The organism is Bacillus sp. LUNF1, assembly GCF_011008975.1.
In the GTDB taxonomy this organism is placed as follows: Bacteria; Bacillota; Bacilli; order Bacillales; family Bacillaceae; genus Bacillus; species Bacillus velezensis.
On sequence record NZ_CP048876.1, the window covers coordinates 2012665 to 2068761 of the forward strand.

Annotated in this window: 64 protein-coding genes, 1 other RNA gene and 1 riboswitch (2 of these 66 cut by a window edge); of the genes, 23 read left to right on the forward strand and 42 right to left on the reverse strand. The window is 44.8% G+C overall.

From position 1 onward, the window contains the following. A protein-coding gene (locus G4O42_RS09475; RefSeq protein ID WP_032873466.1) for an FGGY-family carbohydrate kinase crosses the window boundary here: on the reverse strand, positions 1 to 689 show its 5' portion. It extends 778 nt beyond the left edge of the window; 689 of the gene's 1467 nt are visible here — the first part of the coding sequence; it begins with the start codon at positions 687 to 689; the stop codon falls past the left edge of the window. Then, a complete protein-coding gene (locus G4O42_RS09480; RefSeq protein WP_032873464.1) occupies positions 682 to 1698 on the reverse strand; it encodes a 2-hydroxyacid dehydrogenase in 1017 nt (338 codons plus the stop codon). Before G4O42_RS09480 ends, G4O42_RS09475 begins: the two co-directional genes overlap by 8 nt. Positions 1699 to 1819: 121 nt before the next feature. Beyond that, a riboswitch (SAM riboswitch) is annotated at positions 1820 to 1912 on the reverse strand. A 147-nt stretch (positions 1913 to 2059) separates the two neighbouring features. Between G4O42_RS09480 and G4O42_RS09485 the strand changes: the two genes are divergently transcribed. Further along, positions 2060 to 4123, forward strand: coding sequence for a molybdopterin oxidoreductase family protein (locus G4O42_RS09485; protein ID WP_032873462.1), 2064 nt, complete (start codon positions 2060 to 2062; stop codon positions 4121 to 4123). Between the two features lie 111 nt (positions 4124 to 4234). After that, on the forward strand, positions 4235 to 4462 hold the full coding sequence (locus tag G4O42_RS09490; protein ID WP_045555079.1) for a hypothetical protein: 228 nt from the start codon (positions 4235 to 4237) through the stop codon (positions 4460 to 4462). Positions 4463 to 4505: 43 nt separating this feature from the next. Here the strand turns inward: G4O42_RS09490 and G4O42_RS09495 are convergent, their stop codons facing one another. Further along, entirely contained in the window at positions 4506 to 4730 is a 225-nt protein-coding gene (locus G4O42_RS09495; RefSeq protein ID WP_032873457.1) for a hypothetical protein, read from the reverse strand. A 199-nt stretch (positions 4731 to 4929) separates the two neighbouring features. On the opposite strand from G4O42_RS09495, the gene G4O42_RS09500 reads away from it, so the two are divergent. Both G4O42_RS09500 and G4O42_RS09505 read left to right on the forward strand, forming a co-directional pair. Beyond that, the gene (locus G4O42_RS09500) at positions 4930 to 5508 is read left to right on the forward strand and encodes a MarR family winged helix-turn-helix transcriptional regulator (protein ID WP_032873455.1); all 579 of its coding nucleotides are present in this window, start codon (positions 4930 to 4932) and stop codon (positions 5506 to 5508) included. After that, positions 5501 to 5782 (forward strand): hypothetical protein, encoded by a 282-nt coding sequence (locus G4O42_RS09505; RefSeq protein WP_032873454.1) that lies wholly within the window; start codon positions 5501 to 5503, stop codon positions 5780 to 5782. The genes G4O42_RS09500 and G4O42_RS09505 overlap by 8 nt, the downstream gene beginning before the upstream one ends. A gap of 38 nt (positions 5783 to 5820) precedes the next feature. Here the strand turns inward: G4O42_RS09505 and G4O42_RS09510 are convergent, their stop codons facing one another. The 6 genes from G4O42_RS09510 to G4O42_RS09535 form a co-directional block, all read right to left on the reverse strand. Beyond that, positions 5821 to 6285: an SMI1/KNR4 family protein gene (locus tag G4O42_RS09510; RefSeq protein WP_032873451.1), complete on the reverse strand. Its 465-nt coding sequence runs from the start codon at positions 6283 to 6285 to the stop codon at positions 5821 to 5823. 20 nt (positions 6286 to 6305) lie between these two features. Then, complete coding sequence (locus G4O42_RS09515; RefSeq protein ID WP_032873450.1) at positions 6306 to 8102, reverse strand: T7SS effector LXG polymorphic toxin; 1797 nt, start codon at positions 8100 to 8102, stop codon at positions 6306 to 6308. Positions 8103 to 8431: 329 nt separating this feature from the next. Continuing rightward, positions 8432 to 8764 carry a chaperone CsaA gene (csaA, locus tag G4O42_RS09520; protein ID WP_032873448.1) on the reverse strand — a complete coding sequence of 111 codons (333 nt, stop codon included), beginning with the start codon at positions 8762 to 8764 and terminating at the stop codon, positions 8432 to 8434. A gap of 68 nt (positions 8765 to 8832) precedes the next feature. Then, positions 8833 to 9543, reverse strand: a complete 711-nt coding sequence (locus tag G4O42_RS09525) for an AraC family transcriptional regulator (RefSeq protein ID WP_032873446.1) — start codon at positions 9541 to 9543, stop codon at positions 8833 to 8835. A gap of 51 nt (positions 9544 to 9594) precedes the next feature. After that, positions 9595 to 10161 (reverse strand): TetR/AcrR family transcriptional regulator, encoded by a 567-nt coding sequence (locus tag G4O42_RS09530; RefSeq protein ID WP_032873443.1) that lies wholly within the window; start codon positions 10159 to 10161, stop codon positions 9595 to 9597. Next, a complete protein-coding gene (locus tag G4O42_RS09535; protein ID WP_032873441.1) occupies positions 10161 to 10880 on the reverse strand; it encodes an MBL fold metallo-hydrolase in 720 nt (239 codons plus the stop codon). Before G4O42_RS09535 ends, G4O42_RS09530 begins: the two co-directional genes overlap by 1 nt. Positions 10881 to 11104: 224 nt before the next feature. On the opposite strand from G4O42_RS09535, the gene G4O42_RS09540 reads away from it, so the two are divergent. Further along, positions 11105 to 11626, forward strand: coding sequence for a CcdC protein domain-containing protein (locus G4O42_RS09540; protein ID WP_032866232.1), 522 nt, complete (start codon positions 11105 to 11107; stop codon positions 11624 to 11626). A gap of 28 nt (positions 11627 to 11654) precedes the next feature. Here the strand turns inward: G4O42_RS09540 and czrA are convergent, their stop codons facing one another. Beyond that, positions 11655 to 11987 (reverse strand): Zn(II)-responsive metalloregulatory transcriptional repressor CzrA, encoded by a 333-nt coding sequence (gene czrA, locus G4O42_RS09545; RefSeq protein ID WP_007407993.1) that lies wholly within the window; start codon positions 11985 to 11987, stop codon positions 11655 to 11657. A gap of 191 nt (positions 11988 to 12178) precedes the next feature. Here czrA and G4O42_RS09550 point away from each other — a divergent pair, with 191 nt between their 5' ends. Then, a complete protein-coding gene (locus G4O42_RS09550) occupies positions 12179 to 12844 on the forward strand; it encodes a lysozyme family protein (protein ID WP_003153802.1) in 666 nt (221 codons plus the stop codon). Positions 12845 to 12910: 66 nt separating this feature from the next. Here G4O42_RS09550 and G4O42_RS09555 read toward each other — a convergent pair whose 3' ends face one another. Together G4O42_RS09555 and G4O42_RS09560 are read right to left on the reverse strand one after the other, a co-directional pair. After that, positions 12911 to 13447 (reverse strand): DUF420 domain-containing protein, encoded by a 537-nt coding sequence (locus G4O42_RS09555; protein WP_007611945.1) that lies wholly within the window; start codon positions 13445 to 13447, stop codon positions 12911 to 12913. A 144-nt stretch (positions 13448 to 13591) separates the two neighbouring features. Continuing rightward, positions 13592 to 14374, reverse strand: coding sequence for a VLRF1 family aeRF1-type release factor (locus G4O42_RS09560; protein ID WP_032873440.1), 783 nt, complete (start codon positions 14372 to 14374; stop codon positions 13592 to 13594). Positions 14375 to 14562: 188 nt separating this feature from the next. Here G4O42_RS09560 and G4O42_RS09565 point away from each other — a divergent pair, with 188 nt between their 5' ends. Further along, positions 14563 to 15066: a GNAT family protein gene (locus G4O42_RS09565; protein ID WP_007611949.1), complete on the forward strand. Its 504-nt coding sequence runs from the start codon at positions 14563 to 14565 to the stop codon at positions 15064 to 15066. Positions 15067 to 15130: 64 nt separating this feature from the next. Then, a complete protein-coding gene (locus tag G4O42_RS09570) occupies positions 15131 to 16108 on the forward strand; it encodes a S66 family peptidase (RefSeq protein WP_032873437.1) in 978 nt (325 codons plus the stop codon). 31 nt (positions 16109 to 16139) lie between these two features. Here the strand turns inward: G4O42_RS09570 and G4O42_RS09575 are convergent, their stop codons facing one another. The 7 genes from G4O42_RS09575 to gerPC form a co-directional block, all read right to left on the reverse strand. Beyond that, positions 16140 to 16532: a hypothetical protein gene (locus G4O42_RS09575; protein ID WP_025284849.1), complete on the reverse strand. Its 393-nt coding sequence runs from the start codon at positions 16530 to 16532 to the stop codon at positions 16140 to 16142. Positions 16533 to 16694: 162 nt separating this feature from the next. Continuing rightward, a complete protein-coding gene (locus tag G4O42_RS09580) occupies positions 16695 to 17564 on the reverse strand; it encodes a 3D domain-containing protein (protein ID WP_007407985.1) in 870 nt (289 codons plus the stop codon). Between the two features lie 235 nt (positions 17565 to 17799). Continuing rightward, positions 17800 to 19578: a DNA helicase RecQ gene (gene recQ, locus G4O42_RS09585; RefSeq protein ID WP_032873435.1), complete on the reverse strand. Its 1779-nt coding sequence runs from the start codon at positions 19576 to 19578 to the stop codon at positions 17800 to 17802. A 107-nt stretch (positions 19579 to 19685) separates the two neighbouring features. Then, a non-coding RNA gene (gene ssrS, locus G4O42_RS09590) (6S RNA) lies at positions 19686 to 19871 on the reverse strand. Between the two features lie 215 nt (positions 19872 to 20086). After that, entirely contained in the window at positions 20087 to 20713 is a 627-nt protein-coding gene (locus G4O42_RS09595; protein WP_003153791.1) for an FMN-dependent NADH-azoreductase, read from the reverse strand. 144 nt (positions 20714 to 20857) lie between these two features. After that, entirely contained in the window at positions 20858 to 21349 is a 492-nt protein-coding gene (locus tag G4O42_RS09600; protein ID WP_015417624.1) for a TraR/DksA family transcriptional regulator, read from the reverse strand. A gap of 83 nt (positions 21350 to 21432) precedes the next feature. After that, a complete protein-coding gene (gene gerPC, locus G4O42_RS09605) occupies positions 21433 to 21813 on the reverse strand; it encodes a spore germination protein GerPC (protein WP_032873433.1) in 381 nt (126 codons plus the stop codon). A gap of 92 nt (positions 21814 to 21905) precedes the next feature. On the opposite strand from gerPC, the gene G4O42_RS09610 reads away from it, so the two are divergent. Next, positions 21906 to 22139: a hypothetical protein gene (locus tag G4O42_RS09610; RefSeq protein ID WP_032873431.1), complete on the forward strand. Its 234-nt coding sequence runs from the start codon at positions 21906 to 21908 to the stop codon at positions 22137 to 22139. On the opposite strand, the gene G4O42_RS09615 is transcribed toward G4O42_RS09610, so the two are convergent. After that, positions 22126 to 22608 carry an Hsp20/alpha crystallin family protein gene (locus G4O42_RS09615; RefSeq protein WP_003153787.1) on the reverse strand — a complete coding sequence of 161 codons (483 nt, stop codon included), beginning with the start codon at positions 22606 to 22608 and terminating at the stop codon, positions 22126 to 22128. The genes G4O42_RS09610 and G4O42_RS09615 overlap by 14 nt on opposite strands. Before the next feature lie 70 nt (positions 22609 to 22678). Here G4O42_RS09615 and G4O42_RS09620 point away from each other — a divergent pair, with 70 nt between their 5' ends. Next, positions 22679 to 22951, forward strand: a complete 273-nt coding sequence (locus tag G4O42_RS09620; protein ID WP_032873428.1) for a hypothetical protein — start codon at positions 22679 to 22681, stop codon at positions 22949 to 22951. After that, complete coding sequence (locus G4O42_RS09625) at positions 22948 to 23181, forward strand: hypothetical protein (RefSeq protein WP_003153785.1); 234 nt, start codon at positions 22948 to 22950, stop codon at positions 23179 to 23181. Before G4O42_RS09620 ends, G4O42_RS09625 begins: the two co-directional genes overlap by 4 nt. A 44-nt stretch (positions 23182 to 23225) precedes the next feature. Here G4O42_RS09625 and G4O42_RS09630 read toward each other — a convergent pair whose 3' ends face one another. The 3 genes from G4O42_RS09630 to G4O42_RS09640 form a co-directional block, all read right to left on the reverse strand. Beyond that, positions 23226 to 23570, reverse strand: a complete 345-nt coding sequence (locus G4O42_RS09630; RefSeq protein ID WP_003153783.1) for a PH domain-containing protein — start codon at positions 23568 to 23570, stop codon at positions 23226 to 23228. A 293-nt stretch (positions 23571 to 23863) separates the two neighbouring features. Continuing rightward, positions 23864 to 24004 (reverse strand): DUF4025 domain-containing protein, encoded by a 141-nt coding sequence (locus tag G4O42_RS09635; protein WP_108017290.1) that lies wholly within the window; start codon positions 24002 to 24004, stop codon positions 23864 to 23866. A 65-nt stretch (positions 24005 to 24069) separates the two neighbouring features. Continuing rightward, complete coding sequence (locus G4O42_RS09640; RefSeq protein ID WP_032873426.1) at positions 24070 to 24273, reverse strand: DUF6501 family protein; 204 nt, start codon at positions 24271 to 24273, stop codon at positions 24070 to 24072. 183 nt (positions 24274 to 24456) lie between these two features. Between G4O42_RS09640 and G4O42_RS09645 the strand changes: the two genes are divergently transcribed. The 3 genes from G4O42_RS09645 to G4O42_RS09655 all read left to right on the forward strand — a co-directional run bounded on the left by G4O42_RS09645 (position 24457) and on the right by G4O42_RS09655 (position 28766). Further along, the gene (locus tag G4O42_RS09645; RefSeq protein ID WP_007611960.1) at positions 24457 to 25944 is read left to right on the forward strand and encodes an aldehyde dehydrogenase family protein; all 1488 of its coding nucleotides are present in this window, start codon (positions 24457 to 24459) and stop codon (positions 25942 to 25944) included. A gap of 96 nt (positions 25945 to 26040) precedes the next feature. Continuing rightward, the gene (locus G4O42_RS09650) at positions 26041 to 27924 is read left to right on the forward strand and encodes a terpene cyclase/mutase family protein (RefSeq protein ID WP_032873423.1); all 1884 of its coding nucleotides are present in this window, start codon (positions 26041 to 26043) and stop codon (positions 27922 to 27924) included. Continuing rightward, a complete protein-coding gene (locus G4O42_RS09655) occupies positions 27921 to 28766 on the forward strand; it encodes a superoxide dismutase (RefSeq protein ID WP_007611962.1) in 846 nt (281 codons plus the stop codon). The genes G4O42_RS09650 and G4O42_RS09655 overlap by 4 nt, the downstream gene beginning before the upstream one ends. A gap of 39 nt (positions 28767 to 28805) precedes the next feature. On the opposite strand, the gene G4O42_RS09660 is transcribed toward G4O42_RS09655, so the two are convergent. Next, positions 28806 to 30143, reverse strand: a complete 1338-nt coding sequence (locus tag G4O42_RS09660; RefSeq protein WP_032873420.1) for a sodium-dependent transporter — start codon at positions 30141 to 30143, stop codon at positions 28806 to 28808. A gap of 203 nt (positions 30144 to 30346) precedes the next feature. Between G4O42_RS09660 and G4O42_RS09665 the strand changes: the two genes are divergently transcribed. After that, entirely contained in the window at positions 30347 to 31318 is a 972-nt protein-coding gene (locus tag G4O42_RS09665) for a bile acid:sodium symporter family transporter (protein WP_032873418.1), read from the forward strand. Positions 31319 to 31348: 30 nt separating this feature from the next. Here the strand turns inward: G4O42_RS09665 and G4O42_RS09670 are convergent, their stop codons facing one another. The 9 genes from G4O42_RS09670 to cdaS all read right to left on the reverse strand — a co-directional run bounded on the left by G4O42_RS09670 (position 31349) and on the right by cdaS (position 43546). Next, on the reverse strand, positions 31349 to 32095 hold the full coding sequence (locus G4O42_RS09670; protein ID WP_032873416.1) for an MBL fold metallo-hydrolase: 747 nt from the start codon (positions 32093 to 32095) through the stop codon (positions 31349 to 31351). A gap of 73 nt (positions 32096 to 32168) precedes the next feature. Further along, positions 32169 to 33416 (reverse strand): 2-oxoglutarate dehydrogenase complex dihydrolipoyllysine-residue succinyltransferase, encoded by a 1248-nt coding sequence (gene odhB / locus G4O42_RS09675; protein ID WP_003153764.1) that lies wholly within the window; start codon positions 33414 to 33416, stop codon positions 32169 to 32171. 15 nt (positions 33417 to 33431) lie between these two features. Then, positions 33432 to 36266, reverse strand: coding sequence for a 2-oxoglutarate dehydrogenase E1 component (sucA, locus tag G4O42_RS09680; protein ID WP_032873414.1), 2835 nt, complete (start codon positions 36264 to 36266; stop codon positions 33432 to 33434). Between the two features lie 227 nt (positions 36267 to 36493). Continuing rightward, positions 36494 to 38410: a vWA domain-containing protein gene (locus G4O42_RS09685; protein WP_032873411.1), complete on the reverse strand. Its 1917-nt coding sequence runs from the start codon at positions 38408 to 38410 to the stop codon at positions 36494 to 36496. A gap of 10 nt (positions 38411 to 38420) precedes the next feature. After that, positions 38421 to 39311, reverse strand: coding sequence for an AAA family ATPase (locus G4O42_RS09690; protein WP_032873408.1), 891 nt, complete (start codon positions 39309 to 39311; stop codon positions 38421 to 38423). Between the two features lie 77 nt (positions 39312 to 39388). Further along, positions 39389 to 39979: a superoxide dismutase family protein gene (locus G4O42_RS09695; protein ID WP_032873406.1), complete on the reverse strand. Its 591-nt coding sequence runs from the start codon at positions 39977 to 39979 to the stop codon at positions 39389 to 39391. A gap of 83 nt (positions 39980 to 40062) precedes the next feature. Next, the gene (locus G4O42_RS09700) at positions 40063 to 41298 is read right to left on the reverse strand and encodes a C40 family peptidase (RefSeq protein ID WP_032873404.1); all 1236 of its coding nucleotides are present in this window, start codon (positions 41296 to 41298) and stop codon (positions 40063 to 40065) included. A 318-nt stretch (positions 41299 to 41616) separates the two neighbouring features. After that, positions 41617 to 42801, reverse strand: a complete 1185-nt coding sequence (locus tag G4O42_RS09705) for a macrolide family glycosyltransferase (protein WP_032873402.1) — start codon at positions 42799 to 42801, stop codon at positions 41617 to 41619. A gap of 118 nt (positions 42802 to 42919) precedes the next feature. Next, on the reverse strand, positions 42920 to 43546 hold the full coding sequence (gene cdaS, locus G4O42_RS09710) for a sporulation-specific diadenylate cyclase CdaS (protein ID WP_032873400.1): 627 nt from the start codon (positions 43544 to 43546) through the stop codon (positions 42920 to 42922). A gap of 277 nt (positions 43547 to 43823) precedes the next feature. Between cdaS and G4O42_RS09715 the strand changes: the two genes are divergently transcribed. Together G4O42_RS09715 and G4O42_RS09720 are read left to right on the forward strand one after the other, a co-directional pair. Beyond that, positions 43824 to 45185, forward strand: a complete 1362-nt coding sequence (locus tag G4O42_RS09715; RefSeq protein ID WP_032873397.1) for an MATE family efflux transporter — start codon at positions 43824 to 43826, stop codon at positions 45183 to 45185. Between the two features lie 13 nt (positions 45186 to 45198). Continuing rightward, complete coding sequence (locus tag G4O42_RS09720; protein WP_032873395.1) at positions 45199 to 46047, forward strand: STAS domain-containing protein; 849 nt, start codon at positions 45199 to 45201, stop codon at positions 46045 to 46047. Between the two features lie 27 nt (positions 46048 to 46074). On the opposite strand, the gene bshB2 is transcribed toward G4O42_RS09720, so the two are convergent. The 4 genes from bshB2 to rarD form a co-directional block, all read right to left on the reverse strand. After that, positions 46075 to 46740, reverse strand: coding sequence for a bacillithiol biosynthesis deacetylase BshB2 (gene bshB2, locus G4O42_RS09725; RefSeq protein WP_007407961.1), 666 nt, complete (start codon positions 46738 to 46740; stop codon positions 46075 to 46077). A gap of 17 nt (positions 46741 to 46757) precedes the next feature. After that, on the reverse strand, positions 46758 to 47108 hold the full coding sequence (locus tag G4O42_RS09730) for a YojF family protein (protein WP_007611980.1): 351 nt from the start codon (positions 47106 to 47108) through the stop codon (positions 46758 to 46760). Next, the gene (locus tag G4O42_RS09735) at positions 47105 to 47383 is read right to left on the reverse strand and encodes a hypothetical protein (protein WP_007611981.1); all 279 of its coding nucleotides are present in this window, start codon (positions 47381 to 47383) and stop codon (positions 47105 to 47107) included. The genes G4O42_RS09730 and G4O42_RS09735 overlap by 4 nt, the downstream gene beginning before the upstream one ends. 67 nt (positions 47384 to 47450) lie before the next feature. Next, positions 47451 to 48347 (reverse strand): EamA family transporter RarD, encoded by an 897-nt coding sequence (gene rarD, locus G4O42_RS09740; RefSeq protein ID WP_032873393.1) that lies wholly within the window; start codon positions 48345 to 48347, stop codon positions 47451 to 47453. 97 nt (positions 48348 to 48444) lie between these two features. Here rarD and G4O42_RS09745 point away from each other — a divergent pair, with 97 nt between their 5' ends. Then, positions 48445 to 48909 carry a hypothetical protein gene (locus G4O42_RS09745; protein ID WP_012117757.1) on the forward strand — a complete coding sequence of 155 codons (465 nt, stop codon included), beginning with the start codon at positions 48445 to 48447 and terminating at the stop codon, positions 48907 to 48909. 34 nt (positions 48910 to 48943) lie between these two features. On the opposite strand, the gene G4O42_RS09750 is transcribed toward G4O42_RS09745, so the two are convergent. Continuing rightward, complete coding sequence (locus G4O42_RS09750; protein WP_003153736.1) at positions 48944 to 49183, reverse strand: hypothetical protein; 240 nt, start codon at positions 49181 to 49183, stop codon at positions 48944 to 48946. Between the two features lie 202 nt (positions 49184 to 49385). On the opposite strand from G4O42_RS09750, the gene G4O42_RS09755 reads away from it, so the two are divergent. Together G4O42_RS09755 and G4O42_RS09760 are read left to right on the forward strand one after the other, a co-directional pair. Beyond that, positions 49386 to 49775 (forward strand): tautomerase family protein, encoded by a 390-nt coding sequence (locus G4O42_RS09755; protein WP_007611992.1) that lies wholly within the window; start codon positions 49386 to 49388, stop codon positions 49773 to 49775. A gap of 52 nt (positions 49776 to 49827) precedes the next feature. Next, positions 49828 to 50196, forward strand: coding sequence for a hypothetical protein (locus G4O42_RS09760; RefSeq protein WP_012117758.1), 369 nt, complete (start codon positions 49828 to 49830; stop codon positions 50194 to 50196). A gap of 39 nt (positions 50197 to 50235) precedes the next feature. Here the strand turns inward: G4O42_RS09760 and yodB are convergent, their stop codons facing one another. Further along, on the reverse strand, positions 50236 to 50577 hold the full coding sequence (gene yodB, locus G4O42_RS09765) for a transcriptional regulator YodB (RefSeq protein ID WP_012117759.1): 342 nt from the start codon (positions 50575 to 50577) through the stop codon (positions 50236 to 50238). Between the two features lie 129 nt (positions 50578 to 50706). Here yodB and G4O42_RS09770 point away from each other — a divergent pair, with 129 nt between their 5' ends. Beyond that, entirely contained in the window at positions 50707 to 51315 is a 609-nt protein-coding gene (locus G4O42_RS09770; protein ID WP_003153727.1) for a nitroreductase family protein, read from the forward strand. A gap of 43 nt (positions 51316 to 51358) precedes the next feature. Here G4O42_RS09770 and G4O42_RS09775 read toward each other — a convergent pair whose 3' ends face one another. Beyond that, positions 51359 to 51961: an alpha/beta hydrolase gene (locus tag G4O42_RS09775; RefSeq protein WP_032873391.1), complete on the reverse strand. Its 603-nt coding sequence runs from the start codon at positions 51959 to 51961 to the stop codon at positions 51359 to 51361. 2 nt (positions 51962 to 51963) lie between these two features. Continuing rightward, positions 51964 to 52887, reverse strand: a complete 924-nt coding sequence (locus tag G4O42_RS09780) for a ring-cleaving dioxygenase (protein ID WP_032873388.1) — start codon at positions 52885 to 52887, stop codon at positions 51964 to 51966. 185 nt (positions 52888 to 53072) lie between these two features. Between G4O42_RS09780 and G4O42_RS09785 the strand changes: the two genes are divergently transcribed. After that, positions 53073 to 53273 (forward strand): DUF3311 domain-containing protein, encoded by a 201-nt coding sequence (locus tag G4O42_RS09785; RefSeq protein WP_003153716.1) that lies wholly within the window; start codon positions 53073 to 53075, stop codon positions 53271 to 53273. Continuing rightward, a complete protein-coding gene (locus G4O42_RS09790; protein WP_032873386.1) occupies positions 53273 to 54763 on the forward strand; it encodes a sodium:solute symporter family protein in 1491 nt (496 codons plus the stop codon). The genes G4O42_RS09785 and G4O42_RS09790 overlap by 1 nt, the downstream gene beginning before the upstream one ends. Positions 54764 to 54806: 43 nt before the next feature. Here the strand turns inward: G4O42_RS09790 and G4O42_RS09795 are convergent, their stop codons facing one another. Next, positions 54807 to 56097: the 3' portion of a glycoside hydrolase family 30 protein gene (locus tag G4O42_RS09795; protein WP_032873382.1), read on the reverse strand. It continues 179 nt past the right edge of the window; 1291 of the gene's 1470 nt are visible here — the last part of the coding sequence; its start codon lies beyond the right edge, outside the window — the gene reads right to left on this strand; the stop codon is at positions 54807 to 54809.

Genomic DNA, 56097 nt, shown 5'->3' on the forward strand with positions numbered 1-56097 from the left:
CTTTCAGAAAGACCGAGAACCGCCGTTTTCTTAAACGTTAACATTCCGACAACCGTCCCAGATCGGACGAGTGAAGGAAGAATGGCAGAAGGCACACCGAAGATGTTGCATAATGTCTCTGACCACGCCTTTTTCCTTACGTCAAACAGCAGTGTTTCAGCAGCCTGTGACGGTTCATAGCTTAAAATACCGCTCAGCTCAAATGTCACCCAGTCACTGATGCTTGTGATGTACTTCACTTCTTTCCATAAAGACGGCTGTCTAGCTTTTAATCCGACAAGTTTCATGGCGGAAAATAAAGCGCTCGGAAGACGTCCGGTTTGCTGATGCACTTCTTCTTTTGCCTCAATCCCGTCTTCCCATTCACGCCCTCTGTTATCAATGTTGGGCAGACCGAGAAATGCCTTTTTATCTTTATTGATCAGAACAATTCCCTGCCTCTGGCTTGTTGAGGTGATTCCGATTAATGTAATATGAGGGCTTTTGCCAATAACCTTCCTTGCCATAGCGCTGATTTGCTTCCATAACTCTTCCGGTGAGAAATATCGTCCGTCCGGATAAAGCGGATCCGTCACATATTCAATGTCTTCCCTTTCAAGCGCGGTCACATCGCCGCCGGCAGTCACGACCGCGACTCGCGCATTCCCCGTCCCGATGTCAAATACAAGGTAGCCTTTTTGTTCATCCATTACAGCCTCCTCCTTCCGGTTCAAGTTCTCTTTTGTTATAAAGTTCACGTATTGAGCAGGTTTGATCTTGTTTCCATTTGAAAAGCGCTTCATTTAAAATCTTCACATGATGATCTTCCACTTCAAATGTTGCGCCCGCTAAATGGGGAGTCGCTAACACATTCGGCAAAGAGATCAATTCATAATCAGAAGATTCAGGCGGTTCGTGATAAAACACGTCAAGGATCGCTCCCTTAATCCGCCGTTCTTTCAGCACCCGCAGCAGCTCTTCCCTGTCTGTAACCGCCGCTCTTGACGTATTGACAAAAACAGCTTCCTGTTTCATCAATTGAAAGTGCCGGGCGCCGATAAGGCCGATGGTTTCTTCTGTGCGCGGCAAGTGAACGGAAACAATATCACTTTCAGAAAATACCCGTTCAATCGTCGTTTTTTCATACTCCCGGTTTTCATGACGGACAAATGGGTCATAGTAAAGCACCTTGCAGTCAAAAGCGGCCAATAGCCGGGCGATTCTCTGTCCGACAGCTCCGAAACCGATAAGGCCGACTGTTTTCCCCGTCAGCTCATTTCCTCTGAATTTGACGTAAGCCTGCAAATATTCACCATTCCACTTCCCGTCCTTCAGCCACTGAAGGGAAGAATACGTATGACGTAAAAATGAAATCACATTTCCGATAAACATTTCAGCAACAGCCTGGGCATTGCGGGCCGGTGTAAAGAAAACGGGGATTTTTCTTTTAGTCGCCGCCGCAATATTCACATTAGACGGCGTTCCTCTGCAGACACCGATAAAAGCGGAATCGGGCAATATGTCAATAACACGCTCAGACACCTCATCAAGTTCAGTAATAAGCCCCGACGCGTTTGTCTCTTGAATCATTCGGATTAATTCATCTTCCCGATAGGCCCGGCCGTTCTTCTTCCACGGCCGGTGCACAGTCCGGCCGAACAGCTCAGTCAGCTCCTTCAGCCCCTCGTCGTGATATGGCGAGGTAATTAAAACCGTCATGGTGCAAAACATCCTTTTCACATAAATTTTTTCATAAAAAAATCTCTTTCCCCAAAGAAGGAAAGAGATTCATATACCGTCTTTATGCGCTTGAAGCGCACAAATATGTATAGATCATTCTTTCCTATCTTTCAAGCATGCGCTTGCTGGAATTGGCACAATAAATGTTGCCGAGGTTTCATAGGGCCAGTCCCTCCACCTCTCTGGATAGAAAATAAAATGATGAAATTGTCAGGCTGTTTAAAAGAATAAACTCATCATAGAAAAGTCTTTCCGTGATGTCAACACTTTTTTTCTGAATTGACGTTCGATTTTGAAATGTTATAATGCTTACAATATAAACAAAGAGGAGAAATGGGCTATGAATTCTGCTGCAACACAGCCGAACGGGGTCTTTAAGTCGGTATGCTCACTAGACTGTCCCGATCAATGCGGCTTGCTTGTGACAAAAAAAGACGGAAAAATCGTTAACATTCAGGGAGACCCCGATCACCCGGTCACATCAGGGAATATTTGCAACAAAGTCAGACACATGGCTGAGCGTATTTATGATGAGAAGCGCTTAACCGTTCCGTTAAAACGGATCGGTAAAAAAGGTGAAGCCGCGTTTGCGCCTATTTCCTGGGAGGAAGCGTTCAATACGATCAGTGCGCGCTGGAAAGAGCTTATTGCCGAAGAAGGAGCGGAAAGCATTCTTCCGTACAGCTTTTACGGCAACATGGGAAAACTGGCGGCAGAGGGAATGGACCGCCGTTTTTTCCATCGTCTCGGAGCGAGTCATCTCGAACGGACGATTTGCAGCAAAGCCGGATCTGAAGGCTATAACTATACAATGGGTGAAGGAGCGGGTACTGATCCGGAGGAGACCATACATGCAAAGCTCTTTATTTTTTGGGGGATCAATGCCGTCAGCACGAATATGCACCAAGTCATGATTGCTCAAAAAGCCCGGAAAAAAGGGGCTAAAATTGTCGTTATCGATGTACATAAGAACCAAACCGGCCGGCTTGCCGATTGGTTTATTCCCATTCGGCCCGGCACAGATGCCGCACTCGCCCTCGGTATCATGCATGTCTTATTCGACGAAAACCTTCACGATGAAGCATTTCTCACAGAATACACCGAAGGCAGTGACGAATTAAAAGCGCATGTTCAACACTATGATCCGGAAACAGTTTCTGCTATTACAGGCGTTAAAGCCGACGATATCAGACGCCTTGCGAGAATGTACGGGGAAACCTCCCCTTCCCTTATCAGGATCGGAAACGGCATTCAGCACCATGACAATGGCGGAATGATCGTCCGCACAGTTGCCTGTCTACCGGCTGTTACAGGACAGTGGCTCAACACCGGTGGAGGCGCAATCAAGCACAACAGCGCGGTATTAAACTATAACAGACAAGCGCTCCAGCGGCCTGATCTGCTTTACGGCAAAAAGCCACGATCATTTAATATGAACAGGCTCGGAAGCGTTCTGTTAGAAACAAAACCGCCCGTGCGCTCCCTGTTTATTTACGGTACGAATCCCGCAGTGGTTGCGCCGGAAGCGAATAAAGTCAGAAAAGGCCTGCTGCGTGAGGATTTATTTACAGTCGTTCACGATCTGTTTTTAACGGAAACCGCCAAATATGCGGATATCGTGCTCCCTGCTGCATCCGCTTTTGAAAACACGGATTTTTACACGTCTTACTGGCATCATTTTATTCAGCTGCAAAAACCGGTGATCGAACCCTACGGGGACAGCAAATCGAATACGGAAGTGTTCCGTTTGCTTGCCGGGGCAATGGGATTTACCGAGCAGGAGCTTCAGGATTCCGATGAAGAATTGATCAGACAGGCGCTGGACTTTCCCGACAATCCGTATATCGAGGATATTGATTACGAAGCGCTCTCACGCCATTCCTTCATGAAAGCCAAACGGAAAAAACCGCTTTTTCCGGGAAAGCTCAAGACACCGAGCGGAAGAATTGAATTATATTCGGAAAAGATGAAACAGGACGGTTATCCCGCGCTGCCGACACATATCCCTCTTGAGAGCGATGACGATTTTCCGCTTTTATTTGTCCCGGGACCGAATCATAATTTTTTAAATTCGACATTTTCGAATAATGAAAAACACGTAAAACTGGAAAAAGCGCCAAAGCTTTTTATTCATACAGAGGATGCTGTACGCCGGAACATAGAAGACGGGGAAACCGTTAGAGTTTGGAATCACCGCGGCGAGTGTGAATTAACAGCTTCGGTCGGCGAACAGGTGCTTCCCGGCGTTGCAGTCAGCCAAGGTCTTTGGGCCGATATGGATGATAAAAAACAGCTCGTCAATTCGCTCACGCCCGATCGGCTGGCGGATATGGGCGGAGGCGCTGTTTTCTTCTCCGGAAAGGTGCAGGTGGAAAAGCTCAGCAATCAAAACCGTCCGCAATAAACGCCCGACGGTTTTGCTGAAGGCTGAATCCAAAATGATAACGTTTATTGGAGGTTTGGATATATTACCGGCATTGGAATCGCTTTAGCCGGATATTTCATCGGAGACGGATTGAAAAACTTTAAATCACCTGATCCTCATGAACACACTGACCACATTCTCATTAAAGAAAAAGATCTGCACTTCTATATTGGTTATTATTTAGGAGTTACGAAGGAAGAAGCAAAACAAATCGTGCCCGACACCTCTGACATTCCGCATATCACGAGAAACGGAAAGCGGTATGTGCAGAAGAATACATTAAGAGAATGGCTGACTTCCATGCTGGAAAAAGAATAACAGCTGCCATGAAAAGCGGGAAGAGTTTTTCTCTTCCCGTTCATTAAGATTTGCCGCCCTGCCTCTCTTCAACCCCAAACATACGACAGATATCGTTCTTACGTAACGAAACATCCCCTTCTTTTGATTTCAAATAAAACCCTTTCATATATAACCGTATGACTTCCTCATATGTAAGCTCATGACGAAGGAGCGCCATTAAACACCCGTCTTTTTCATCTTGTTTATTGAACCATTCATACTGTTCTGACCAGTTCACTTTCTGCATGCCAAACACCTTCTCACTTTAGATTAATGCCCTTTTCGCATTTATTATACTTATTTCCCCTTTTGTAAACACTCCGACTGCCTGTGACATTTTTGAAAACAGCCGTAGCCGCTACTATTAGTCACCATGTTGACTTGTTTTTCATTTCAATGTATATTGTCATTGTCAACATGGTGACGATTTAGATAGGAGATAACTTATGGATATTAAATTATTAATGAAGGAACTGCATGTTATGCAGCAAAGTTACGCATCATTATTTTCGGTTGTCAATAAAGTGCAGGCTCGGGGGGACGAATACTTAGAAATGCTGACTTCCCGACAGCACATGACTCTTATTGCTATTGCCCATTTACCGACGGAAGATACCACACTTATGAATATCGCTAAAAAGCTGGGCACAACAAAACAAACCGCTAACAAATTAATTTCAAGCCTCGCGAAAAAAGGATATGTTCACACTGTGCCAAGCAAACTGGATAAACGTGCAATCAATATTGAGATTACCCCTGAAGGAAAAAAAGCGTTAATTTCCTGTTCAGAAAAATCCACCTATTTTTTAGCGGATATGTTTCATGACTTCACAACTGATGAAATTGAAACATTCTGGAGGCTATTGCAAAAACTTTATCGTTTTGATGGTGAAGAACAGGATGGTTTTGAAGAAAAAGTACATTTGAAAGTTGAAGATCAGGCACAATTCATCTCAGATGACTATGAAGAAAAAATCATGGCTGAATTTTCAAAACGGCGATATGGGAGTGCAGACGATGAATAATATGCTTTATCGAAAAGTAAAAGAAACAGAGGATACGATAAAGGAAAAATGCTATGAGCTGAAAGATAAAATTGATCAATTTATTTCTCATGCTAAATATAAATTTCATCGCAAACGCAAACTGGACCGAGCCGGCAATTATATATCAATTGCCATTGGACTCTTTATCCTAACTGCCTCATGGCTGACCGCAACACAATGGCTGCTTTGGATAGGCGCGGCGAGTATTTTGAGTAATGCCTGTTTGCTCATTATAAAGCCTGTTAAAAATTGAAAACCTAAAAAAAGCTCTCTAAAAGAGAGCTTTCTTTATTAATCGTCCCAGTCTTCATCTTCTTCCCAGTTTTCTTTTTTTTCAAGCAACCTTCTGTAGAAAAATTCAATAAAGCTGTCGGCTAGCTTGTCTTGATATCCAAGCACTCTATCCCAAATAAAAACAGGGCATTCATTATTACTGTTCATTTTATTAGTATCTAAGGCATAAGCAAAAAAATCAATATCTTCTAGTATCACAAGTCCATCAGATAAATGATAATAATTACGATATTCCTCTGTGGTTTCAACTACCGAAGCCCCGCCAAAGTCATACCCTAAAATATCAATTCCATATAAGCCGCCAGAGCCAAAGTTTCTCAGAAACCATTTATAACTATCAGGAAGGTGTAGTTGGAGCTCCTTCTCTATATTAATAATCTCTTTTTCACTTATTCCTCTAGTAAAATAACTGTCTGCTTTATTTTCAGTTATAAACTCTATAGTTTTTTCATATAAGTCCATTGATATCTCTCATTCCTTTTTTATTTTTCATATTGTTTTGCTCTCCATTTCCAATACCTGTCTCGGAAATTATCATACTGGGCTTTTAAAACCGGATCGTTTCTAAAGCTTTCACCATCAGATTTAAGCCTATGGATAATGCCGCTATATTTAGTATGTAAGCTATTTGGAATTTCAAGCATTGGACCAGGTTCCTCTTGAATTAAATGGTGTAGATTTATTTGTGTCCCATCTTTCGCAAAAGGTGCATTTCCACTTTTCATTAATTGAAGATTCGTAAGGCCTTTACGATTTTTTTGGTTCATATCAATATCTTTCATAGTATACACTCTGCGGCTTATGTCTTTAACTTTTCCCTTTGCTTTTACCTTGCCCTTAACCTCAAAGGCACCATACTTTTCTTTATTTAACCAAGGAAGGTTTATTTCTTGACCAGTAAACGGCTTTCTCGTTCCATCCGGGATTTTCTTTGCATTGGTCAAAAGTTTATTTTTAAGGTTTTGGCTGTCAACCACATTGTATGGTACGTCACCCGCCAGAGCAAGATCATACTTAGAGTTATAAGGAAGCAAATCTGCAATCTTAACGTCTTTAATTTTCTTCCCTGCCTGTCCTGCCTTGTTTATGACCTTCCCCGCCGCATCAGCTTTGTTAACGGCTCCTGCGCCTTTCGTTCCGACGACAGCCACAGCTGCTGAACCAATTGCATATGCCACCCATCTTGATCGGGAATACGCATCTCCATTTACCATATCTTTTTGATACGATTCCTCAATAGCTGTTGAAATGGCATTATACGTGTTAATTGGATGAGCAACTGCCCCTATGATACCTTCAACAACTTCATCAGGCTTATTGATCAGTTGCCATAAACCTGTTACCGTGTCTTTCCCGACATCATAAAGACCGACGCCGGCTCCTTTTAAAATATCCCAAGTCACTTCTCCGGCTTCTTCCATCTGTTTTGCTTGTTCAAGCTGCATCACATACTGCTGCTGGGAAGGTTCAAGGTTCTCGTAACCGATCTTCTTCGCAATCTCTAAGTATTCATCCGGATCAGTTACTCCATCGGCGAGCTTTTTCTTCAAATCCTTGATTTCCCGCTCTTTTGCTTCTTCCTTCTTAAACGTTAAATATGTGTCTGAGTGTCTTGCAATCTCGCCTTTTTTCTTATGTATGTCACTTTCTCTGTACGCCTTGGCGTTATAGTGAAGTGGTGTTGCATTTTTTCCCTTACCCGTGGCATTTTGAAGCTGTTGAAAGTCAGCTTGGATGAAATGTTCATTTGCCTCGGTTTCTGCGTATTCTTTCGTTAGATCGTGATCAAGTTTGCCGAGTTTATGTATGGTCTCATCCCGTTTTTTATCTGCTGAATCCAGCTTTTGATCAACATCTTCTGTCGAGAAAACTTCTAGATGAATGATATCTCTGATTTCATCAAGGATACCTTTCATTTCATTGCGCTGCTCCTGCATGATAGCTTGTGATTTATTCTTCGCATGGATCAGCTCGTGTTCTAAAAAGGACTCTTCCACAAACGAATCGGCTAATCCCGCATCAGTTACTTTTCCTGAGATACTGTTAAGAAAAGCAATCTTCATATCGATCAGATTAAGCCAGCTGTCTGTAACGCCTGCGTGGTCTTGAAAAAAGGCTTTGATATTGTCGGCGCCTTTGCCTGAAAACTCACTGTCGTCTAAGTCAGCCATCCCCTGAAAAGCTTTCCTGAGATTGATAAATTGTTCTCTAATCTGATCGTATTGTTTTGCCCGCTTTTCTGCGGCTGAGATTAACGAGGATGCTTCAAATACTTTCATTTACGTCTCCTTTCCGCTTCTTTCTCCCTAAATTTTACCACGAGATATAAGGTTAGATGAATCTCTTGCATTTGTCGAACTGCTTTATTCAAGATCATAAAATTTCAAATGAAACCTTACACGAAAGATCGGGGATCGGCAAAACAAAGCCAGATATAACATATATTAAAAAATCTCTTGCATTTCCGCACACGCCATGCTATATTGATATAGCGATGAGCTGAATTGTGTAAGCCGATGCACATGCCCTTGCGGCACACACGAATGTGGCGTGTGGTGTATCGCCTCAATACGCAAAAGACGTTTGCTTCTGCAAACGTCTTTTTTTATTATCCGATTTTCGTTCCGTTCGGTACTGTCTGCTCTGGCGTAAGCAGGACAACGTCTCCTTTTTCCGGGATGCCGCCGAGTACGAGAACTTCTGACTTAAATCCGGCGATCCGCCGCGGCGGAAAGTTGACAATAGCGGTAACCTGTTTGCCCGTCAGATCACCCGGTTCGTACCGTTTTGTAATCTGGGCGCTTGATTGTTTCATGCCGATCTCTTCGCCGAAATCTATTGTCATCTTAATGGCCGGCACCTTTGCTTCCGGGAATACTTCCGCTTTTACGACCGTTCCTATTCTAAGATCAAGCTTGATAAAATCTTCGATGACTGCCATATCAAAAACTCCTTTTTTACAATCATGATACCAAAAAAAGAAGCAGTTTATTTAACCGATTTTCAGAATTATTTATCAGATTGAAAGGTGTTTCGGAAGACGCGCGGCGTTATTCCCTTATGTCTGACAAACCATCTGGTAAAGGAAGACAAATTTTGAAAGCCGACCTCCTGGCTGATGTCTGTCAGCCGGCATTTTGTTTCAATAAGCATTTGTTCCGCTTTCTTCATACGGAGCTCAGCAATATAAGCTTGCGGGCTTTTCCCCGTCTGCTTTTTAAACCAGTCGGAATAATACGCCGGGTGGTAATGTTCCATTGCGGCAAGCTCTTTAATTGTAAAAGCCTTTGATAGATTTCGGCGGATATACGCAATTGAATTATTCGTACGGTTTTCTTGTATCTTTTCAGCAATATATTCTGCAAGCAGACTCAATGAATGAGCCGACTGCTGCTTTGTCTCTTCTGTCAGCAGAAACCGAATCGATGTCCAAAAGGGATCAAGCTTATTCAGAATGCCGGAGTCAAAGGAACTTTTGAAAAAGTATGCCGGTATGTCGAGAACGAGACATTCATTTCGCTCCAAAGAACGGAACCGATGTTCATGCCCGGGCGGAATATACAGCATTTGATCAGGTTTTAATCTGATTTTACGTCTTTCTGTCTCCAGGTCCAGCTGTCCTTCGAGCGGAAAGAGCATTTGGCAGTATGTGTGTGCATGAGAATCAAAAATATGTGAATAGGTGCGCCGCTCACAAATGATATGTTGTAATGAATCCATTTGTCCCTCCTTTTTACATGATGCGTCTTTTATTTAGTTTACATAATAATATTATTGTCCCCTATTCTGCAAACCTCTTAGGAAAGCAACAACTGCAAACTTCCGGCTTTCCTTAATTGATTCGGTTAATTCAAATGCACTCTGTTTTCTCAACACGACAAATCCGTGAAGAAGGCTCCTCAGTCCTCTCGCAGCATGAATCGCAGTGTCAGACTGTGCATAACCGTTAGCTGTCAGCTGCCTGACAACAAGCTCTACAAGCAGGCTTGACAGATTCTCAATCCGGCCGTCTTTTATCTTTTGAAATGTTGCGTCATATAATCCTGGATTGGCTTCGGCGAAATTGATATAGGCATCGGCAAGACTGAGCAAAGCCGTTTCGCCCGTCAGTCCTTCTGCAGAGGCCGCCATTCTTTCATATAACATAGTTAAACCGGAGACAGCCAGCTCTGTTTTAATTCCTTGAAGGCCATTGACAAAATTGTAAAGGGAAGGCGGTTTTACGTTTAAGGACTTTGCAACAGCCGCAAGCGTCACTTCATTCAGCCCTTTTTCGTCAGCGATGCCTGCTGCGGCTCTCAATATCATGTCAAGGCTCATTCCGACTCTCGGTGACATTATGATCGGCCTCCCGGCAGGCTTCGTTCGGCTTCCTCAGCAGCCTCAGCCATCATTTCAACGGGATTGCAGAGAACATTTCCATGTCCGGCGGCCAGACTGCTTGGTTGATGAGCGATAAGCGTTCTTGCTGTTTTTACAGCTTCTTCTTTATTCCACGTAGCAAAAGCCGGAAACGGAAATTTCCATTTCAGCTTCCCTGAAACAGCAAGGCCGCCCCGTACTTGAAAGGCATCTCCGACGATCAGCATATCATTTCTCATATCTTTAAAAGCGAGGCTTCCCGGCGTATGACCGGGAGCGGGAATGACAAGTAAAGATCCGATCCGCTCGCCGCCTTTCAGCAGGCGATCAGGTTCGGTCTGAACATTTTTCGGCACTCCCCCCTTTATCGGCGTTTGTGCTTCATGCTCAAATAATGAAGTGTCACCTTTCAGCAAGAAAGAATCCCGCTCAGAAATACAGACGGAAGCATCCGGAAATTCCGCAGCTAATGAGTCAAGCGAACCGATGTGATCCCCGTGCGCGTGGGTGAGTAATATGTCATTCAGCGGCTTCCCAAGCTGCCGCAATGCTTGTTTGATTCCTTTATGACTGTTAGGCAGTCCGGCGTCAATCAGGGTTACTCCTTCTTCTTCTTCAACCAAATAACAATTCACCGGGAAAAGCGCTGGAAAAAAAGTCAGCTGCCAAACACTTCCGTATTGTAAGATTCTCATCAACATCCCCCTAAAACTAATATCATTAGTTTTATTATAACTAACACCGTTAGTTTTTCAAGAGTTTTATGTTTAAATCCTGAAAAAGGCGCGGGCGATTCTCTTATGCCAAAAAAAGAAACGTGCATAATGTGATAAAAGATGCTTTCAGCCTGTGAATAAATCAGACTACTAAAACCAGCCGGATAAGCATACACTACTCAACGGAGGGGGAGTTCCACACCATGCATATCACACTTCAAAGCATCTGCCCTGTCTTAATGATTGCCTTTTTTCTGTATAAAAAGGTGAAACGGTCCGTCGGCTTTCAGCCTTTGAAACCCCGCTGGCTTTATACAAGAATGATTTTGTTTTCATTGCTGGCCGCAGCTCTGGCGTTTTTCAGCATCACACACCCGGCTTTATACGGCCATCTTATATTCGGCACTTTTTGCGGCTGGCTTCTGGTCCTGTTTGCTAAACGGAACATTTCTTTTGAAGAACGCCGCGGAAAAATATATTTTCGCACTCACCTGTGGATTGAACTTATTCTATTAACGTTATTCCTATCGAGATTTGTTTATCGCGTTATTGAGATTTACCGGGTCACAGCGGACTTTACCCATCCGGAGGCATACAGCCAAACGGTCGGCGCCGATCCGCTGACCATCAGTATCTTTTATTTCATCGCAGTTTATTACAGCGGCTTCTCTTTTTATGTTTTAAAAACGAGCAGAGACCAAACCAATAACAGTCAGTACGGCTGACATCCCTGTCTCAAAAGCAGGGATGTTTTTAATCGTGCCGCGTATGGTGAATCATTTGCTGAAGCACATCTAACACATGTTCATCCTCAGGAGAATAATAGATGGATGTTCCTTCTCTGCGTGATTTGACGAGGCGCAGATTTTTAAGAAAACGCAGCTGATGAGAAACGGTAGACTGCAGCAAATTCAGCTTTTCTGCGATATCATTTACCGCGTGCTCACCCTGTGACAGCAAATGGAGAATTCTGATTCTGGTCGGATCAGACAGCGCCTTAAAAGTCTGGGCAACCAAAAATAAAGTTTCCTCATCTAAATCGACAGCGGGGTCATTTGTGTTTCCGGATTCGTGAAATTCAGTCATATACCTCACCCTTCTTTTCTCAAGTAGCCCAATTATACCAAATGTCAATTGATGCAGATACATCCTGCGCCTGACAAAAGAACCGTTATTTTAAATTTATGTTTCAAATACGGGTTTCCGCTTGGTTTCGCGCATTCATCTGTGTCATAATGAAAAAGTCATAATGCTCCTGAAATTGAGGGTGAAACACAGTGGAGAAAAAGAAAAAAGGCTGTTTCGCTGCCGCGGGTCTTATGATGATATGTGTTTTTGTCATGGTTTCCTTCTTCCTCATTCTGTTATTTTCAAATAATGAATGGCTCAAAAGTCTTCCGTTTGATGTCAAGCCGATCGTGCTTGAACGGCTGACAGATTACAAACCGCTCGTTGAAGACGAGCTGGATGAAAAAGGACTCACCAAATATACATCGCTTGTACTCGGCATGATATATCAGGAGTCAAAAGGAAGAGGAAATGATCCCATGCAGTCTTCAGAATCTCTGGGTTTAAAGCGAAATGAGATTAAAAACCCTCAAACCAGTATCAAACAGGGAATCAAACAATTCACTCTCATGTACCAAACAGGCAAGAAAAAAGGCGTAGACTTGGATACGATTATACAAAGCTACAACATGGGAGCCGGCTATATTGATTTTGTAGCTGAACATGGAGGATCACATACTGAGGAACTGGCAAAACAATACTCCGAGCAGCAGGTCAAAAAGAATCCGAAACTTTACACTTGCGGAGGGAACAAAGACAATTTCCGTTATCCCTACTGCTATGGTGATTACACGTACGCAGAAAAAGTAAAAGCAAAAACAAAAACCGTTGAACAATCCTTAAATGTAACAACACTTGAAACGCTTGAAGAGTAAAAGGCGCCCTGTATGAGGCGCCTTTTTTCAATCAATAGAAAAAAGCCGCGCGGAGCACGGCTTTTTTTAATAATACGGCGAGATCATTAAGTATACAATGACACCCGTCAGACTGACATACAGCCAGAGCGGCATCGTCCATCTCGCGATTTTTTTGTGGCGCTCCACTTGCATGCTGAATCCTCTGATCAGCGTAAACAGCGCAAGCGGCACGATGATGAAGGAAAGGCAAATATGCGTAATTAAAATAAAGAAGTAAATCCCGCGCATGATGCCGTGGCCGCCGAATAAAGTATTCTCAGCTATCGAGTGGTACACGACATAGCAGATCAAAAACAGCAAAGTCGTCGTAAACGCCGCCAAAATAAAGCGTTTATGCGCTTGAATATTTTTTTGCTTAATCATAAAGAGCGCTGCCAGCAAAAAGATAAAAGTAAAGCTGTTAAAAATGGCATTTAACATCGGCAGAATATGAATATTGGCAATGCTGACCTGTCCCGACTTCGGCATAAAAAACAGCACCGCAATTAACCCGTTGATCAGAACGGTCAATGTCAGCACGATACCGGTATAACTTTTAGGTTTGTTTTCTGTCTGATTCATCTTATGACCTCTCTCAATTTTACTGACTATCCAAATGGTATGAGAATTCAGCTTTGATGTCAACGGTTTCGCCCGCTTCGTCAGAAATTAGACAAACTTAAGCCCTAAAAAGACCGGGTGTTTGAGACCCGGCCTTTCGTCATATTATGCTTCCTTCAACAGTTCTTCTATCACCTTATGTTCGTTTTCATTCAACAGATTTTTTGGAATGATCCGATCAATCGGTTTATTCATGTGCTGATCGAGAATATCGGCTGTTTCTTTGTCCCCTGCGATTACGAGACGCTCCCATTGGTGTGAAGCGGCCTTCTGATCAAGGTTCGAAGCCAATCGTTTATACAGCCTGTTTTGGTTTTCTTCGACGTGGGCTTTGGCGGCGTCCTCGTCCATCGATGCGAAGTTTCCGCTTACATCCTGCGGTTTCCACGATTCATTGATGACGTCGTATTGATAATGCTCCACCCCTTCAATTTTTCCGAGTACGGTTTCTATGATCTTCACTTCATTCTGCTGGGTGAGAATAAAAGCCGTGCTCGGAAATTGTTCACGGAGAAGTTCTAATTGATCAAGGACAGCCGTTTCTTCCCAATAAAATCGTGTTTCGACAGGCACCTGCAATTCAATCGTCTCCCAGATACCGCCTTCTCCCGATGCAAAAAACACGAGACTACGCGGCATCTCTTTACCAAGCCCATCGATATATTGATAGACACGTTCCATGATGCGGACGAGAGATTTTTCTTCTTCCGGATCACTTACAGACAGATACTCTTTTAATCTCCGAAAACCGGTTTTCAAGGCGATTTTCCACTCTCCCCCCTGCTGATCCGGATTTCTCATATCCGTATTTACATATAAGGAAAGCATTTTATCAGGAGATTCCGTCATTACGTACTTCAATTTGCCGATGAGTGAGTCAATTGCCATTATAGATTCCTCCTTTTTCCGCTGCTCACTGTTCCTTTCCCTATCCGCACCGCCTTAAAAACGTTAATCCACATATAAACGGCAGACTTTTCTAAAAAAGTTTTTGCAAAACCTATTTACAAACCAAGACATCATTTACTAAAATGGATACTTGTGTTTGACTAAGACTTTTACGCTGTGAAAGGAGTATGATTTTGTTTACTGCAGAAGAAAGAGATCAGAAAGAGCTGGAAAAAGAGCTTCATAAACTTGAATTTCAGATTTTCAGAATGCGGGAAAATCTGATAGATGTATCAAAAGACGCGCGAGTGCTTGGTATTGATCAATCGAACAATGACGATTGGATCATTGTTTCCTCGATTGATGATGGCCAAACATGTAAGATTATGCTGACTGACTGTGAGTCAGCCTACCGGGGAAGAGGCTGTTTTTCACTGATCGCCTCTTATTATGACAATGCCATTCATATCGGGGACATTAAAGGCCCGCCGAACCACGGCTACGGCTCGATCTGCATGAAATTTTTAAAACATATCGCCAGAGAGCAGAATATCCCGAAAGTGACGGGCGACATCGCTAAGCGTGATTGGGATCATGTCGACAGACTCATTCATTTTTATGAAAAGCATCACTTTGATGTCTGGATTGACAATGATACGCAATCAGGCGGCATTAAATGGGTCGACCTGTAAAAAATGATAGATAAACCCTCGTTAATATGGTGTAATAGATTAAACCATTTAAGGAGGGTTTTTTTTGTATCCGGAAAAATTGAAAAAAGGTGACGGCATTCGTATTGTGTCTCCGGCCACAAGCATGTCCGTTATGTCAGATGAAAATATAAATGCCGCGAAGACAAAATTGGAGGAGCTGGGCTTTTGTGTCTCTTTTTCAGAGAATGCGAAAGAAATAAATGAATTTGATTCATCATCCATTAAATCGCGTGTACGGGATCTGCACGAGGCTTTCGCTGATCCTGACATCAAAGCGATTTTGACGACACTCGGCGGGTTCCAATCAAATCAGCTGCTCCGCTATCTTGATTATGGAAACATCAAGCGGCATCCGAAAATCCTTTGCGGCTATTCAGATATTACCGCTCTCTGCCATGCCATATATCAAAAAACCGGCCTTATTACATATTCCGGTCCCCATTTTTCTTCATTTGCCATGAAAAAAGGGCTGGACTATACGATTGACTCTTTCTTGGCCTGCTGTGCTTCTGACAACCCGTATGAGGTAAAGCCTTCATCCGAGTGGAGTGATGATAAATGGTATTTGAACCAGGAGGACAGACGTTTTTATCGGAATCCGGGACCGCTCGTTATTCAACCCGGATATGCGGAAGGAACACTGATCGGAGGAAATCTATGCACGCTGAATCTTCTGCAGGGCACCGAATACTTTCCGGAGATGGAACAAGTGATTCTGTTTATAGAAGATGATCATATGTCGGACATTCATATGTTTGACCGGGATTTGCAGTCACTCATCCATCTTCCCGCTTTTTCAGCCGTGAAGGGAATTGTCATCGGACGTTTCCAGCATGCTTCAAATGTGTCTGAGGAGGCTCTCTGTGCCGTCATCCGTACAAAAGAAGAACTGTCATCCATGCCTGTTATCGCAAATGCTGATTTCGGCCATACCTCCCCTTTGATGACATTCCCGATCGGAGGAACATGCAGGATAGAAGCCGGCTCAGAAGGCGGACGGATATGGATCGATCGGCATTAATACATAAAGACGGGAAAACCGCCCCGTCTTTTTATTTTGACGCCTTATGCCGCGGCGTGCGCGGAGCGATCATAATTCGTCCGCCAGCCGCTGCCGTCACCCATACGGAAGCTCCTTCATAAAAACGGCTGATCTCTTCATTATATACGGCGTGTGTCAGTTCACGTTTATCATGCGTTCCGTCTTGGTTTTTTACGTTTAAAATAAGCACAAGCTCGTGCCTGCCATTCTTCATCACGCCAGTACGTCTCACCTTTTCAATAACGGCCGGCCTTCCTCTCCCTCTGTCAAGCGCCTGAAACAGCCTGACAGCAGGCATAGACAGTCCGATAACGAGCACAATGGCGAAAGCGGTGCATATACCTGCTTGAAACACCGGTGATTCTGTGAAGGCATTCCATAAACATATAAATTCCGGCTCCATCAGTTTCATACATCCCTTCAGATTCCGTTTTCACATCCATTCCTTATTATATTAGAGAAACGCTTTTTCTTTTTCCGCATATAACGATTATATACAGTCAAAAAAGGGAAGAAAAAAAGAACACAAAGCATTTCGCCTTGTGTTCTTCATCTCTATATGAAACTAGTCTAATACTTTAACGTTTACTGTTCTGACGCCCCAGTTGTTAGCGTCACTTTTCTTTGCAACAAATACGTCAATTTTATTTCCTTTAATTGCGCCGCCTGTATCTGCTGCTGTTGCCACTCCATAACCTTCAACATAAACCTTAGAGCCAAGCGGAATGACACTAGGGTCTACCGCGATGACTTTTGCATCAGGGTTTTTGTTTAAGTCAACACCGGTTGCCGTTACACCGGAAATGCCGCCGTCGTTAGCAGAGTAAGCAGTTGCAGTCATTGTCAGCTGCTTTTTAGGCTCTTGTTGGTTTGTATTTGATTGAACAGGCTGCTGTTTTGCTTCGACAGCCTTCGCTTCTTGTTTAGGTTGTTGTTCTTGAACAGGTTCTTGTTTAGGCTGCTCGTTTTTGACAGCTTCTTGTTTCGGCTGTTCTGTCTCGGCAGCTGGTTTTTGTTCAGTTTGCGGCTGGCTGGCTTCTTGAGCCGGCTGTGCAGCCTGAGCCTGACCTTTCACATTTAACGTTGTGCCTGCGTAAATTATATCTGATTGCAAGTTATTCAAGCTTTTCAGATTGCCGACTGATGTTCCGAATTTCTGAGCAATTTTCCAGAGGCTGTCGCCCTGCTTCACTGTGTACTGCCCAGATGTGGTTGTTTCTACTGAAGAAATAGTCAGTTTCTCTCCTTCAATGATTAAATCAGAAGATAACTGATTCCATTCTTTTAAGTCCTTTAGGTTCACTCCGTTTTTTTGCGAGATCCCCCAGAGCGTGTCACCCTTTTGCACCGTGATTTCTTTAGCAGAAGCGTGAGCTCCAAATGCAGTTGTTGAAATTGCTGCAACTGCGACAAAGGACATAATCGTCTTCTTCATAAGTAAATCCTCCCTTGTTAGCTTTTTATTGGCGGCTAACAGGTGATATCGTAACATATGAAAATGTCAGTTCAATAACAAAACGATTTGAATTAGATTACAGTTCCTTTACATGAAACATTTCTCTCGCTTGGTAAGTCTTGCTGAAATCTTGATACAGCAAGGGTTTTCAAGCCTCTGATTTTTCCGGCGCCAATGAAAAACACAATGTGCAAATTTCTAAAAAAACTTTTTTTCACTCTGTTTCTCTTACATAATTTCGGATTTCTTCTAAAAAAACCGCTCCGTATTTCAATCTTTTTTGTTCCCCGACCCCTTTTACGGAAAGAAGATCCTGATCCGTTTTCGGAAGTTTCGCCGACATTTCTTTTAACGTCTGATCTGAGAACACGACAAATGGAGGCACACCCTGTTCAGCTGCAATCTCTTTGCGGAGACGCCGGAGAAGCTCAAATAATTCATCATTTTCGGTAACGGCGGCGGCCTGTAAGGCTTCTTTTCTCGCGACTGCGCTTTTTCCAAGCAGAACGTCCCTGCCTTTTTGGGTGACCATAAGCGTCGGAAATGTGCCGTCCGCCATTTTGATATATTCATCTGAAATAAGGAATTCGATAAAATCACTGATTTCCGCTGCGGATTGATGCTTCATAATGCCGTAAGTGGACAGGCTGCTGAAGCCGTTTTCCAGCACTTTTTTATTTTTTGAGCCGCTAAGCACCTGCGCCACCATCGTTTTTCCGAAGCGCTCATTCATTCTGATAATACATGACAATACCATCTGCGCTTCTTTTGTGACGTCATGGGCGGTCCTTGTATCAGTGCAATTGCCGCATGCTCCGCAAGCTGCCGCCTCATTCTCGCCGAAATACTTCAGAATAAACCGCTGCAGGCAATCTTCCGTATGACAGTAATCCACCATCTGTCTCAGTTTTTTGAGATCCTGCTTTTGTTTTTCTTCTCCGGCGGCCGATTGGTCTATTAAAAAACGCTGCACCATAATATCCTGCGGCGAAAACAAGAGCACACACTCGCTGTTAAGACCATCGCGCCCGGCCCGTCCGGCTTCCTGGTAATAGCTCTCCATATCTTTCGGAATCTGCGCGTGTAAAACGAATCTGATGTTGCTCTTATCGATTCCCATTCCGAAAGCGGACGTAGCTACCATCACTTGTATCTGATCGTTAAGAAACCGCTCCTGCTGGTCTTTTCTGTCATCATCCGCCAATCCGCCGTGATAACGGCCGGCATTGATGCCGCTGCGTTTTAATTTCTCATATAAACGGTCGGTTTCTTTTCTTGTCGCTGTATATATAATGCCGGCTTCGTGTTTATTTTTTTCCAGATACCGCTCGATAAACCGGTCTTTGTTTTCGCCCTTTACTACTTTAAACGTTAAATTCTCTCTGGCAAAACCGGTATATACAGTTTGTTCTTTCTTAATATGAAGCTGCTTGCAGATGTCATCATGAACCTCAGGCGTAGCCGTCGCCGTTAATGCGATGATGACGGGCGGTTCTTTTAATTCATTAAAAAGGATTTCGATATTCCGGTAACTCGGCCTGAAATCATGTCCCCATTGCGATATACAGTGAGCTTCGTCAATGGCGACAAGAGGAACCGTAATATTCTGCAGGATGTGAATGAATTCAGAAGAAGTCAAACGCTCCGGTGTGATGTAAAAGAGCCGGTAAGCCCCTTGTTTCAAACCGGTCAGGCGCTCATGAATGTCACGGCTTGTCTGGGTGCTGTTAATATAAGCTGCCGCGATACCCGCTTCTTCAAGCGCGTCGACTTGGTCTTTCATTAAGGAAATAAGAGGGGAAATAACGATTGTGGTTCCTTCAAACAGCAGTGCGGGAATCTGATAGCAGATTGATTTTCCGCCCCCCGTCGGCATAATGCAGACCGTGTTTTTTCTCTCCTCTGCAACTGATTGTATCGCCTGCTTTTGGCCCGCGCGAAGACTGTCGTAGCCAAAATAATGCGCCAGAAGGGATTGGGCTTTATCCAGCATATGTTGTAAAACCTCACTTTGTCTTTGATTCTTTTATTTTATCATACTGATAAAGTACGCTGCTCAAGGGCAATGCAAAATAAAAAGCCATCTCCGCAAGGGAAATGGCTTTCGCTACGTATGCCGTACGCAAGTAAGAAAGTTTTAAACCACCACTCCTCAAAGTGGGTGTTTGCAGAAGCGTTCCTGTCGTCCTCTGCAATGGAGGCATGACATTCCGGCTTCGATATAAAACTCCCTATTACAGCTTAAAGGTTAAAACTTAATTAACAATACGAACAATGTAGCTTCTCTTATATCCTACACCATCAGTCGTATTTTGGCAAGAGGGTTAATTCTTTTACAGAAAACCTTTTTTCTTTGTGAAAAATGCTTTATTCTACATAAAAATTGTTTTTTCGACAAAATATCAATATATCAATATAAGATCAGATCGAAAGCTGCCGCCAGTTTCTTCTATAATAGAAAAAACTCTCACACCCTGTATGGGCGCAAGAGTTAATGGAAATTAGAATTTTGCAGCCAGATCTTTCGCTTCTTGCAGTCCTTTTTCAATGATCGCTTGAGCGTTATCCGGTGCAGCATTATGGCCTTCAACGACAACAGTGTGAAGATCTTGGACACCCCAGAAACCGAGGACGGTTTTCATGAAGTTTAATGACATTTCAAGAGATGCCATCGGTCCTTCAGAATATACGCCGCCGCGTGCGTTTAAGAGCGCTACTTTTTTATCTCCCATCAGACCTTTTGGTCCTTCAGGCGTGTATGTGAAAGTAACTCCTGCGCGAGACAGGTAATCAACATAAGTATGAAGCACAGCAGGCACTGTGAAGTTCCAAAGCGGGAATGCAAACACGACTTTGTCAGCTTTGACGAATTGATTTAAGTAAATGTCAGCAGTTGATGCTTGTTTTTTCTCTTCGTCTGTCATTTCAATTCCTTTTGAAGCTTTGAATGTTCCGTTAATCATATCTCTTCCGAGGTAAGGAAGGTTTTCTTTATGAAGATCAAGTTCGATCACTTCATCATTCGGATTGTTTTCTTTATAAGCAGCCAGAAACGCTTCGTATAATTTTACGGATACGCCTTCTTCAGCCGTACGATCACTTGATTTTACAAATAATACTTGAGACATTCTAAATTCCTCCCGGTAATCTTTTAATATTTACTTACAAATAGTATGTTACTTTCTTTTTTATATAAAGTCAATGATTTTATTTCGATTTTGAGATTTTTTATGGAATAAAAAAACAGGTACATATGAATGTACCTGCTGCTATTATTGTGAATCCTGCTCGCGATCCAGGATTTCGTAAGTTTGTGAGCTTTTTTGATCAACGGTTTCTTTATTTGAGAGGTCTTTCACCTGCTCGTGAAATTCCCTTTCATATGACGGAGCGTCTGTTTTCACATCCCCTTCTGTTTCTCGCTGCGCTTCGACGGTCATTCTGGCGTACGGCACGGCTTCAAGTCTTTCATAAGGAATTTCTTTTCCCGTTTTCTCGCAAATCCCGTATGTTCCTTTTTCCATTCGTTCAAGCGCGGCATTCACCTCATCTAAAAGATTCTGATCGACACCGTCCAGCGTCTGATTCGTGACCCTGTCCAAATAAATGCTTCCGTGATCAGCTAAGTGATTATCTACTCCGTTCGATAGTTCTCCTGTGTCTTCGCTCATTGAATGATTTTCTTTTGATTCTCCCTGAAGACTTTCCTTTAAATCGATTAATTTATGATAAAGGCTGTCCTGCTGTTCTTTTGATAATGACATATTCATCATCTCCTTTTTCGTCTGTATTCTTCGCTGCATCTGTTAATACATACCCTAGAAAAAGGAGGCTGAAACAACGGAGGTCAATGCTTTCTCCCCCTGATGGTGACATTGGGTGTCTGCTGCTTTGTCTGTCTTTTTTCTTTCGCAGCATCATTTTGCCGGTTGTCCCGAAATTCTTCAGCGCAGGCTTGTTTAAGCCTATGCTCCGGTGTATGGTAAGTGGCGCCGATATTCAGCATACCGCTCAGCTCTTCTATACTCAGCTTTTCAAAATCAATATTGTATTCAACCTTGTCCACTTTGACATGCTCAATATGGACATATGTTTTTTCCCCTTCAACCGTTTGCGGCTCAAAATGACACTTATCCTGAAGCTCATCAAGCTGTTGTTCCACTTTCTTAAGCCGGTCTAATTCTTCTTCACACACTTTTTTGAAAATCTCTTTCATTATTTTTTTCAAAGAAAATCACTTCTTTCCCCGTCACTCTTGGAAAGTTCTATGCGTCCCGCATTGCGAATATATAAACATGATATACAAAAAGGAGGCGAATCATGATGTTTTTTCCATCCGTTATCAACTTTGAGTATATAAAAATGAACGGAATCAGCGGCGGAGCAGCTTTTAACACCGGCTCTTCCATTATGGTGAGAAACACAGCAGCCAATAAAAGAAATGAAGGGTACGGTGAACAAAACGGTGATTGCACCGTTGTCGTCATCCCTATCATGAGTATCGATGATTCAGATTTAATAGATGGCACCGCGAACAAGATCAGCCTTCGATAATGATCTGGCTTGCATCCCCCAGATGTTTAGCAATCGATATATATAAAATCCCGTCTTTGAATACCGCCTGCATTCCCTTCGTCCCCTGAGCGGAATGCGGAAGGTCGAGTTTTTTTTCAAAATCGCCGTATTTTCCGGTCTTCTGTTTAAAATCCTGTTCATTAAAAAAGGATTTTCTCGTGCCTTTTACGACGATATATTCTCCGTAGGACAGCAGCTGAACATCTTGTTTCCGGTAGCCGGGCAGATACAGTAAAAATTGGAGCTCATCATGGGTTTCCACAATATCTATAAGAGGAAAAGCATCCTCATTTCTTCTCATTTGCCCATCTCCCTGTTGAAAGGGAAAATGAGAATGGCCGTTTTGAAATGATTTCAGTTGTTCATCATCAAAAACGTTTTTCCAAAAGTCGCCGCCGGACATGTTTTGCGCCATTTCCATCCACTGCTTCATCTTATCGAAATCCATTTTTATCGCCCCCTGTCTAAGCATACGGTCATAACAGCCGGCATACACCTGTATTAAAGGAGGTTTGCCTGTGGTTCAACCAACTCCATATATCAATATTAATATTTTCATGTTGAAAATTAATTCCTTTGAAAATGCTTCAGCGGTGAATGTCGGACAAAATTTACTGGCGGAATGGCAGAATTCTGATAAAAAGAATCAGGGATACGGACAGAACTTCGGAGATGCAAGCGGCTTCATCGGCACGCACAGCAAAGTGGATGACCGGGATCAAATTGATTCTCCATCTGCCTTTGAGTCTGCATGCGATAAAATCCCTGCCGGAAAAGGAGGCCCATTATGATGTTTTCGCCGGTTTTGGTAAATGTAGGAGGATTTAAAGTAAATGCAGTCGACCGCGGTTCTTCCATTACGATCGGCCCGTATCAGCAAATCGATTATTTTTTATCCAATAAGATCAACTACGGATTCGGTGAAGAAAATGGTGATTTGGCGCCGATTTATATCCCCATCAGTTCTATTGCTGATCCGGATCTCATTGATTCGAACTCCGGAAAAACGAGCATTATATAATAAAAAGGCCATCCGCATGCATTCGGATGGCTTTTATGTGATATTTAACTGCATAAGTATTTTGTTAAGATGGCTTGAACCTCAGTCAAGTCCGTTTCTTTTGCAAATTCCAATTCGAAAGTTTTTCCCCTTGTCATTAATACAAGCCCGGTATCGGGATCAAACATCCCCGCTTCTTGAATGGCGAAGCTTTCAATTGTTTTATATGGAAGAAATACGCGCACTTTCTTTTTGGAGAACATTTTATTATCAAAGAAAATCACTCGTTTATTCGTAAAGCATATTTGGTCAACCCGCAGTTTATAAATCGTTTCGATCCGTTCTCCCTCAACGAGCAAAGCCTCCAGCTTTTTTGTGTCGGTTGATCTGCTGACAGAAAAAATTCCCAATGAAGAACCCCACTTTCTGCTTCTATACTATTGTTTTATTACAATCATAAAAAAATAAGTTCTTTATCCCTATATAAGAATACGACATAGACGGCATTTAAACCATTACGAACAGATTACATTTTTAGAACGTTCATCAAAAAAGCCCTTCGCGAAAGGTGCCGCTGTTATGAAGTAGTACGGTTCAGCGAAAGAAAAGGTTTCAAGAAAACGGTATTTTTTTCGAAAAGTCAGTTTTTTATTTTCGCCATAAAAAACCGCGGCTTCTCCAATGCCGCGGTTTTAACAAAACATCAACGATCCGTATCTTCAATTGTTCCTTCTTTATAGGTATCTGAAATTTGTTCCATCGTCGTGTCGGTGCCTTCTTCAGGTTGCACTTGCTGAAGCTGATCTAATGTTTTATTTTGTTTGTCTTGCTCTGTTTTTTTCATTTTGCAGCCACCCTTTATATGTAGTCTTTTTTAGTATGGCTCAGGCAAAATAAATTCATTCAGCTTTAAACTTCTTCAAAATACTCTTTGTAGAAGCCTCCGACTTTGTTTGTATTGTCTACAACAAAAATGAATTCTTCTGTTTCATTTTTGACTTCATACTCTTTACCCGACGTCAGCACATTTTTGACAATGTATTTTTTCGCATCTGTATGTACGCATTTGACCTTTTTGACGCTTTCTTTTGTCTGCCAATTATTATGAATCATTTATAAAACTCCTTTTCTTAATCGATAAGCTTATTGTAGCCGTTTTTTCTTGTGAATTGCAATAACGGTTATCGATTGATTTTACCGGAGGTGTTATTATAAAATGACTGTATGCGCTTACTTCGCGCGGACATCAAGATGCTCAAAACAGACCATAAAAAAATTTCGGGAGGTTTGTTACGAATGAGTTCTTTAACGATGCAGATCACAAAAAGGCTGGAAACATTTTTACAGGGCACGAAGAAACTTTATATTGACGGAAAATTTGTTCCGAGCGCTTCAGGATCAACATTTGTCACACCGAATCCGGCAACCGGAGAAACGCTGATGACGCTTTACGAGGCACAGTCAGAAGACATTGACAGTGCAGTGAAAGCGGCACGCAAAGCCTTTGATCACGGCGAATGGCGCACTATGCCGGCCGCTTCCAGAAGCAGGCTGATGTATAAGCTTGCCGATTTAATGGAAGAGCACAAAACGGAACTCGCGCAGCTTGAAACACTTGATAACGGAAAACCGATTAATGAAACGACGAATGGGGATATCCCGCTCGCAATTGAGCATATGCGTTATTATGCCGGGTGGTCTACAAAGATAACCGGACAAACGATTCCGGTCGCCGGCTCATATTTTAATTACACCCGCCATGAGCCTGTCGGCGTCGTGGGGCAGATCATCCCTTGGAACTTCCCGCTCCTTATGGCGATGTGGAAAATGGGCGCCGCCCTTGCCACAGGCTGCACAATCGTTTTGAAACCGGCGGAACAGACACCGCTGACCGCCCTCTATTTAGCGGAATTAATAGATCAGGCGGGCTTCCCTGACGGCGTCATCAATATTGTCCCAGGGTTCGGCGAGACGGCCGGGGAAGCGCTGACCAACCATGACGATGTCGATAAACTCGCTTTTACCGGTTCTACAGAAATCGGCAAAAAAATCATGGAAAAAGCCGCAAAAAAAATTAAACGCGTGACACTGGAGCTTGGCGGAAAGTCACCTAATATCATTTTGCCTGACGCCAATTTAAAGAAAGCCATTCCCGGCGCTTTAAACGGGGTCATGTTTAATCAGGGGCAGGTATGCTGCGCAGGCTCCCGTGTCTTCATTCACAAAGACAAATATGATGAGGTCGTCAGCGAAATGGTTTCATATGCGAAATCGCTTCAGCAAGGCGCCGGCCTTCACCAAGATACACAAATCGGCCCGCTCGTCAGTCAGGAACAGCATGAGCGCGTGCTTTCATATATTGAAAAAGGAAAAGCGGAAGGAGCCAAAGCTGTCGCGGGCGGCAGCTGCCCGTTTGAAGAAGGGTATTTTGTCTCCCCGACTGTATTTGCGGATGTGGATGACAGCATGACCATCGCAAAAGAAGAAATTTTCGGCCCTGTTTTAGCCGCCATTCCGTATGATACGGTAGATGAAGTCATTGAGCGGGCGAACCGCTCGGAATACGGCCTTGCAGCCGGACTTTGGACTGAGAATGTGAAAAACGCCCATTACATTGCTGACCGTCTCCAAGCCGGCACTATTTGGGTCAACTGCTACAATGTTTTCGATGCTGCATCTCCTTTCGGCGGCTATAAGCAATCCGGCCTTGGGCGGGAAATGGGCTCTTACGCGTTGAATAATTATACAGAAGTGAAAAGCGTCTGGATCAATCTGGAAGATTAAATCAAACAAGAAACTGCTGCCTGTCAGCAGTTTCTTTCTTTTGTCATGCCGCCTTTTACATATGAATATATATGCTTCTGAAGGAGTTGAGCGAGTGTGAGCACAATTCATGAAAACGTCAGAAGCCGCCAAAAGAAAACCATCTCCCTATTAAGAGAAACGCAAAATGCAGACGGCTCATGGTCATTTTGTTTTGAAGGACCGATTTTGACAAACGCCTTTCTGATCCTCCTTCTCACTTCTCTTGGAGACAATGATAAAGAACTGATCGCTGAGCTTGCAGAAGGCATTCGCGCTAAACAGCGTCCGGACGGAACTTTTGCCAACTATCCTGATGACCGGAAAGGAAATGTGACCGCCACTGTACAGGGCTATGCCGGCTTGCTGGCTTCCGGTTTATATAGCCGTTCTGAGGCGCATATGATTCAGGCCGAACGCTTTATCATCTCAAATGGCGGCTTGCGCAACGTACACTTTATGACAAAGTGGATGCTTGCGGCAAACGGCCTTTATCCATGGCCCGCGCTGCATCTGCCATTATCTTTCTTAGTCATTCCCCCATCCTTCCCGCTGCATTTTTACCAGTTCAGTACATACGCCCGTATTCATTTTGTACCGATGGCCGTGACGCTTAACAAAAGATTTTCGCTGAAAAATCCCAACGTTCCGTCTCTCGCGCATTTAGATCGGCATATGACTAAAAATCCGTTTACATGGCTTCGTTCCGATCAGGATGAGAACAGAGACCTCTCTTCTCTTTTCGCGCACTGGAAGCGGCTTTGGCAGATTCCTGCCGCTTTTCACCAGCTCGGTCTGCGTACGGCCAAAACGTATATGCTTGACCGGATTGAGGAAGACGGCACATTATACAGCTATGCGAGCGCCACTATTTTTATGGTGTACGGCCTGCTCGCTCTCGGTGTATCGCGCCACTCCCCCGTTATCAGAAAAGCACTTGCCGGCACGAAAGCTTTGCTCACGTCTTGCGGCGATATACCGTACCTGGAAAATTCAACGTCGACCGTTTGGGATACGGCGCTTCTCAACTATGCGCTTATGAAAAGCGGTATCTCAGATAACGATCAGATGATAACCAGCGCCGCCCGGTTTCTGCGTGAACGGCAGCAGACGAAAGTCGCTGATTGGGCCGTTCACAACCCGCATGCTGAACCGGGAGGATGGGGTTTTTCAAACATTAATACAAATAATCCTGATTGTGATGACACAGCCGCAGTGCTCAAAGCCATTCCGCGAAAACTTTATCCCGCCTCATGGGAACGCGGACTGAGCTGGCTTTTGTCCATGCAAAACAGTGACGGCGGCTTCTCTGCTTTTGAGAAAAATGTCAATCATCCGCTGGTCCGCCTGCTGCCGCTGGAATCGGCTGAGGAAGCTGCCATCGATCCTTCAACAAGCGACTTAACTGGACGGGTGCTGCACTGTTTAGGAGAAGCGGGGCTTTCTTCTGATCACCCTCAGATTGAAAAAGCCGTCCAATGGCTGATCCGCCATCAAGAAGAGGACGGATCGTGGTACGGCAGATGGGGTGTCTGCTATATTTACGGCACATGGGCGGCGCTGACAGGGATGAAGGCTTGCGGCGTGAGCCAAAACCACCCGGCCGTAAAAAAAGCGATCCGCTGGCTGAAGTCCATTCAAAACGAGGACGGAAGCTGGGGAGAATCCTGTAAAAGCGCAGAAGTCAAAACCTATGTTCCGCTTTATTACGGGACGCTTGTACAGACGGCTTGGGCGGCCGAAGCTTTGCTGCAATACGAAAAAACTCATCATCAAGCCGTCACAAAAGGCATATCTTTTCTTATTGAAAACCGGCATTACGAAGGCGCCGCTTTCAGCTATCCGACCGGAATCGGCCTGCCGAAGCAGTTTTACATCAGGTATCACAGCTACCCGTATGTGTTTTCTTTGCTTGCGCTCAGCACTTTTATGAAAGTGAGTGAAAAGGAGGAAGAAAAATGAAACGGCACGCTTATCAAACCGAGATGCTGAATTGGTGTGAAACCTTGAAGGAACAAGTCATTCAGCAAGGCCGGTTCGATCGCTTCGCGGCACAAATCGACCGGATTTTTCACACCCTTCAGGATGATGGATTAACGGAGGCGGAATGGTATGAACAGGCATCGGCACTTTACCGGGACATTACTGAACCCGAAGAGCCGGATGAGCGCAGAGCTTATGTGCCGATCGGCAAGCATGTCCTCCCTAAACTGCCTTACAGTTATTCCGCACTGGAACCGTATATTTCAAGAGAGATTATGAAACTCCACCATACCAAACACCATCAGAGCTATGTTGACGGTCTGAATAAAGCAGAACTGGAGCTCAAAAAAGCGAGACAGACGAAACAGTACGACTTAGTGGCGCATTGGGAGCGGCAATTGGCGTTTCACGGCGCGGGCCATTATTTGCACAGTATTTTCTGGTTTTCGATGAATCCAAACGGAAAAAGACGGCCGACGGGTGCGCTCTTTCAAATGATTGATGTGTCATTCGGAAGCTATTCCGCTTTTAAAGAGCAATTTTCTCAAGCGGCGAAAAAAGTCGAAGGAGTCGGCTGGGCTATCCTAGTCTGGGCGCCGCGCGCCGGGCGGCTGGAGATTTTGGCCGCTGAGAAGCATCAGCTCTACAGCCAGTGGGACGTCATTCCTTTGCTTCCGCTGGATGTGTGGGAACACGCTTATTATTTACAATATAAAAACGACCGCGCGGCTTACGTGGATCAATGGTGGAATGTCGTTGATTGGCGGGAGGCGGAGAAACGGTTCGAACAAGCGCACCGCGTGATATGGCCGCTTTATTAAAAAAGCCCCCGTCCTGAACGGGGGCCTGCTTCTTTTGGTTTAAAAAATACCAAGCACGTGCAGAAAAACGATAATAATGGCTACAGGAGCCAGATAACGGATTAATAGGAGCCAGACTGCAAACCATTTTCGTTTTATACCGGAACCGCTTTTCAGTTCGTCAAACAGCATCTGTTTCGGAATTTTCAGCGGTACGAAAACGGCAATTAAAAGCGCACCCAGCGGCATTAAGACATTGCTGACCAGAAAATCCGCAGCGTCAAAAATACTGCGGTGAAAAATAGAAACATCACTCAAAATTCCGTACGACAGCGCCGAAGGGACCCCGACAATAAATATAGCAAGTCCCCCGATCCATGCATACCGCTTCCGTTTTGCCGAATCGCCTTTTGACAAAACAGCAACTAAAATTTCAAGCATTGAAAAAGCCGATGTCAGCGTCGCAAATAAAAACAGCAGCAAAAAGGCGAGTAAAAACACGATGCCCAACGGCATTTGGTTAAAGACGGTCGGCAGCACGTTAAATAAAAGCTGCGGGCCTTGATCCGGCTTGAGGCCGAATGCAAACACCGCCGGAAAAATCGCCACTCCCGCCATCACAGCAACAAGGACATTTAATACCGTCACCGATACGGCGGATTGAACAATATTTTCTTCTTTTTCTAAATATGCGCTGTATGTAACCATTACGGACACTCCGACGCTTAACGAGAAAAATGATTGTCCCATCGCATATAAAATGGTATTGGCATCCATCGCGCCAAAATCAGGCATAAAGAAGAATTTTAATCCCTTCGCTGCATCATGCAGCGTAACGGAGCGGATCATTAAGAGAATAAACAGAATAAACAGAGCCGGCATCAGCACCTGGCTTACCTTTTCGATTCCGCTGCTCACCCCTTTTGCCACAACTAAAATCGTCAGCACGATAAACAGCAGCTGACCGAAAACCGCTGCATAAGGGTTTGAAATGGTATCGATAAATAACGTATCAAATCCCGAAGAAAGCGATAAGCCGCCTGTAAAGCCTTTTATAATGTAGATTAATATCCATCCCCCCACTACGCTGTAGAAGGATAATAGAATAAAACACGTAATGATTCCGAGATATCCGATCCAGTGCCACTTTTTCCCCGGCGCGAGCGCCTTATAGGATTCAACGGCGTTTTTTTGTGTTTTTCTGCCGATAATAAATTCAGCAAGTAAAAGCGGCAGTCCGATTAAAACAGTAAATAAAATAAAAACAAGCAGAAAAGCGCCGCCTCCGCTGGTTCCCGCTACGTAAGGGAACTTCCATATTGCGCCGAGCCCGATTGCAGAGCCGGCCGTAGCTAAAATAAATCCCAGCTTAGATGACCATTGATTAGCTTCTTTCACTTCAGCACTCCCAATTCATTTCAGTATAAAAATCAATTGTAAGAATATATGTCTGAATAGTCAAGAAGATGTTAGTTTACATAATAATTTTATTGAAAACTTATATTTAATATTGAATTATTCAGAAAATTATTTATAATGGAATACAGAAAAGTCAGTCATATTTTCTGACTGATTGATTGAATGTAAAAGGAGCTGTGTTTATGGAATGGCTGAAAAAAATAAGCGGGTTTGCAGGCCAAACCTTTGGCTTGTGGGTTATCGTCTTTGCCGGTTTAGGATTCGCCTGCCCTGATTTGTTTTCTTGGATCAGTTCTTATATGACGATTTTCCTTGGTATTATTATGTTTGGGATGGGGCTAACTCTTCAAGCAGACGATTTTAAAGAATTAATCAGAAAGCCTTGGCATGTCGTGATCGGAGTCGCTTGCCAGTTTACGATTATGCCGCTTACGGCTTTCTGTTTATCAATCGGGCTCCGCCTCCCCGCAGAAATCGCCGCGGGCGTCATTCTGGTCGGATGCTGTCCGGGCGGTACGGCATCAAACGTCATGACGTTTTTGGCGAAAGGCAATACTGCGCTTTCTGTTGCGGTCACCACGATCTCAACATTGCTTGCTCCTATTGTAACGCCGGCACTTATTATGCTGTTTGCGAAAGAGTGGCTCCCCGTTTCTTTCGGTTCACTGTTTGTTTCCATAATGCAAGCCGTGCTTTTGCCGATCGTCCTCGGGGTGATTGTGAAGCTGTTCTTCAAAAAACAGGTCGGACAAGCCGTGCACGCGCTTCCTCTCGTGTCGGTAATCGGCATCGTAGCGATTGTATCCTCTGTCGTCAGCGTAAATCGTGAGCATCTGCTTCAATCAGGACTGCTGATTGTGTCTGTCGTCATCTTACATAACGGAATCGGATATTTGTTAGGATTCCTGACTGCAAAGCTGTTCAAAATGGATTATGCTTCACAAAAAGCGATTGCGATCGAAGTCGGAATGCAAAACTCCGGACTGGGTGCAGCGCTTGCGACAGCGCATTTCTCCCCTTTGTCAGCCGTGCCGAGCGCAATTTTCAGCATATGGCACAATCTGTCGGGGTCTGTTCTTGCCACCTACTGGTCTAAGAAAAAAGAGAAAAACAGCACCGAAGAAGAAGAAACGGCAAAGATTCCGTTTTCATAACTGAACAAGGATAGGATAGGCTGGCCGCTCCTATCCTTTTTTATTCTGCAGATCACGAAACAGACGCAAAAGCGCTTTTTTCACATCCCCCTGAAATAGACCTCCATGATAACAAATCAATTGGCGGATATCGTAATCGAGCAGCCGCCGCACAGAACGGACCGCATCATCCATATGTAACGTATAGCTAGGATTAGCAAGGTTCAGCTTTCCGTCTTCAATGACGACCGCATCACCTGTGACCATAGTTTTTTCGGCAGGCAGATAAAGACTGATATGGCCGGGTGTATGACCCGGTGTGGCTACAACGCGAATGCCTCCGCACCAAGGCAGCAGCTCGCCGTCAGTAACTGTCCGGTGAACTGGAGCCGATTCGACTGATTGAAGCGAGCGGATGAACTGTTTTGCATAAGGCTTTGCATCCTCTGGCAATGAACAAAACGTTGATTCAGCCTGCTCAAGCCGTAAAGATTTTTTAGAGCCGTCAATATACGGCGCTTCACGCTCATGTACTGTCACGCTGATATCCGGATGCAAACGGTGTAATGCAGCGAGTGAGCCGATATGGTCTATGTCGTGATGCGTTACAATGATTTTTGTCAATGAATGAAGCGACATACCATGCCGGGCAGCAGCGTGTTGAAGATGGTTTGTAAAACCGGGATATCCGCAGTCTATTAATATCGTGTCATGTTCGTCTTGCAGAAGAACCGGAGTGATAGAATGCAATTCTTCATTATATTCAAATTCGATCTCAAGCGGATAACAGCTTTTCATATACATTCTCCCCTTCTCTCAATAAAAAAAGTACACTGCTTGTAAGGGCAGTGTACTTTTTGTCTGTCTCAAATTATCCTTCCAGCAACAGCTGTTCCGGATCTTCAAGCAGGTTTTTAATGGTGACAAGGAATCCGACCGCTTCTTTACCATCTACAATTCTGTGGTCGTATGATAAAGCGATGTACATCATCGGACGGTTTTCAGAGCGCTCCGCATCAATCGCTACTGGGCGCAGCTGAATTTTGTGCATACCTAAGATCCCAACCTGAGGGCTGTTTAGGATCGGTGTTGACATAAGCGATCCGAATGTACCTCCGTTTGTAATCGTGAAGGAGCCTCCTTGCAGCTCACCTAATGTTAATTTATTATTTCGCGCTTTTTTCGCAAGTTCGCCGATCTCTCTTTCAATGCCGGCAAACGTCAGGCGGTCAGCGTCACGCACGACTGGGACGACAAGCCCTTCTTCAGCCGCGACAGCGATACCGATGTCATAGAATTTTTTCACGATCAGCTCATCGCCTTGAATTTCAGCGTTAAGGAGCGGGAATTTTTTCAATGCAGCCACGACGGCTTTTGTAAAGAACGACATGAAACCGAGTTTTACATCGTTTTGCTCAAGGAATTGGTCTTTACGGCGTTTTCTTAGATTCATAACGGCCGTCATGTCAACTTCGTTAAATGTAGTCAGCATCGCAGAAGTCTGCTGCACTTCAACCAATCGTTTCGCGATCGTTTGTCTGCGGCGGGACATTTTTTGCACTTCGACAGGTTTGTCAAAGCTTTGCTGTGTTTTTTGAGCCTGCTGTTTCGGCTGTGCCGCAGGTTTTGAAGCCGGTTTTTCATAAGCTTCTACATCTTGTTTGCGCACGCGGCCGAGCGGGTCTCCCGTCGGAATTTGTGATAGATCAATTCCTTTTTCCCTTGCCAGCTTGCGTGCAGCCGGAGACGCTACCGTTCTGGATTTCGCTTCTGATTGTGCTTCCTGGCTGACTTCTTGTGCAGCAGGTTCAGCTTTTGCTTCCTCTTTCGTTTGTTCATTGGCTGGAGCACTTTCTGAAGGGGCGGGTGCAGAACTTTCGCCAGCGCCTTCTGTAATGGTACCGATAATTTCTCCTACTTGGACGGTATCACCCGAATCTTTCAATACCTCTTTTAGAACACCCGATTCTTCTGCTGTCAATTCAACATTTACTTTGTCCGTCTCCAGTTCAAGCAAGTACTCACCCTGTTCTACATAATCACCGGGCTGCTTTAACCATTGGGCTATCGTTCCTTCTGAGATTGATTCTGCTAATTCAGGTACCTTAATTTCCGCCATTTTTTCATTTCCCCCTTAGTTTTTGCGAGTCAAGCTATCAGATACAATGCGTTCCTGTTCTTTTTTGTGGACTGTCGGATCTCCTTCTGCGGGACTGGATCGTCTTCTTCGGCCGATGTATTGGACATTTACTCCTTTTGGCGCGATTTCCGTCAGATACGGGCTGATATAACTCCATGCCCCCATATTCTGCGGCTCTTCCTGAACCCAAACGATCTCTTGCAGGTTCGGCAGTTTGGCGAAAAGCTCCTTCGTATCTTTTGCCGGGAACGGATACAGCTGTTCGATTCTGGCAATATGAAGCCAATCCTTATCGCCTTCCATTTTGTTGAAGTGATCGCTGATATCAATTGACACTTTTCCGCTTGATAATACGACGCGAGTCACTTTTTCGTAAGCATGGGAAAGACCGGACTGCTCATAGACAGGCTTGAATCGGCTTTCGCTCAGTTCCTGCACTTCAGATACCGTATTCGGGTTGCGCAGCAGGCTCTTCGGCGTCATGATCACAAGCGGGCGGATTTCCTCACGAAGCAGCATTTTCGCTTGTCTTCTTAAAATATGGAAATACTGAGCCGCACTTGTCAGGTTGGCCACCGTCCAGTTGTTTTCCGCCGCCAGCTGCAGGAACCGCTCGACGCGGCCGCTGGAGTGTTCAGGGCCCTGCCCTTCGTAACCGTGAGGCAGCAGCATGACCAGTCCTGATTTTTGTCCCCATTTTGCCCGTCCTGCAGATATGAATTGATCAAAATAGACTTGAGCCGCATTGGCAAAGTCCCCGTATTGCGCCTCCCACATCACGAGCGTTTCAGGCGAATACACGTTGTATCCATATTCAAAGCCGAGAACCGATCCTTCAGAGAGCGGGCTGTTATGCACCGTAAATGAAGCAGCGCAGTCGTCTAAGTGATGGAGGGCAACAAATTCTTCTCCTGTTTCGCTGTCATGCAGCACAAGGTTTCTTTGAGCGAACGTTCCGCGCTCTGAATCCTGTCCGGTCAGCCGGATCGGCGTGCCGTCTTTCAAAATGGAAGCAAACGCAAGCGATTCAGCCAATGACCATTCAACTTTACGGTCATCATCAAACGCTTTTGAACGTCTTTCCAGGATTCTTTTCAGCTTGCCGAACACGTTAAAAGATTCCGGCCAGTTGATAAGTTCGCCGTTCAGCTTGCGGAGAACATCAAAATCAATGGCTGTGTCAACGTCTGGAAAACCGTTGGACACCGGTTCCGGCAATTCAATTTCCCGTACGGCGTCTTCTTTTTTGGCGGGCACCTTTTTATAGGCGTCTTCAATTCGTTTTGTCACTGCCGTTTCGATGTTTTGCGCTTTTTCCTCGCTGATCAGACCTTCACTTACGAGTTTTTCCGCAAAGATCCGCTTGACAGTCGGGTGTTTTCTGACGGCGTCATACAGCATCGGCTGTGTCGTTGACGGCTCATCCATTTCATTGTGGCCGTACCGTCTGTACCCGATTAAATCGATTAAGAAATCTTTATTGAACCGCTTCCGGTATTCAACCGCAAATTTAACGGCTGACAGGCATGCTTCCGGATCATCCGCGTTGACGTGAACGATCGGGATTTCATAGCCCTTCGCCAAATCACTGGCATATTTCGTGGATCGTGATTCATCGCTTTCAGTTGTAAAGCCGATCATATTATTGGCGATGATATGAATGGCCCCGCCGACCTGATAGCCTTTCAGAGAGCTTAAGTTCAGCGTCTCGGCGACAATGCCTTCTCCCGGAAACGCTGCGTCACCGTGAATTAAAATGGCGAGCGATTTTGTTTCGTCTTGAACCGGGTACCCCTTTTGCGTTCTTGTTTCCTGTGCCGCCCGCGTGCTTCCTTCAACAATCGGATTGATGAATTCCAAGTGGCTCGGGTTATTTGCAAGCGTAATCCGCGCGCTTTTGGTTTCAGCATCCTGAAGCTGTCTGTCTGCACCGAGGTGATATTTTACATCGCCCGTCCAGCCGTAGCTGATGCCGGTCGATCCTTCAGACGGCACAAGGTCTTTATTCGGCGCGTGCTGGAATTCTGAGAAAATAATCTCATACGGTTTGCCGAGCACATGCGCAAGCACATTTAAACGGCCTCTGTGCGCCATCCCGATATTGACATTGGTTGTGCCCGCTTTCACAGACTGGGCGATAATGTCGTCAAGAACCGGCACAAGCGCGTCTAACCCCTCAATTGAGAAACGCTTCTGACCGACGAATGTCCGGTGTAAAAATTGTTCAAATCCTTCTACTTCCGTCAGTCTTTCTAAAACGGCTGACAGTTTTTCCGGTGAATTTTTCCGGAACAGTTCTCCGGATTCGACCATTTTTGTAATCCATGCGCGCTCTTCGAAATCATGCACATGGTCAAACTCGAAGGAGATGGTTCTTTTATAGGTATTGCGTAAATGCTGGATGGCTTCTAAGCCGTTTGTTATATTGGCAGGTGCGTCTTTACAGATGACAGACGCGGGTATTGCTTTCATTTCTTCTTCTGTAAGCCCATACTCGGATAACGGAAAGAGCTCGCTCTTTTTCGGATCCTTTCTGAGCGGATTGACGGAAGCGTTCAGATGGCCATAGGTTCGAATATCTTCTGCAAGTTTAACTGCTGCTGCGATCTTTTGAATCAGATCTGCGGTGACGCGTCCCTGTTCCTTTGTTCCCGATGCCTCTTTTATTTGGCTTGGCGGAGCGCCGAGTTCGTCAAACATGTCTTTCAGATCCGGATCAATGCTGTCTGGATCTTCAGCATATTGGTCGTACAGCTCCAGTGCATAGCCGAGGTTCGGTCCGTAAAAATCTTCCCAATTCATTCTTTGTTTCATATTATTTTGAAACATTTGAATATTACCCCCAACCTAGATAATCAAGTGATCAATTCACTATCTTGAAATAACTTTTGAACGCTGTGCCCAAAATTATGTAATAAAAACGCTTCCAAGGATATTTTACCACTGATTGCGTTTGGATTCTACCTTGATTGTTCACAAAATAGTAAAAAAAACAGATCAATACCGAAAAAATTAAATCATTTTAAAATAAAAAGCGAAAAAGCATAGGAAAAAGCCTATCCTATGCTTTTATGAAGCAGTTTTTTCAAGAGCGGATACAGCACATCGGGCAGCTGATCGACATCCGGAACAAAAATACTGTACTTTCCGTACATATCCTGAATGGTTTTCATCTGTGATTCTTCTATCGCAGTATTGGACAGAAAAACATTTATGACTTCTATCCCTTTTTTTCTCGCTTCGATGACAGCCTCGCTCGTATCGACGATGCCGTTTTGTTCGTATCCGAATGCTGCCGGCTCTCCGTCTGAAAACACGATTAAAAATTTTTGCGCCTCACTCCGCCGCATCAGCTGTTTCGTCATTTGTCTGATGGCGTATCCGTCTCTGTTATCTTCTTCAGGCGCAAGCTGCATGATCAGCGGACCCGCCGCCTGCAGCAGCGACTCTTCAAACGGAATGACGGTATTGAAGAAATTCGGCTGACTCGTTTCAGTCGCTTCGTTCGTATCCTCCCAAAACCCGACGATCTGGTGCGGTACGGACACTGATTTCAAGGCTTCATGAAAAAGAACGATCCCTCTTTTTGTTTCATCCATTTTGTCGAACATGCTGGCCGAACAATCGACAAGCAATGTAAAAACGGCGTCAATGTCTGAAGACGGGTCCTGCTTTTTATAGAAAAGGCGCGGGTTCCGCTCCGTAAAATAACGGATCAGTTTGCGATTCAGCCGGCCTGCGTGAAGGTCGGTCCGCGGGAGCGTTTTTTTGTGCTCAAGTGTTTTTTGTATCATCTGCTTCAGGCGTTTTTGATATGATTCTATCGTTTTTGCCTGTTCTTTATAAGACTGCTCCTCTTCAGGAGACGCTTTATGAGGCGTTTGATAAACCGGGAAGGCAAATTTGTTTTCTTTTCCGTCAGCCAGCCCCGCGCCCTCATGTTGATCCTGAATGGATTCAAGCGCTTCCAGTTTGGAGTAATCCTCTCTTTTCGTCTGACGTGCGGAACCTTGAACGGAGCCGAGCGCCTGGTCACCGTCATCGCCTTCTCTGGCCGCGTCTTTCCCAAGATCTGATTTCGCGCCGTGCTCAATATCAAATTGAAGGAAACTTTTTGCCGGCGCTTCGGTTTCCCGGTGCCACGTATTCATTTTCTCTTCAAGGATTTCTTCATCTCCGTCGGAAGACTCAGGGAGCGTGAGATCGTCACTTAACGAAGGCGCTTTTTTTACGCTTTCGAATAAAGGCTCTTCAGCCGCTTTTTCGTAATCAAGTTCCGGCAGAAAAAAGTACGTGTTCAGCATATCTTTCTCAAGCACTTCATCAAGGCCTTCCATGAGGTCTTCCGTTATTCTTGCAATCTGTTCCGTAGAATCCGCTTCATACACCCGGATGAGCTGACGTTCAATATACGGTATCATCATATCAATATGTTCATGCATGGAAGGAATGCCTTCAAGCGGAGACTCAGCCGTCAGCTTGACAAACATCCCGCAATACAAAGCGTCGGTGAAAATGCTCCGTTCTAAATTCAATGTCAGCTGCGTCGTGAAATATTTCCTGTACATCTCCCTCCGCTTCTGAAAAACACGTTTCGTTCCCGGCCGTTCTTTTTTGATCAGCTCTTCAATTCTGATATCCTCAAGCAGCATAAACAGCTGCTTGGCAAAGCTTTGGCGGGTAAAGTGCCGGTGAACGTCATTTAAAAACCCCGCAAATTCCCGAAATGAGCTGCTGCGTGTTCCGACAGCGCGCAAATAGACATCGCTTTTCAGGCCGGCTTCCATATCCCCGGCTGATCGGTCTTTCCAAAAGTGGCTCATGTAAATTTTCTTTTCAAAGGGATTGTAGTAAGACTGCACGCCGTATTCCACTTCAACTTCACTGCTTCTGGTCAGTGTTTTGGCCAGGTCAGTCAGCATCATGAACAAAAACGAATCAATCGTGCTGTCATTAAATTTGATAAACTTCATTGTATGTCCCTCATTCGAACAGCGTTTCTGCAATATTTCTGACAGCGGCTTTTTCCCTGTCGTCGTCAAGTTTTTCCACGATGCCTCTTTCAATCGCCCGTTTCGGCGGGATGTACGCAGCCAAGTCGCACGTGTCAATGAGAGCCCTGATGGACGCCGCTTCTTCTGACACTTGTCCGTTATGCGCTTGTGCGATTAAATCAGAAGACAGCGTCATAAAACGCTCAATTAATTTCTCATCTTTTAAGACAGACTGAGAGGTCAGCACCTGTTTCAGGAGGCTTCCTTTAATATACGGAACATCAATGATGACAAAACGGTTTTTAAGGGCTTCGTTCAGCGGAACGGTGCCGACGTAGCCTTCATTAATCGCGGCGATAACACCGAATCCTTCGCTTGCCTTAATCACTTCTCCTGTAAAGGGATTTGTCATCATTTTTCTGTAATCAAGCACGCCGTTTAGAATCGGAAGGGTTTCAGGCTTTGCCATATTGATTTCGTCAATGTATAAAAAATGTCCCTCGTTCATTGCGGTTGTTACAGGTCCGGGAACGAATTCAATTGTCGCCTGTCCCTGTTCATTTTCAATCGTTTTATAGCCGACAAGCGCTTCTGCATCGAGGTCTACGGAGCAGTTGACGCTGTGCATCGGTTTATGAAAATAGTTCGAAAGCGTTTCCGCCAATTTTGTTTTCCCTGAACCCGTCGGTCCTTTTAATAAGATATTTTTTCCCATTGTCAAAGCAATGACGGCATCGAATACAATCGCTTTATCTTCGGCCTCATAGCCTGATGATCCGATTAAATCCCGGAATTCTTGGGAAATGGGATGATTTTGATAAGCCTGCAGTTTGTTTTGTATATCTTCCGGAAGTGATAGGTGCTGTAATTCTGAAGTCATAGGTGATGTTTCCTTTCCATTTGTATTCCATAACCGAGTATACTAAAAAAGCCCTTGTATACTCAATACAAAAGGGCTCATTCCCTGCGGGCGCTTTTTGTCAGGGGAGCGCAGGCGATTCTGGCTCCGGAATTTCCGCTCGGGTTTGTTAAATAATCGTCCGTATGTTCATGAATGACGAACGCACTTCCGTCCCGGTCGAGCAGGCTGAGTCTGCTCCCTTCTTTTAATGAAGTTTGCGGCGCGTTCATAATGACATCCACTTTACCGTCAGCCCCCACTTCAAGATTGGGGAGATCCCCGGCGTGATGACCCATCGGATTGTTGAAGCCGTGCTCTTTGTTCAAAGGGTTGAACGGTCCCCCGGCTGATTCAAAATCAGGTGCCTGACAAGTCCCTTTTTCATAAATATGAAATCCGAGAGAAGCGCCGGGCGGCAGATGCCCCGCTGATATATGAATGTCTGACCCTTCATCATCAGATTCCCTCACTTCGATATATCCGATCGTTTTTCCGTTTTGATTGATGAGTCCGCCATGCTCACGGTATGCAGATGCTTCCAATGCGCGGCTTTCCCCATGTTTTTTGGGCGGAACAGGAGCGGGTCTCCCCCCGCAGCCGCAAAGCGTAATTGATGCGAGCATGAGAAAAAGCAAGAGACGATTCATGCTTCCTCCCCCTTATTTTTTTACCCATCAGTCTTGTCAAAACGTGAAAATGGTAAACAAAAAAAAGCCCCGAAAGGCTTTTTTTAAAAATAACTGCGCGCTCCTAAATACGCTTTTTTCCAATATGGATTGCTTAAGTTTGAAATTTCAACCCCGGAGGAGCTTGCGTGAATAAAATCTCCTCCGCCTAAATACATTCCCATATGAGAAGGACCCGCTTTATATGTCGTAAAGAAGACAAAGTCGCCTGCTGACGGCTGGCTGATATGTTTCATCGTATTCCAATATCCGGCCGTGCTCAGACGGGAAACAGAGCTTACCTTATTTAAAAGGTAATAGATGTAACCGCTGCAATCGAAGCCCGCAGGCGTATTGCCTCCCCAGCGGTAAGGAACGCCGACATGTTTTTTCGCCTCGCCTATCATTCTGTCAATCTTTGACCCTGTCACCGGAGGTTCGGGAGTATTCGGCTTGTTTGGCTTTGCCGGTTTGTTATCCGGCTGCCGCGCAGGATCTTCTGTTTTTCCCGTTCCGTTAATCACCAGAACTTGTCCGATTTGAAGCACATCAGTTGTCAATTTATTTTTTTCTCTGATGAGCTGAGCGGTGATGCCGAACCGATTAGCAATTTTCCAGAGGGAGTCGCCTGCTTTTACTTTGTAAGTGGATGGCTTCTCAGAAGGGTTTGAATGAGATGGCGGTGTTTTGCCGCTGTTTCCGTTATGTGAAGAACCTTTAATCTTTAACACTTGATTCGGATACAGCATGTCTGATGTTAATTGATTCAGCTTTTTCAGTTCGGCGATGGTGATCCCGGTTTGATTGGCGATTTTCCACAGCGAGTCACCCGGCTTCACAGTGTAAGTCCCTGATGCGCCTTTATCAGGCTTTGTCTGTCTGCCGCCTCCGTCCGTGCCGCCGGCAGACCCTTTAATTTTCAGTTTCTGGCCCGGATAGATGACATCTGAACTCAAACGGTTCAGGCTTCTCAGCTCAGAAACGCTCATTTTGTATTTTTTTGCGATCACCCATAATGAGTCTCCGTATGTAACTGTGTAAGCACCCGTGCTTCGTTTTCCCTTTTGTCCGGTTTTGCCGCTGCCGTCAGGAATGTGCAGCCGCTGTCCTGGGTGGAGTATCGTTGATTTCAGTTTATTTTCCGCCTGCAGGGCCGAAATACTTGTATGATATTGCCGGGAAAGTTTCCAAAGAGAGTCGCCGCTTTTTACTTGAATGGTTTTTGCTTCAGCGGGATGCACGGCGAAGGTTGAAGTCATTACTGCAGATACAGCCAGTCCGGCTGCGATTTTTTTCTTCATATAACGAAAAACCTCCTATTTATCATTACTGAAAGGGACGTTCCTTTTCTTTGGACGCCGCCTGTTATGCAGGATTCATTCAGAAGTCGACATTAATTCCGATTCATTTGGCCTTAGATCATCACCAATGCCACACATTTTACATAAATTGAGAACATTTCACAAAAGACTTTGGAATCATTTTCATAACATGGCTTTTTTCCGCGACATTCCACCTTTCTTGTCTGTTTTTCATACAATTCTCTTTACGGCGTGAAAAATCCTCCCGAAAAACAATCAAAAAAAGCCCGCTTCCTTTAGGAAGCGGGTGACGGCTGATTACAGAACCCGGGTCTCGGCTGTTTTCACGTCTTCTGCTATCAATTCCGCTGCACGCTGTGCTCCGCCGGCCGCTTTCAGGGATTCTCCGATTTCAGAAGCTTTTGTCTGATATTCAGGATTTTCGCTCAATTCTTTTATTGCTTCAGTGAGCAGTTCCGCTGTTACATCTTCTTTTTTAAACATCTTGCCCGCGCCCGTGTTTTCCACTTGGCTTCCGACGGCGAACTGATCTGCGCCCATCGGAATGACGATCATCGGGGTTTTGTAGTAAAGCCCTTCGCTCGTACTGTTCATTCCGCCGTGAGTGATAAATAAGTCCGCTCTCTTCAGGATCTCAAGCTGCGGAACATAAGGCTTGACAATGACATTCTCAGGAATTTCATCAAGCTCCGCCGGATCAAGATGTTTGCCGATTGACATGACGGCTTTTCCGTTAAAGTTTCTGACCGCTTTTAAGCATTTATTAAACAATTCCTTCTGATTGTTAAAAATCGTGCCCATGGAAATAAACAGGACGTTTTCTCCTTCAAGCTGTTCAAACGGGAAATCTTGAGCCGTCGCCCTTTCGGTAATGGACGGGCCGACAAAAAGATAAGAATCGCCAAACTCTTCTTCTTTCGGCTGAAACGCTCTTGAAGTAAATACGATGGTTTTTCTGCCGTCATTTGAGAAAATATCATACGGCGTTTTAATGTCTGCGCTGAATTCTTCATTGAGCCGGCTGACCGCTTCAGTATAAGCCGGATAATGAGATGATTCCTCTGATACAAGGTTTGTATTTGAAAACACTTCTTTAATAAATGCTTCATTCATTGCAAATGTCGTACAAAGTGAATATGCCGGCAGTTTCAGCTGGTTTCTCACGAGCCTTCCTGCCAGAAAATGATGATCATACAGGATGTAGTCGTAGGATTCATCCTTTACTTCCTCAAGAATACGGAGTGCGGCTTTTTTGGAAGTCTCAATCATTAATAGTAAAAACTCGGTAGCGTCCCGCTGTTCATCTTTTCGGAAATCTTCATATTCACGGAATTCCGCTCCGCTTGACGCGATTTTGTTCTCATATTCCTTCACGCCGTAATATACGACATGTTCCCCTTTTGCCTTCAGTTCTTTTACGACGCCTAAAGACGGATTGATATGGCCTTCTCCCGGAAAGCCGATCATCAATACATTTGCCATCTTTCCACTCCCTATTCTTTTAAATTTTATGTATATTTAAACGATAACACCAATACAGAAAAAGGTAAAGATGTTCACCTTATTAATATTAAATGGGTACAATATTCCCATTTTCTTATTATTTCGCATGAAGCGCCTGCGGAGAAACAAGCGGATACAGTCCGCCGTCTTTAGCAAAGGACATTTTTCCCGTTTCTTCTGAAACAACGAGCACGAGTGCATCAGTCACGGCCGAAAGTCCCATCGCGGCCCTGTGGCGCGTCCCGTATTTGAGATCGACATGTTTTGTTGTGAGCGGTAGCACATTGGCTGCTGATACAACCCGATTTTCTCTGACCAATACGGCTCCGTCGTGAAGCGGATTGCCGGGATAAAAAATACTCTCAATTAAAGCCGCACTGATCTCGGCATGCAGGCTGGTCCCTTTTTGTATTATTCCGTCCAGCGGATCTGCACGTTCGATCACAATCAGCGCTCCGTGCTTTTCTTCAGCCAGATGCTGCACGGCCCTCGCCAGCTCTGTATAGGAAGGCGTAAAATGTTCGATATATGTCTGCAGGTAAAACGACGAAGCGACAGCCTGCATTTCCTGAAACGTATGTCCCAGTTCATCTAATTCGCAAAGAAGGCATTGGTCTTTTTCATCCAATGTCCGCAGTATCATTCCGGCATCCTCCGTAATTTGTTTCAAATACGTTTGAACGGCAGCGGTAAACGCGCTTTCCGTCATTTGAGTGTGGCGCATGTCACATCAGCTCCTTTCCCTTATTTTCTGCATCGCGCGCATGGATATGCGCCGCTGTGTGCACCATAATCATGAAAGGAGGCGTACATCATATGGAATTCGCACGGCTGATGCAATATATCTGCACCTTTTTAGGGGTCATTTCACTTTCATTCATTTATGCCAAGATGTTTAAAAAGCCGAAACCGGATAAAAAAGAGTAGGCCGGCTTTCATTGCTTTTTATACATAAAATGTTATAATTTCTCTCGTTAAAATAAAGAAACGGGGAACCTAACTTGAGAGAAACGAACACGATCGGCCAAAAGGTCAAACAGCTGTTACATATCTTCATTCCGATTTTAATCACACAGGCGGGCCTTTCCCTGATCACCTTTTTGGATACGGTGATGTCAGGGAAAGTGAGCGCTGCCGATTTAGCCGGGGTTGCAATCGGTTCAAGCCTGTGGACGCCGGTTTATACGGGCCTTGCAGGAATATTAATGGCCGTTACGCCCGTTGTTTCGCAGCTGTTTGGAGCCGGCAGACAAAAGGAAGTGCCGTTTTCCGTCATCCAGGCCGTTTATGTAGCGGCCGTTCTCAGTGCGGCGGTTATCCTGATCGGCTTTTTCACCGTTGATATGATCTTGGGACATTTGGGGCTGGAACCTCGTGTCCGGACGATCGCCAAACACTTTTTAGGCTTTTTATCCCTCGGTATTTTTCCTTTGTTTGTGTACACCGTTTTGCGCTCGTTTATTGATGCACTCGGCAAAACGCGAGTCACAATGCTTATTACGCTTTGCTCATTGCCTATTAATTTTGTTTTAAATTATGTATTTATTTTCGGGAAATTCAACATGCCGGCATTGGGCGGAGTCGGTGCGGGGCTCGCTTCCGCCCTGACTTACTGGTGTATTTGCGCCATCAGCTTTTTTATCGTCTGCAGATTTGAGCCGTTTGCCGGGTACTCTATATTTCGGAAACTGTACCGTTTTTCTCCGTCTGAATGCAGAAAGCTTTTGAAAATCGGTTTGCCTATCGGTTTTGCGGTATTTTTTGAAACGAGCATTTTTGCGGCTGTCACACTGCTTATGAGCCATTTTCAGACGGTGACGATTGCAGCCCACCAAGCGGCAATGAATTTTGCTTCCCTCTTGTATATGCTGCCGCTCAGCGTATCCATGGCCATGACCATTTTGGTCGGCTTTGAAGCAGGCGCAAATCGCTACAGGGATGCCCGCTCATACAGCTATATCGGGATCGTGATGGCGCTTAGTTTTTCTTTATGCACGGCGGCTTTCATTTTACTTTTCAGGCCGCAAATCGCCGGAATGTATACATCAGATCCGGCGGTGCTCATGTTGACGCAGCACTTTTTAATCTATGCGCTGTTTTTCCAGCTTTCTGATGCCGTAGCAGCTCCGATACAAGGCGCTCTGAGAGGATATAAGGATGTCAACTATACACTCGGCGCGGCTTTTGTGTCGTATTGGATTATCGGGCTTCCGGTCGGTTACGCAGTCGGCACTTATACGGGCCTCGGGGCATACGGCTACTGGATCGGGTTAATTGCGGGACTTGCCGCAGGAGCTGTCGGTTTATTCTTCAGACTGATGAAACTGCAAAAGCATTATGTGAAAAAAATGATGATTTCATAAAGGAGGAGCAGCAATGCCAAAACATAAACTGCTGTACGATTATTTAACTGAACGGGCGGAGGACATCAGTCAGACATGGTTTGATACCCTTCATGATACGGATCCTGATTCTGTTTATGCTTCTACTGACCCGGCTGTACTCACGAATCTGAAAAAACAAAATCTGGCGTTTAATTATCAGCTCAATCGGATTTTTTCTGAAGAGAAGGAAGTATATGCAGCGGCATTGGAAAAGTGGGCGTTTGAAGCCGCACGGGATGAAGAACATTTAAAAACGCCCATCCATTATATTATTCGCGAGTTTATCAGAGTTCGTGATTTGTATGTCGGCCATGTCAAGCAGTTTACCAGACTTCATTCAGACACCTTGACAGAAGAAGATGCCGAAGATATATTCCATACGCTGATTAAATCGTTTGATGTGGTGATTCATATTTTCATAGAGGAAATGTATAAAAACACAAACATTCAGCTTGAAGCGCAAAAAGAATTGATCACCGAGCTGAGCTCGCCGGTAATTGTGCTTTTTGACAATGTCGGACTGCTGCCGTTGATCGGGGATATTGACACGGCAAGAGCCAAAATAATTTTGGAGAATACGCTGCACCAGTGTTCAGAGAAGCGCATCACGCAGCTGTACATTGATTTATCGGGCGTAGCCATGATTGATACGATGGTTGCCCAACAGCTTTTCACCTTAATTGAATCACTCGGAATGCTCGGCGTGAAAGCGACATTATCCGGAATCCGTCCTGAAATCGCCCAAACCGCGGTGCAGCTCGGACTGAGTTTTTCAAATTTATCAATACGGTCTTCGCTTGCGGAAGCGATCGCTTCCGATCTGACACAAAAAAAGGGATAAGGCATTTCAGCCTTATCCTTTTTTTTATCAGTCTTTCCACGGATATGTCCAATACACTTCTTCTTCAAACCATGTCTGAAGAACCGGCTCGTTATTTTTTATTTTTTCTTCCAGCTCTCTCAGCATGCCTTCCGTTTGGGTGCGGTGCGCTTTTAATGCATTCATTTTAATATCGGCAACCTCTTTAATATCAAGAATAACATCAGGCTTGCCGACGGCTTCCTCCCTGTTGCGGGTGATTGCCATGCAAAGCGTGCGCGGGCGGTCCTCTTTTTTCTTTCTGTAAAGCGCTCTGATAACCGCTTCGCCGCATGCATCATGATCCGGATGGACGCCGTGCTCCGGATAGAATGTAACAATCAGACTCGGTTTTACATCGTCGATAATCTCTTCCATCATATCCGCGAGCCACTCGTCATCTTCAAATTCAAGTGTTTTATCACGAAGCCCGAGCATTCTCAGGTCAGTAACGTCCATTGCTTTGCATGCGTCGATCAGCTCTTGTTTTCTTAACAGCGGCAGTGTTTCACGGTTCGCGAAAAAAGGATCTCCCATGTTCCGGCCCATTTCGCCAAGCGTTGCGCATGCATACGTAACGGGAATATCTTTTTGTCTGTGTAAAGCAATCAGCCCTGCCACTCCGTATGATTCATCATCAGGGTGAGGCAGGATGACGAGTACATGTTCTTTCATGATTTTCACCCTTTTCTTTAAACTGTAAACGGCTTTTCGCTGATTTGAAGCGAAATCGCCAATTTTCCGCCCGGCAGATGCCCTGCCATTAACAAGCGGTCTTCGTCATCTACTGTATACTCAGTTAAACCTTCTGCGTAAATCCAGCCCTCTTCTGTTTTCAAACCGACGCGGTACGGGCCGTTTCCTTTGATTTTCGCCTGATGGTACGTCACTTTTGCATTGCGTATATAGGCTACAACCGTCATGTTTTTCTCATTCAGATGCGCTGAATAAGAACCGGTCGTTGTTTCCAAATGGATATATACAGGACGATCGGCATATCGCTCTAAAGAAGTTTGCACATCTTCTTTTATGATCGCTTTCATAGCTGCTCCCCTCTTTCTTCTTTTAAAAATTGCAAACGCTTCGTATGTAGTTCAACCAATTCATATTTCTCAATCGGCCGCAGCCGGGAATCTACAATTCGCTGCACCGCCAGAGCAAACTTTTCCTCGGGTGTCTTCCGGAGCCTCGGATGTGTTCTTTGATCAAGCAGTTCAAGATCAATTGCCTTCTCCGCTTCTTCAAGGGTTGAAGCCGGGAGAGTGCGGTTATTCCACAGTGCCTGATAGGCTTTTGCTATGTCTTTATCAGTGCCCATTGTACAGCTCCTTTACATACTCGTAATGATTATACATAATTTAAGCTATCGCTGGAAAGCGAAAGGCTTAGCGGCTTTTTATCGGCCGCTTCCATTTGATCTGTGAAAAGGTAAACAAAAGCAATGCTGCCCATATACAAATGAAGGTGAACGCTTTTTGCCCGGAAAACGGTTCATGATACACAAATACGCCGAGCATAAGGGTAATGGTCGGCGCTATATATTGCAAAATGCCGACTTGATACAGCGGCAGACGCTTTGCCCCCTCTGCAAACAGCAACAGCGGCAAGGCCGTAAATACGCCTGCGAAAAATAGGAGCGCCCATGTTCCTGCCCCCAAGGACCCGGAAGCGCTCCCGTCAGCTGTATATCCTAAATAAATAAGTGCAGCCGGGGTAATCAAAAGCGTCTCCAGCGTCAGTCCGATCGTGCTGGACATGCGGGTTCTTTTTTTGCATAAACCGTACAGGCCGAAGCTGAATGCAAGCAGCAATGCGATATAAGGAACCGCGCCATATTGAAACGCAGATATGATCACGGCCGCCCCGGCAATAGAAACGGCTGCTGTTTGCACCTTGTTAAGCTTTTCTTTTAAGAATAGGATGCCCAAAAGAACGGAAACGAGCGGATTAATGTAATACCCGAGACTTGCTTCAAGCAAAAAGCCGTGATTGACGGCCCATATGTACACAAACCAATTAACGGAAATTAAAACGGAAGCGAAAAAAAGCGCCAGCAGGCCCCCTTCCGATTTCAAAAGACGCAGTTCACGCCATCCGGTTTTCCACTTCTTAAGCACAGTTAAAAGCACACACATGAAAACAAATGACCATAAAATCCGGTGAGCTAAAATGTCCAATGCGGGTATTTGTTCAAGAAGTTTCCAATAGACCGGAAACAGCCCCCACATGGCGAAAGAACAAGCGGTATAAATGATTCCTTTTCTTGCGTTATTCCCTTGCACGGCCTTCCCCTACCTTTCTGTAAACAGATTATATTATATCACGGGAAGCTTCCGGCGGGCATATACTATGTTGTCCGTTAAGAAAGGGTGAGATGCCGTGTTTGATTGGAACAAATATTTTCCCTTCCAAAATCAGTTCTCTAAAGAAACGTTTAAAAATGCTGATCCGAAAGATGTCGAGACATATGTCAACCGAGTAATGGAAAGCGTATTCGGCGCCGGTTATGCCGGACAGTTCCCTTTTCGCGATCCCATGTCCAAAAATGCCGAGCCGGTCGAAGCGGAACCGCCCAAGCCGGAAATTGACCTTTTTGAAACATCCGATCATGTTTTTGCGAAAATTCCTGCCGAACAAGAAGAACTCGACCGTATCAGGATTAAGCATACGTCACACAGCCTCGTTGTAGAGAACAGCAGTCTGGGAGAAGGAAAAAAAGAAATCGTCCTTCCGAGCCTCGTCAAACGAAAAGGAACAAAAGCAGTCTATAAAGACGGGATGATTGAAGTTATGTTTTCAAAACAGGAAGACTACAATCTATCGGAAGTGGAGATTTTAAGATAAAAAAACGGCCCGCGCGATGCAGGCCGTTTTTTCTTTAATAAAATGGCGGATAACCGCCGGCTCCCGGCCCGAAACCGCCGTATGGGACGCCTCCGTATCCGTAACCGGCGAACCCGTATGGATAGCGGGGTCTTGTAAAACCTGTGGCAATCACGCCTCCGAGAAGACCGCCTAAAAATCCGCCGAATAAAGGAGCGCCGAACAAAAAAGGACTTCTCGCCGGAAATCCGGCAGGACCGAAATTCCCGCGATACAATGCATGACGAGGGTACATGTTTTTCCTCCTTTATGTCTGCCTATTCTTAAGCGTATTCATAAAATGAGGAAATTGATTGGGCGATTGTAACAACATGTGCCTCTCTCTGATATTGCATTAACGCATAAACATTTTGGTTATAATTTGATTATATTTTGATTAACTGTTATACTTTTTTACAAGTTGCGACATGATATAAAACCATCAGGGGGAATAAAATATGCCATTACTTCGTTTTGACGTTATTGAAGGCCGGGATGACGCAGCATTAAAAAAATTACTGGATACCGCCCATTACGCCATGGTTAAAGCTTTTGACGTCCCTGTAACGGACCGTTATCAGATCGTTCACCAGCATCGGCCTCATGAGCTTATCATTGAAGATACCGGGCTCGGTTTCAAAAGAAGCAAAGATCTTGTCATCATCAGCATTGTCAGCAAAGCGCGCACCGAACATCAAAAAGAAACGTTATATCAACTGATGGCTGATCAGCTTGAAACAGAATGCGGCATATCACCCGAGGACGTCATGATTTCCATTACGGAAAACGGGAACGCCGATTGGAGCTTCGGGCTTGGTGAGGCTCAGTTTTTAACCGGGAAACTGTAAAAGGCCTCCCCGCTTGTTCTGAATGATTGCAAACTGAGTAAAAGAGGGATGTATGTTGGTTAGTGAGTTGTATCCTTGTTTGATATGCGGATTTAAAGGATTAGAGACAAGTCCCGTTTATAACGGCGAATATCAAAAAACATTTGATATTTGCCCCTGCTGCGGGTTTGAATTCGGCTACAGCGAGGACCATGACGTAAGCTTAGGGTTTATTGTAACGCCTGATCATTTAATTGAAGCAGCATTTCAGTTATACCGGAAACAGTGGATTGAGGGAGGAATGAAACTATTTTCTCCAAATGATGTTCCGGCGGAATGTAAAAATGATCATTTCCTTACATTCGATGCTTTATTAAAGCAATTAAAAGGCTTGAACCTCAATCTGAACAATTTTGATATTAATGGTTTTTATGACGAGTAAACCTTATCATTAAGAAAAGGCTGCCTTGGGCAGCCTTTGTTATTCATCACATGTGTCGTTGGCAGACCCCCCGGGCTCGCAAAAACTGTCTGCCCATTTTTGCATTTCCTGAAAAACGGCTTGCAGGGCCAAGCCTTTATCAGTCAGTTTATAAATGACTTTGACAGGTGTTTCAGGCAGCACCTGACGCTCGACGATTTCATTTTGTTCCAGCTCTTTGAGCCGCTCCGCGAGCATTTTTTGGCTGATTGTCGGTATCGTTTCGGTCATATCTTTAAATCGTTTCGGCCCGTCCATCAGTACATGGATAATGAGGCCGTTCCAGCGCTTTCCCAAAAGGGAAAAAGCAGATTCCATTTTAGGACACATTGTATATCCCACGTGAGTTCATCCCTTCATCTATGAATTGACAAGTTTTTTGTGATCCATTAAAATTAGTTTCCGAGTTACATTTAGTAAGCTTCTAACTTTTCTATTATGATAACACGTTTATCCGAAGGAGGAAACATGATGACATCCGTATTAGACGTTTTAAAAGAACGCGCATCTGTTAAAGAATACGATAAAGACGCGGTCATTACAAAAGAGGAGTTAACAGAACTCCTTGAAATCACAACGCAAGCGCCTTCCGCCTGGAACCTTCAGCATTGGCATTTTCAAGTCTTTCACAGTGATGAAGCAAAAGCTGCCCTGCTTCCGGTTGCTTTTAATCAAAAACAGATTATTGATTCATCAGCAGTTATTGCCGTATTAGGCGACTTAAAAGCAAATGAAAATGGTGAAGACGTTTATGCTGAACTGGCTGAGCAAGGCAATATCACAGAAGAGATTAAACAAACGCTTTTAGGCCAGATTAACGGTGCATACCAAAATGATCAGTTTGCCCGTGATTCAGCATTTTTAAACGCTTCTTTAGCAGCGATGCAGCTGATGCTTGCCGCTAAAGCAAAAGGCTACGACACTTGCGCGATCGGCGGATTCAATAAAGAGCAATTCGTTAAGGAATTCGACGTGAGCGAGCGTTTCGTGCCCGTCATGCTGATTTCAATCGGTAAAGCCGTTAAGCCGGCACATAAAAGCAACCGGCTGCCTGTATCTAAAGTGTCAACTTGGCTGTAAGATGAAAGAAACCCTTAGTCCGCTTAAGCAGACTAAGGGTTTTTTATAGGAATCGCTCACTGTACCAGGTTCGTGCCTGCTCTGCTTCCTGCTGTGTGAGCTGATGACCGCCCTCCTGCCATTCAAGAGCGACGGATGCATGAGCATCTGTCAGATACTGATAAAGCTCCTCCGATTCTTCTTTTGTACATAGGGGATCGCGTTTTCCCGCACCGATAAACACAGGCAGACCTTCCATATCAGGCAGCTTCACTCCGCGTATCGGCACCATCGGATGATGCAGAACCGCTCCTTTCAGTACATCTTTATAATGAAACAAAAGACTTGCTGCAATATTGGCGCCGTTTGAATAGCCGGCAGCAATCACGTTTTCTCTGCTGAATCCGTACATTTGCGCCGCTTCCTCAATAAAATTCTTTAATTCTTCCGTCCGTTCAATTAAATCTTTCTCGTCAAATACGCCTTCTTTCAGCCGCTTAAAAAAACGGGGCATGCCGTTTTCCGACACTGATCCTCTGACCCCAAGCAGACTTGCGTTCGGATCGATAAAACGTCCGAGCGACAGAAGATCATGTTCATTTCCTCCCGTTCCGTGCAAAAGCAGCAGAACATTTTCTGACGTTCCCTGTTCAAACACATGTTTCATCATCATTCTCCTTTCTCCATTTTGGGCAGAACAGCTGTAATCTGGCTGCGATGCTCTTCCAGCCATTCCGGAAGCTTCAGCTCTGTTCCGAGATTTTCAAAGGATTCATCCGTCATAAAGCCCGGTTCATCGGTTGCCATTTCAAATAAAATGCCGCCGCTTTCCCTGAAATAGATTGATGTAAAGTAAGACCTGTCAAGAATGTCAGATGAAGCAAGATGAGAATCAGCAAGAATATCCTTCCACTCCGCCTGCTCTTTTTCGCTAGTGCGGAAAGCGACATGATGAACTGTCCCGTAACCGCCGATACCTGTTTCTTTCGGCGCAAGGTCAACATCTATAATATGTCCGATCCGCGCCTCCGATTGCAGCCTGACAATCTGATGTTCTTCTCCTGTCTTTGAATAACCAAAGCGTTCTATGAGAAATTGAATGGTTGCTTCAGGACGGTACGAGTACAGAAGAACACCTCTCATGCCTGTGATCGCTTCTTTTTCGGTAATGCCCGGAGGCGTCCATTCACTCTGTCCGCTTCTTTCATCTTCCATTATGGCAAGCGGCAGGTCTTCTGTATCATTAAAGAGAAGCACTTGTTCAGACAGCATGATCTGTTCTTTTACAGACAAGCCGTTTTCTTCAAGCCGGCGCTTCCAAAACGCGAGTGCTCCTTTCGGCACAGAGAAATAAATTCTTCCGGCCTGCCCTTTTCCCACGGTTCCCGGGCGGCTTCCCTGAAAAGGAAAAAATGTAATAATCGTGCCCGGCTCTCCGTTTTGGTTGCCGAAATAAAAGTGATAAGTGGCCGGGTCGTCAAAATTAACGGTTTTTTTAACGAGCCGCAAACCCAGCACTTCAGTATAAAACCGTAGATTTTCAGCAGGATCTTTTGCAAATGCGGTAACATGGTGCAATCCTTGTGTATCCAACGTATTCACTCCTAAATATCTTGATTTCGAGATATTAACTATTCTAATTTAATATGAATGAAGATGCAACTAAAGTGTTTCAGTTAAAAAAGTAATAGAATTCTTTTTTTTCTGAAAAATATCTTGTGATCTTATCTGACACCTGCTATGATAAGGAGCATTATCAAGTTTCAGGAGGAAAGTAAATGGTCAGAAAAGCACTAATTTTCGTTCTCATCTTAATCCCTTTCAGCCAGCTGGCCCTGCTGTCAGTCGCTAATCGGGTTCATCCCATCATTATCGGGCTGCCTTTTTTTCATTTCTGGCTGCTTTTATGGATCGCAGTCACTCCATTATGTTCGTTTCTTATTTATAGGCTGCAGAAGAAACAAGGAGGACTGGACTGATGCCCGCAAATATAACAGCATTGATCATTACAGCCATCATCGTTTTAACCGTTGTCTGCATCGGCTTTATAGCCGGGAGAGACAAATCATCACGCACTTCTGTTGAGGAATGGTCTGTCGGCGGCAGACGGTTCGGGGGGCTCCTCGTCTGGTTTTTAGTCGGCGCGGATCTTTATACGGCTTATACGTTTTTAGGCTTAACAAGCACAGCCTACACAGGGGGAAGCGTTGCTTTTTTTGCAATCCCGTATTCTGTTTTGGCGTATTTTATCGCTTATTTCTTTCTGCCGAAGCTGTGGAAAGTGGCAAAAATACACAAATTAACGACGCTTGCCGATTATGCCCGTGAGCGTTTTGACAGTAAACTTTTGGCCAGTCTTGTCGCCATTGTCGGCGTTCTTATGCTCATTCCTTATATTTGTCTCCAGCTGAGCGGAATTCAAGATACGCTTCAGGTGGCCGGAACGGGTGTCATTAATGTCAATATGGTCGTCATCATCTCTTTTATTCTTGTAGCGCTGTATACTTTTTTCAGCGGAATTAAAGGGCCGACCTTTACGGCGATTATTAAAGACATTCTGGTGTGGGTGATTATGCTGTTTATGGTCGTCTCACTCCCGCTGATCCATTTTCACGGCTGGACGCCGATGATTCACACTCTGGCTGAAAAAGCGCCGCAAATGCTGACGATCCCGGATTCGGGGCCGAAAGGAATTCCTTGGTTTATCACAGCTTCGATCGTATCTGCGCTGGCGCTCTTTATGTGGGCGCATGCGGCAACCGGCGTATTTACGGCAAAAAGCGCAGATGCCGTCCGCAAAAACAGCATGTTTCTGCCGCTTTATAATATTGTTTTGATTCTTGTTATTTTTCTCGGCTTTATCGCGTTTCTTGTCCTGCCGGAAGATACCAATCCGCGGCTCGCTTTATTGAAGCTGATTCAAACGTCTTACGGCGGAGTCGCGCAGGGCTTTGCTTACTCCACGATTGCCCTTGCGTCATTGATTCCCTGCTCTATCATGGCCATCGGAGCATCAAACTTATTTGCGAATAACTTATATCGGGATTTGATTCACCCGAATGTGTCACCAAGCAAGCTGACGATGATCACCCGTTCAATGGTATTTGTCGTCATCGGGCTCGCGCTTTTATTCGGCATGCTGTTCCCGACTGCGCTCGTTACCCTTCAGCTTCTCGGTGTTTCCGGCATGGTTCAGATCTTTCCGGCTATCGCCGTCAGTCTGTTTTGGAAGAATCAAACGAAAGAAGCGACAATTATCGGTCTTCTCGTCGGTCTTATCGTGACATTCACGGTAAATATCACCCAATCCGCCCACGGTATATATGAAGGCTTTTGGGGTTTGACCGCTAACATGGCAGCCGTTATTATCCTTAACCCGTTTTTTGTAAAAAAAGCGGCTTCAAACGCCGTCAAAGACGGTTTATTCAATCAAGCGCCTTCTGATCAACTGAACCAAAAAGGCGCTTAACAGAAAGAAGCCGGCACGTAAATGTGCCGGTTTTTTACTTTTTTCACTTCCATTTGTAGGTAGCCACAGTTTTAGCCGGGATGACAGCTTCAAACTGCCGATTTTCTGAAACGACATGGAATTTTTGATCGGCGGATGTCTGGTTGATTACGACTGTCACAATGGATTGATCAGGATTAAGGAACGATACATTCGAGACTGTGTTTTTGGAGCCATAATTACTTTCTATCCGCTTTGCTCCCCGGTCGATAAATTTTGAAAAGTTGCCTGTCATATGAAAGATCGGGATATTCCAATAGCGGTCAGGGTTTTTAGCATCCTGAATAAACAGCGTCGGGTCTGGGGTGCCTATCCAATGATGCGTCTTGATTTGACTGTCGAGCATCGTCACCCACGCATTGTAGCTCGACGCGCCGTTGCGGAAATACTGCGCGATCCGGTCCGCCCCTGCCGTCCCCCAGACAGACCGCTCCGTTAAGTGAATAGATTGATCAGGATATCTCTTTCCGATTTCCGACATGACGGAAAGGTCACCGTCATAATCGTGAAAAGCGATGCCGTCTGCCGCCCGGTTTCCTTTTTTATCATCTAAAATCGGCGGAATATAGTTCCACGCCCCGCTCGCATTGTGATCATAAATCCAAATTTTCGTGTCAATTACGTGTTTTTTCATTTCTTTTTTTAAGGCCAGTGCCAGTTTGCGCTGCTGAGACGGCGGCATAAACATGCTCGGATAGTCGATTTCCAGCAAAGGTTCATTTTGAAGGGTCATGGCATAAATCGGAATTCCCTGCTTTTCGTACGCCTCAATAAATTTGCGGAAGTAAACGGCCAGTTCGCCGATATATTTATCTTTCAGCTTTCCCCGCTTGAGGTTTTCATTCGTTTTCATCCAAGCCGGCGGGCTCCACGGCGAGGCGATGATTTTCAGTTCCGGATTTATCGCCAGCGCTTCCTTGATGGTTGCTGTAATGTGTAAATCAATATCCTTTTGAATCGAGAAATGACGGAGCTTAGGATCTGTTTGGCCTTCAGGCATATCGTCATACGTATAAAATTCCTGTGCCGTAAAATCAGATGTCCCGATCGTTATGCGCATAACGTCCATTCCGATACCATCTTTGGGATCAACCAGTTTTTTCAGCACTTCTTTTCTTTTTGCGGGTGTCATTTTTGATAAGTTATGGATTGTGGATTCTTCCAGGGACGATCCTACGCCTAACACACTTTGATAGCGGCGCGACGAATCAATATACACAGCGGCGGAGTCAGAAGCCTTCTTTTTTGTCAATGTAAGCGGTGTTTGTTCGTCTAAGGCGTATTTCACTTCCAGC

Coding starts and splice junctions, on each gene's coding strand:
- G4O42_RS09480 (WP_032873464.1), bottom strand. CDS start 1,698: ATGACGGTTTTAATTACCTCGCCATATCACGACGAGGGGCTGAAGGAG.
- G4O42_RS09485 (WP_032873462.1), top strand. CDS start 2,060: ATGAATTCTGCTGCAACACAGCCGAACGGGGTCTTTAAGTCGGTATGC.
- G4O42_RS09495 (WP_032873457.1), bottom strand. CDS start 4,730: ATGCAGAAAGTGAACTGGTCAGAACAGTATGAATGGTTCAATAAACAA.
- G4O42_RS09500 (WP_032873455.1), top strand. CDS start 4,930: ATGGATATTAAATTATTAATGAAGGAACTGCATGTTATGCAGCAAAGT.
- G4O42_RS09505 (WP_032873454.1), top strand. CDS start 5,501: ATGAATAATATGCTTTATCGAAAAGTAAAAGAAACAGAGGATACGATA.
- G4O42_RS09510 (WP_032873451.1), bottom strand. CDS start 6,285: ATGGACTTATATGAAAAAACTATAGAGTTTATAACTGAAAATAAAGCA.
- G4O42_RS09515 (WP_032873450.1), bottom strand. CDS start 8,102: ATGAAAGTATTTGAAGCATCCTCGTTAATCTCAGCCGCAGAAAAGCGG.
- csaA (WP_032873448.1), bottom strand. CDS start 8,764: ATGGCAGTCATCGAAGATTTTATCAAGCTTGATCTTAGAATAGGAACG.
- G4O42_RS09525 (WP_032873446.1), bottom strand. CDS start 9,543: ATGGATTCATTACAACATATCATTTGTGAGCGGCGCACCTATTCACAT.
- G4O42_RS09530 (WP_032873443.1), bottom strand. CDS start 10,161: ATGTCACCGAGAGTCGGAATGAGCCTTGACATGATATTGAGAGCCGCA.
- G4O42_RS09535 (WP_032873441.1), bottom strand. CDS start 10,880: ATGAGAATCTTACAATACGGAAGTGTTTGGCAGCTGACTTTTTTTCCA.
- G4O42_RS09540 (WP_032866232.1), top strand. CDS start 11,105: ATGCATATCACACTTCAAAGCATCTGCCCTGTCTTAATGATTGCCTTT.
- czrA (WP_007407993.1), bottom strand. CDS start 11,987: ATGACTGAATTTCACGAATCCGGAAACACAAATGACCCCGCTGTCGAT.
- G4O42_RS09555 (WP_007611945.1), bottom strand. CDS start 13,447: ATGAATCAGACAGAAAACAAACCTAAAAGTTATACCGGTATCGTGCTG.
- G4O42_RS09560 (WP_032873440.1), bottom strand. CDS start 14,374: ATGGCAATTGACTCACTCATCGGCAAATTGAAGTACGTAATGACGGAA.
- G4O42_RS09565 (WP_007611949.1), top strand. CDS start 14,563: ATGATTTTGTTTACTGCAGAAGAAAGAGATCAGAAAGAGCTGGAAAAA.
- G4O42_RS09575 (WP_025284849.1), bottom strand. CDS start 16,532: ATGGAGCCGGAATTTATATGTTTATGGAATGCCTTCACAGAATCACCG.
- G4O42_RS09580 (WP_007407985.1), bottom strand. CDS start 17,564: ATGAAGAAGACGATTATGTCCTTTGTCGCAGTTGCAGCAATTTCAACA.
- recQ (WP_032873435.1), bottom strand. CDS start 19,578: ATGCTGGATAAAGCCCAATCCCTTCTGGCGCATTATTTTGGCTACGAC.
- G4O42_RS09595 (WP_003153791.1), bottom strand. CDS start 20,713: ATGTCTCAAGTATTATTTGTAAAATCAAGTGATCGTACGGCTGAAGAA.
- G4O42_RS09600 (WP_015417624.1), bottom strand. CDS start 21,349: ATGTCATTATCAAAAGAACAGCAGGACAGCCTTTATCATAAATTAATC.
- G4O42_RS09610 (WP_032873431.1), top strand. CDS start 21,906: ATGATGTTTTTTCCATCCGTTATCAACTTTGAGTATATAAAAATGAAC.
- G4O42_RS09615 (WP_003153787.1), bottom strand. CDS start 22,608: ATGGATTTCGATAAGATGAAGCAGTGGATGGAAATGGCGCAAAACATG.
- G4O42_RS09625 (WP_003153785.1), top strand. CDS start 22,948: ATGATGTTTTCGCCGGTTTTGGTAAATGTAGGAGGATTTAAAGTAAAT.
- G4O42_RS09635 (WP_108017290.1), bottom strand. CDS start 24,004: ATGAAAAAAACAGAGCAAGACAAACAAAATAAAACATTAGATCAGCTT.
- G4O42_RS09640 (WP_032873426.1), bottom strand. CDS start 24,273: ATGATTCATAATAATTGGCAGACAAAAGAAAGCGTCAAAAAGGTCAAA.
- G4O42_RS09645 (WP_007611960.1), top strand. CDS start 24,457: ATGAGTTCTTTAACGATGCAGATCACAAAAAGGCTGGAAACATTTTTA.
- G4O42_RS09655 (WP_007611962.1), top strand. CDS start 27,921: ATGAAACGGCACGCTTATCAAACCGAGATGCTGAATTGGTGTGAAACC.
- G4O42_RS09665 (WP_032873418.1), top strand. CDS start 30,347: ATGGAATGGCTGAAAAAAATAAGCGGGTTTGCAGGCCAAACCTTTGGC.
- G4O42_RS09670 (WP_032873416.1), bottom strand. CDS start 32,095: ATGAAAAGCTGTTATCCGCTTGAGATCGAATTTGAATATAATGAAGAA.
- odhB (WP_003153764.1), bottom strand. CDS start 33,416: ATGGCGGAAATTAAGGTACCTGAATTAGCAGAATCAATCTCAGAAGGA.
- sucA (WP_032873414.1), bottom strand. CDS start 36,266: ATGTTTCAAAATAATATGAAACAAAGAATGAATTGGGAAGATTTTTAC.
- G4O42_RS09685 (WP_032873411.1), bottom strand. CDS start 38,410: ATGAAGTTTATCAAATTTAATGACAGCACGATTGATTCGTTTTTGTTC.
- G4O42_RS09690 (WP_032873408.1), bottom strand. CDS start 39,311: ATGACTTCAGAATTACAGCACCTATCACTTCCGGAAGATATACAAAAC.
- G4O42_RS09695 (WP_032873406.1), bottom strand. CDS start 39,979: ATGAATCGTCTCTTGCTTTTTCTCATGCTCGCATCAATTACGCTTTGC.
- G4O42_RS09700 (WP_032873404.1), bottom strand. CDS start 41,298: ATGAAGAAAAAAATCGCAGCCGGACTGGCTGTATCTGCAGTAATGACT.
- G4O42_RS09705 (WP_032873402.1), bottom strand. CDS start 42,801: ATGGCAAATGTATTGATGATCGGCTTTCCGGGAGAAGGCCATATCAAT.
- cdaS (WP_032873400.1), bottom strand. CDS start 43,546: ATGCGCCACACTCAAATGACGGAAAGCGCGTTTACCGCTGCCGTTCAA.
- G4O42_RS09720 (WP_032873395.1), top strand. CDS start 45,199: ATGCCAAAACATAAACTGCTGTACGATTATTTAACTGAACGGGCGGAG.
- bshB2 (WP_007407961.1), bottom strand. CDS start 46,740: ATGAAAGAACATGTACTCGTCATCCTGCCTCACCCTGATGATGAATCA.
- G4O42_RS09730 (WP_007611980.1), bottom strand. CDS start 47,108: ATGAAAGCGATCATAAAAGAAGATGTGCAAACTTCTTTAGAGCGATAT.
- G4O42_RS09735 (WP_007611981.1), bottom strand. CDS start 47,383: ATGGGCACTGATAAAGACATAGCAAAAGCCTATCAGGCACTGTGGAAT.
- G4O42_RS09750 (WP_003153736.1), bottom strand. CDS start 49,183: ATGTACCCTCGTCATGCATTGTATCGCGGGAATTTCGGTCCTGCCGGA.
- G4O42_RS09755 (WP_007611992.1), top strand. CDS start 49,386: ATGCCATTACTTCGTTTTGACGTTATTGAAGGCCGGGATGACGCAGCA.
- G4O42_RS09760 (WP_012117758.1), top strand. CDS start 49,828: ATGTTGGTTAGTGAGTTGTATCCTTGTTTGATATGCGGATTTAAAGGA.
- G4O42_RS09770 (WP_003153727.1), top strand. CDS start 50,707: ATGACATCCGTATTAGACGTTTTAAAAGAACGCGCATCTGTTAAAGAA.
- G4O42_RS09775 (WP_032873391.1), bottom strand. CDS start 51,961: ATGAAACATGTGTTTGAACAGGGAACGTCAGAAAATGTTCTGCTGCTT.
- G4O42_RS09785 (WP_003153716.1), top strand. CDS start 53,073: ATGGTCAGAAAAGCACTAATTTTCGTTCTCATCTTAATCCCTTTCAGC.
- G4O42_RS09790 (WP_032873386.1), top strand. CDS start 53,273: ATGCCCGCAAATATAACAGCATTGATCATTACAGCCATCATCGTTTTA.